Here is a 57,671-nt window from a genome sequence, read left to right as displayed (position 1 = left end):
CGCGCTAAAGAAATTATATTTGAAAAAGTTCCAAATGGAAATCTTGTAGAGTTTGGATATGAAGAGGATGAAACTCCTTCATATGACGGAAAAATATTAAAAGAAAATATAGAATATGAGTTTTCAATAGATGCAAAAACTGGGGAAATAATTCAGTTTGATGAGGACTTTGAACCAAACAAAAATAATAATTCAAATGTAAAAGTAATCTCTGAAGATAAGGCTAAAGATATTATGCTTAAAAAAGTTGGAGGCGGAAAATTTTTAGAATTTAAATTAGATAAAGAAAATAAAATTCCTAAATATGAAGGAAGCTTATTAAAAGATAATATAGAGTATGATATTAAAATTAATGCACAAACTGGTGAGATTATAGGCTTTGATAAAGAAAAATATGATGGGAAATAAAAAAGTGGCTTTGCCACTTTTTTTAATTTAACTCATCTAAATTTTTATTAAATATTTGAAGTAAGAAAATAATAGATGTAATTACTCCGAATATTAAAAATAATTGCTCTATAGTTATAAATTCTACCACTCCGCCTAATATAAATGCAGCTATTGGAGTTATCCCTTGAGATAAAGATCCTAAAATTGAAGTTAACCTCATTAAATATTCTTTATCTATCTTTGTAGTAATAGCTATTTGAATGGGGATATTTATAGTTATTAAAGCACCTCCCATAATAAAGCCACCTAAGGCTAATAAAACATATATTTCTGGGAAATTAAAATAGCGTATAACTGAAAAAAAGCAGTAAACCACTCCTAAAATAAACCCGCCTAAAATAAAAATATTTTTCCCACCAAATTTACGTTTAAGCTTTGGAACAAATAAAGCAAAAACAGTCATCGCTATTAAAAGCGGTGTTTCTAATATAGAAATCCCTTCAGGACCTAGCCCTAAATCAGCTACATATGCTGGCGAAAAAGAACTTATAGGAACAAATAAAGCATTAATTATAGTTGCAAAAACACATAAATTTATAAAAAATTTGCTTCCTAAAAGAACCTTAAAACCATCTTTAAAATCAGAAATCCCAGACTTTAAAGTTAATTTTTTAGAGTTTACAAAGTCATCTTTATATTTAAGTGAAAATACTATTATTCCACAGATAAAGAAAGTTATAGAATCAATTATTAAAGCTCCTCCTATACCAAATAAGGATAAAATAATAGGGGATATTGCTATCCCTAAAACTTGGCTTGCGTTTGTAAGTGAGGCGTTAAAAGAAAGACCTAAGTCTATTTTTTCTTCTTTTAAGATAAGTGGCATTATCGAAATAGAAGGCGGGTGCCTAAAACTTTCTAAAGTAGAATTTAAAAATGTAACTAAAAGAATGTGAAAAGTAGTTACATTACCTGAAAAATATAAGATTGAAATGGTTAAAGCTAAGCTTCCTCTTAATATATCGCAAAGAAAAATAGTGTTCTTTTTTGGGAAATAAGATGTAATAACTCCGGAAAACATTCCAAAAATTAAATTTGGCAAACCACTTACTCCAAAAGTTATAGCAAGCAGAGATTTAGAGCCTGTAATTTCGTAGATTAACCATGCAAAAGCTATAGTATCTATTCCATCTCCGAAACGAGTTATTGTAGCCCCGGCTAAATTTTTTAAATATTGCTTTTCTGAAAGCAAAGATTTAAACGAAATTTCTTTTCTGTCCGTCATTTAAGTCCCCCTTTTTAAGAATTGATTTAAAGTATAATAACATAAAAATCCATTTTATTCCATAAAATATATAAATATAATTTTAGGAGAATTTTGTATGTTTAAAAAATTTATAATTTCAAAATTAGCAAAAATTAAAATAGTTGAATCAAAAAGGGGGATGTTAACTGTTAAATTAGATATTTTAGAAAAAATCCCTGAAGAATATATGTTTTATCAAACATATTTAAAAGATGCTCTAAAGATCTTAGAAGGAGTCGAAGACGTTATAGTTAACTTGAATTTATCACAAATAACTATAATTTATAATGAAAATTTACTAAATAGAGATAGGTTACTTTCTTGGATAGAGAAGGTTAAGGAAATAGGATTAAAAAATTATGATTTTATAGAGCAAAATGGGGAAAATAATTTAGAGGGGGTTGTGGATAAATTAACTTTAGAATTAAATGAGGCGAAAAAAGAAATCTGAAAATATTTCTTATGTAAAAATCTATTATTAAGTAAAAAATAAAATTTTTTTATTTTTTATAATCTATATTTTAAAAACAGAGGAAGAAAGGAATGATTAAAACTATTTTTATTTAAATGTATAAAAATATATAAATTTACATTAAATATACTTAAAAGAAAATATAGTAAAATAATAAAATAAGGTTAATTATTTAACAAATCAAAATTCGACAATAAAATAGCTATTTCACTAGGGTTAAGGGGGTTTGAATATATAATATAAAATTAATAGTTAAAATATTAACAAATATAACGAATAGAGTTAAAATTTTAACAAAGAATAAAGTGTTTATTTATTTGAATTTAATATATAATTTTTGGCAATAATAAAAAAGTAAAGTAAAAATCAAAGCTACAATTAGCTACAGAGAGTATGAATTAAATAATAAAAGTTAAATTCCTATAACTGGTATAACTTGAATTAGATATAGTGTACAAACATATAAAAATATAATAGTATATGATATAATTAATTTTAAAATAAATGTTATAAATTACATGTTAAATTACGGGAGAGTGATTATATTTGGACTCTAGTTATACGGGGCAAATTATATTATTAGTAATATTACTTATACTTTCAGGGTTTTTCTCAATGTCTGAGACTGCTCTTATGTCTCTTAGCAAAATAAGAATTAGACATATGGTAGATGAAGGAGTTAAGGGAGCAAAACTTGTTGAAAAGTTAACGGAAGATCCTAACAAACTTTTAGGAGCTATATTAATAGGAAACAATATAGTTAATATCGGAGCATCATCGCTATCAGCATCACTTGCTATTAGTATTTCAGGTGGAAGTGATACAGCTATTGCTATTTCAACTGCATTAATGACTGTTTTAGTTCTTATTTTTGGAGAGATTACTCCAAAATCTATAGCAAAACAAAAATCAGAAGCAGTTGCTTTAAAAGTAAGTAAGCCTGTTAGATTCTGCGTTGGATTCTTTAAGCCTTTTGTTTTCATATTTACTGCTATTTCAAGTCTTTTTATTAGACTGTTTGGTGGAGATCCTAAGGCTACAGAACCTTTTATCACAGAAGAAGAACTTAAAACTATGGTAGGCGTTAGTGAAGAAGAAGGTGTTTTAGAAGATGTTGAAAAGGAAATGATTTTCAACGTATTCGACTTTGCAGATGCTCAAGTTAAAGACATAATGGTTCAAAGAGTTGATATTTCAGCCATAGATATAAATGATGGATATGATGAGATTCTTAAAGTTATAAAAGAAGACCAATTCTCAAGAATACCAGTTTATGAAGACACTATAGATAATATAGTAGGTATTTTAAACGTTAAAGACCTTATAATAGCTGAAAGAACAGAAGGTGAATTTAAGGTTTCTGATTATATGAGAGAAGTTTTCTATACTTTTGAATTTAAAAAGATTACAGATCTATTTAACGAAATGAAAAAAGAAAGAAATCATATAGCTGTCGTGTTAGACGAGTACGGTGGAACTGTTGGTATAGTTACTATCGAAGATTTAGTTGAAGAAATAGTAGGCGAAATCGAAGACGAGTACGATAGGGAAAGAGATATGATAGAAGTAGTTAAAGAAGACGAATATATAGTCGACGGAAGTTCAAGACTTGAAGACGTAAGTGACCTTATAGGAGTCAATATGGAATCAGAAGAGATAGATTCTGTAGGAGGACTTCTTATAGATGAACTTGGTAGAATTCCGGAAGAAAAAGAAGAGATAGTAATAGATAGAATTAGATTTGTAGTAGAAGAAATAGATAAAAACAGAATAAAAAGAGTTAGAATTTATACTTAAAAAGTGATAAAAAGCCCATAATTTTATGGGCTTTTTTTATTTTGCCTAAAAGGCATGTATTAAGTTAAAATATAAAAGTAGAAATATAATGACAAATAAAAATTCGGGGAGATAAAATGGAATTTATTAATTTAGCTATTATTGAAGGCAAGAAGGCTTACGATAAGGGAGAGGTCCCTGTTGGAGCTGTTATTGTAAGGGATGGAGAAGTTATTGGTAGGGGACACAATTTAAAAGAAACTTTGAAAAATCCTTTAGCTCACGCTGAGCTTATCGCAATTAAGGATGCCTGTAAGGCTTTAGGAGATTGGAGACTAAATGGAGCTGAAATATATGTGACTTTAGAACCTTGTCCTATGTGTGCTAGTGCAATAATTCAAAGTAGAATATCTAAACTTTACATTGGAACGTTTAATAGAGATATGGGGGCTTGTGGTTCTGTTGTAGATATTATAAATAACAGATATTTAAACACTAGTCTTAACGTTGAGTGGTTGTATGATGAGAATTGTAGTAGACTTATAACTAAATTTTTTGATGAGAGAAGAAAAGAGGAGCCTTAAAAGTAATAATAAATTAATTTAACTACTAGAAAAATCTGATATATTTAAAAAAACTATCTAAGGAGGGAAGACTTATGAACAATCCAGTGGCATTTCAAATAGGAAATTTTAAAGTTATGTGGTATGGGATATTAATTGCTTGTGGAATAATGCTAGCTTTTGGATTAGCATATATAAATGCTATAAAAAAGAAGCTTGACTTTGAAGTTCTGATAGATATATTTTTAATCTCTTTTCCTTGCGCTATAATTGGAGCGAGATTATATTATGTAATATTTGAATGGAGTGACTATAAAGGAGACATACTAGAAATATTTAATATTAGACACGGAGGACTTGCGATACACGGAGGGCTTATAGGCGCGTTTTTAGCTGCATTTATATATACTAGAGTTAAAAAGATAAACTTTTTAGCTTATGCAGATTTAGTTGCACCATCAATAATACTTGCACAAGCGGTAGGGAGATGGGGAAATTTTATGAATAGCGAAGCTCACGGTGGGCCTGTATCAGAAAAATTTATTTCACATTTTCCAAGCTTTATTCAAAGAGGGATGTATATAAACGGAGAGTATTATCACCCTACGTTTTTATACGAATCAGTATGGGATATATTAGTTTGTGTAGTTTTAATTTATATACTTTATAAAGTAAAAAGAGGGTACGAAGGCGTAGTTATAGGGTCTTATATGATTCTATATTCTTTAGGAAGATTTTTTATAGAAGGATTAAGAACGGATAGTCTTATGTTCTTTGGGCTTAGAATAGCTCAATTAGTATCTTTAGCAGGGGTTGTACTTGGAATTATACTTATAGTTTTAATAATAAAAAGAAGTAAAAAAAGTAGCATTTCATAAAAGGAATGCTACTTTTTTATTATATTTACAAATTACAAATAAAGGATTATAATTTATAAAACAATTATTGGTATTTAAATATTTTATTGGGAAGAATACGAAAGACTAATTTATTTTTGAAAGTAAAAGATGAGGAGGAGATTTATATGTGTACAAATATAACTATTAAATATGATGGTGGGGTAGTAACTGCAAGAACGAATGAATTTGGAGTAATAATAAAAAGTAATGTTTTTAGTATGCCAAGAGGAAGTGAATTAAATGGATTTATAACAGAACCTAAAGGCTTAAAATGGAAAACAAAGTATGGATTTATAGGTATCGATGGTGAAATGATGACAGGAGAAAACGTGGCATTAGATGGATTTAATGAAGAAGGACTCTCAGTTCAAGGATTATATTTCCCAGGTTATGCGAAATATCAGGAAACTAATGATTTTAGTAAAGCAATAACTAATCTAACTTTACCAAATTATATTTTAAGTTTATTTAGTAGTGTTGATGAAGTTAAAGAAGGAATTAAAGATATTGTTATTTGCGGGGAAAGTTTAGGAAGTAATATAGAACCGTTCCATTATCAAGTTAATGATAAGAGTGGAAAAGCGATAGTTATAGAAATTATAGATGGGAAAGTTAAAATTTACGATAATAAATTAGGGGTTATGACTAATAGTCCTGAGTTTAGCTTCCATGAAACTAATTTTAAAAATTATATAAATTTATCACCTTATAATATAGAAAAAGTAGATATAGATGGATTTGTACTTTATCAAACAGGACAAGGAAGTGGTCAATTAGGATTACCAGGTGATATGACACCGCCATCAAGATTTATAAGAGCAGCATTTTATCAATTATGCGCAAACAAAGCTAAAAATAAAGAAGAAGCAATAGATACTGCTTTCCATATATTAAATTCATTTGATATTGTTCCAGGAATATGTAGGCATAAAGTGCCAAAAGAAGCTATAGAATCTATCGGTAGAGATAGATTGTTATTATCTAAAAAAGAAGATATATGTGAGTTAAGTCAGATAACAATTGCAAAAGATCTTACAAATTTTGAGTTTTATTATAAAGATTATTTTAATATGAATATAAGAAAAATAGATTGTAAAAAGATAGATTTGAGTGAGGGTGCAAAACCTGTAAAAGTTAATATATATGAAGGGTTTATGCCAAAGTATAATGATGTAACTGACAAATTAAAATAGATAGTTTAAAAGGTATCACACTGGCTTTTGTGTGATATCTTTTTTGCTTATATGAAATTAATTTCAAAAAAAATTAAATATACATAGTAAACTTATATTTAATTGAAAGTACTTTCAAAGAAAAAAGTATTTTAGAAAGCTAAATCTAAAGGCTTTAAAAACATTTACATGAAAACGTTATAGGTGCATACTAAGAATTGTAAACGGGAGGTGCTTTTAAATGAATAAAAAAATAGTAGCGATTACTGCTTGCGCAGCAGGTATTGCACATACTTATATGGCAGCAGAAAGCTTAAATAAAGCTGGCAATAAAAAGGGTTATAAAATAAAAGTTGAAACACAAGGCTCTATAGGAGCAGAAAATGTATTAACGGAAAAAGAAATAGAAGAAGCAGACGTAGTAATAGTAGCAGCAGATATCAGTATTGATTTAATGAGATTTACAGGGAAAAAAGTGTTTGTTGCAAAATCAATAGATGCAATAAAAGATCCAGAAGCTTTAATAGAAAAAGCTTTCAATGAGGGAGAAATATTTGGAGCAAAGGGAACTAAAGTTGGGAAAGTCACTTTAGGAAAAACTGATAATAAGTTTGTAACTCACATAATGAGTGGTATATCTTATATGGTACCTATGGTAATTGCAGCAGGTTTACTTTTAGCAGTAGCTAATATATTTGCATTCCAAAAAAATGATTTAGGACAGATCGTAAACTGGGGATTTGATACATCTACTCAGTTAGGATATTTAATGTCAAAACTTTTTGCAGTAGGACAAGTTGGATTTAAACTTATGATTCCTCTATTTGCAGGATTTGTTGCAAATTCAATAGCTGATAAACCAGCTATAGCACCAGCTATGATAGGTGCATATTTAGCAAATGATCCAGAGTTTTTAGGAACCCAAACAGGCGGAGGATTTATATCAGCAATATTAGTTGCATTTATAGTTGGATACCTTGTAAAAGGTTTAAAGAAACTAAAGTGGCCAAAAATTTTACAACCATTATTAGCAATTATGATAATACCTTTAATAGCTACTTTTGTAATAACTATAATTGTACTTTATATGATAGGTGGTCCTATAGCAGGTCTTATGGACTGGTTATATAACAGTTTAACTTACTTAAATGATACTTATTCAAGTGCACCATTTATAGTAGGAGCAGTTATTGGAGCTATGATAGGATTCGACTTTGGAGGTCCTGTTAATAAGACAGCTTTAATATTTGGAACAGCAGTATTTACAGATACTGTAGCTAAGTTTGGTATTCAAAATGCTAACTTTGTTCCAGGAACAGCAGCACAAGCTGCAATATCAGTAGCGCCACTTGGAATATGGCTTGCGTCAATGTTATTTAAAAACAAGTTCACTAAAGAAGAAAAAATATCAGCAAGTTCAGCCTTTGGTATGGGTATAGTAGGGGTTACAGAAGGGGCAATACCTTTTGCAGCATCAAACCCAGTTCAAATGATTACAGCATCAGTTGCAGGTTCAGCTTTAGCTGGAGGTCTTGTAGGATTAACTGGATGTAAATTCTACGGAGGTATAGGTTCTCCACTTGGAACTTTCATAGGATATATAGAACAACCTATTCCTTTTATAACATGGATATTATGTACTTCTGCAGGTATCTTAGTTACAGCGTTAATTATTGGATTCTGGAGAAAACCAGTACCAGAAAATAAGATGGATGACGAATTACAATATGAAACTGACAAGAATATCGAAGTAAATATAACAGAAGTTATAGAAGAAAAGAATTCTATAAATAAAGATGTATTTGATAAAACTCATATATATGTAGATGAAAATTCAAAAACTCAAGACGAAGCTTATAAATTTATAGCTAAAATAGCTAAAAAACACGGATACGTTAAAAGTGAAGAAGAATATTACAAAGGATTATGGAAAAGAGAAGAAGAGGCAACAACAGGTTTTAATGATGGAATAGCGATTCCACATAGCAAAAATAAAACAGTAATAAAACCAGGGGTGTTCTTAATAAAATTCAAAAATGGCATAGAGTGGAATTCATTAGATGGCAAAGCTATAAAAACTGCATTTGCACTTACAATACCAGAAGACGGTGCAGAAAATCACTTAAAAATATTAAGTGCAATAGCAACTGAGCTGATTGATGATGACTTTAGAAATAATATTGTAACTGAAACTAATAAAGATAAATTATATAAATTAGTATCACAAATAAAGTTTTAATTAATAAAAATCCACTAAAAGTATAGCTTTTGGTGGATTTTTAAAAATAGTTTTAAGGAGAAGTAGTTATGAAAAAGGTACACGTATACTCGCATACACATTGGGATTATGAGTGGTATTTCACTGCAAATGAATCAATAATACAACTTATATATCACATGGACGAAGTAATGGACGCATTAGAAGAGGGATTAATTAATAATTATTTACTAGATGGACAAATGAGCATATTAGAAGAGTATTTAAAGTTTGCACCTAGTAATTTTGATAGAGTAAAAAAATTAGTAGAGGAAAAAAAACTTATATTAGGACCTTGGTATACACAAACTGATGAACTTATTATAGATGGTGAATCTATAGTAAGAAATTTATTTTATGGAATAAAATCAGCTGAAAAGTTTGGAGACTATATGAAAGTTGCATACCTTCCAGATTCATTTGGTCAAACTAAAGATTTACCAAAGATAATGAATGGTTTTGATATAAAGAGAAGCATATTTTGGAGAGGTGTATCTAAAGATAATTGCAAAAACAGAGAGTTTTTATGGAAAGGTGAAGATGAAAGTTCTTTATTAGTTTATAACATAAAAAACGGATATTTTTATGGTGGGAACTTAATTTATAGTGACGATGTAGAAACTGTTGAAAACACTATATTAGATGGGGTTTCAAAAGAAAACATATTACTTCCTGTAGGGGGAGATCAAAGGTATGTTGATTTTAACATAAAAGATAGAATAGACCTTTATAAAAATAAAACAAAAAATAACTTAGAATACGTAGAGAGTTCATGTGAAGAATTCTTTGATGAATTAGAAAAAGAAGGAAACTTTGAAGAGGTTTTAGGGGAGTTTGTAAACCCTTCAAATTCAAAGATTCATAGGTCTATATATTCATCAAGATACGATCATAAATATTTAAATGATAAAGTTGAGAGAATGCTAATTTATAAATTAGAGCCTCTTATGGTAATTGCACAAAACTTAGGGATAGAGCCTAAAACAGAAATGCTAGAAGCTATATGGAAGAAGCTTTTGATGAATCATGCACACGATAGTGCTTGTGGATGTAACAGTGATAAAACAAATAGAAGTATATTAAATCGACTAATAGAGGCTGATGAATTAGCTTATTCAGCTCATGATTATATAGTAAGAAAAATTAGTGAATCTTTAGAAGATAAAAAAGAAAATGATCTAATTTTAATAAATACACTACCTAAAAAAAGAAAAGTAAACTCAAAGATAACTGTAAGTACAAAGTTTAAAAACTTTAAAATAATGGATAAAAATGGTGATGAAGTTCCATATCAAATTCTAAATACTTTAAAAGAATATAGTGGTAGTATTAAAAAAGATGAAAAAGATTATGATGAAAATCTTTATTATTACGTATCTAAAATTCTTATAGATAAAGAAATTTCAGGACTTGGAATTTTAAAACTTCAAATAATCGAAGATAAAAATGAAAATATTATAAAAGAAAGGGTAATGGATTCTAGAGAAATAGAGGATAATTTCTTTAAAGTATCTTTAACAGATGGAAAGATAAATATTTTTGATAAAAGAAGAAAAATGCTTTTAGAAGATTGTGTTTATATAGAAGAATCTGGAGATGATGGAGACACGTACGATTACTCACCACCTGAAAAAGACTTATTACTTAAATTTACTTTTGAAAATTCTACAGTTTCAAAAGTAAAAGGAGATATATTTAATGAGCTAAAAATAAAAGGAAAATTTAAAGTTCCAAAGGATTTAAAAGCTAGAGAAGAAGAGGTTTTAAATAGTGATATAGATTATAAATTAAAGATATCTTTAAATAACAGTAAAAACATAGATTTTCATTTAGAACTAAATAATACCGCAAATGATCACAGAATGAGGGCAGTCTTAGATACAGGAATAACTAGTAAATACAGCATTTCAGATACTGCTTTTGGAGTGATAAAAAGAGAAAACAAGCCAAAGCACTTAGATAACTGGAGGGAGCTTTTATGGAAAGAGGAGCCGACTCCTATATATCCTATGCTTCATTTTGTAGGGCTTCAAAACGAAAATTCTAGCGCTTATATCTTTAATAAAGGAATAAAAGAATACGAGATTTTAGACGACTCTAAAATAGCTTTAACTCTTTTTAGAAGCGTAGGGTATCTTGGAAAGCCAGATTTAATAAGGAGACCTGGAGTTGCATCTGGAAATGAATTTAAATATATAGAAACTCCAGACAGTGAATTAATAAAAAAAATGAAGTTTAAATTTTCTTTATGCTTAGATAATCTTATAAGTTTAAACCAAGTTAGTGAAAGATGGAAAGATTACGCAACTACAGTTTTAGATTATCAAGTTCAAGAAATAAATAGGTTTACTAATACTTTAAAGTATTTTGTTATGCATCCTTTAAGAGAAAAATTAAACCTTTCAGAGAGTTTAATAGATACAGATAAGTTAAAAGATATAAAAATTACATCAATATCACCTATAGATAAAAACTCGTATTTTATAAGATTCGTAAATAATGGTGAAGAAATTATAGATTCAGGTGAAATTTTTATAGAAAACTGTAAAAACCATCAATGGATTGATATGAATAATAAAGGTAAATCTGATAAAATTAACTATGAAGGGTGTATAAACCTTGGAGAATTTAAAAAAGGTGAAATAAAAACTTTAAAAATTAATTTTTAACTTAAGATAGGGGCTGGATTTAGAAAATGAATAAAGAGATAATTTTAAGAATAACACATTCTAAGATGGAGTTTACTTACGTTGAAGAAAAGATAGCGGAATATTTTTTAGAAAATAATCCAAGTTTGCCTATAAACGAATTATCAAAAAAATTATGTGTTTCTCCAGCGTCTATAACAAGATTCTGTAAGAAAATAGGACTTAGTAATTTTAAGGAGCTTAATTATTTATATAGTGAGCATTTAAAAGATTTAGATAAATTTAGTGCTTCAAATATAGCTACAGATTTACACTCATCTTACACTAAAATATTCAGTTATATAGATAATAATTTTGAAAAAGAAAAGATAGAGAAAATATGTAAATATATCTATGAAAATAGATTTATGCATATATTTGGTCTTGGACTTAGCGCAACAGCTGCGCAAGATTTTAAATTTAGATTTTCAAGAACAGGTAAGCTTATAGAGGTAATATACGATAAAGATGCTATTGCAATGACTTGCGAACTCCTAAAAGAAGGAGATTTAGTATTTATATTTTCACTTAGAGGAAATAGAAGTTTAGAAAGATATGCAGAGAAGTTAAAAGAAAAAGGCGTAACTATTATATCTATAACAGGAAACAAAAATTCTAAGCTTACAAAATTATCAGATGTATTTTTACTTACAGCAAATCTTGAAGGAGAAGAATCGACTGGTATGATGTCAGCGCAGATTCCAATCCTTATACAAATAGATTTAATTTATTACTATTACGTAAGAAGATACAGCGATGTATTAGAACAATGGATTTCAACAGAAAAAGTTTTTGTGAAAGAAAAGGGGAGATAGGTATGATTAAATTTCCAGAGAATTTTTATTTTGGGAGTGCAGCTTCAGCAACTCAAACAGAGGGAGCAAATAGCGTAGACGGGAAAGGGAAAAATATTTGGGATTACTGGTATGAAACTGAAAGTTTTAGATTTCATAACAATATAGGACCAGATGTTGCGTCTACTTTTTATGAAAATTACAAAGAAGATATAAAGTTATTAAAAGAAACAGGACACAACTCTTTTAGATTATCTATAAGCTGGTCAAGAATGTTTAAAGATGGTTTTGGAGAAGTTAATGAAAAAGCTGTTCAGTTTTATAACAATGTTATAGATGAAATGATAGAAAATGGAGTAGAACCTTTTGTGAACTTATTCCATTTTGATATGCCATACGAATTACAAAAAATAGGCGGATGGGAAAATAGATTAGTGGTTAGTTACTACGCAGAGTTTGCTAAAACTTGCTTTGAGTTATTTGGAGATAGAGTTAAGCATTGGTTTACATTTAATGAGCCTATGGTTCACGTAGAGTGCGGATACTATTTAGGATACCACTACCCTTACAAAGTAGATCCTAAAGCTGCTGTTTTAGTAGCCTATCACACAGCTCTTGCAAGTGCTTTAGCTATAAAAGAATACAAAAAATTAAAGGGTGATGGAAAGATTGGTATGATAATAAACCTTTCACCATGCTACCCTAGAAGTGAGTACAAAAGTGATTTAAAAGCAGCTTATATCGCTGATTTATTCTGTAATAAAAGCTTTTTAGACCCAGCTGTAAAAGGAGAATTTACTAAAGATTTAGTAGATATAATTAAAAAGCATGATTTAATGCCAGAAGTAGATAGTGAAGACTTAAAAGATATAAAAGAAAATACTATAAACTTTTTAGGAGTAAATTATTATCAACCTAGAAGAGTTTGTGCTAAAGCAAACCTTCCAAACCCAGAAGCTCCTTTTATGCCTGAATACTATTATGACCACTACGAGATGCCAGGTAGAAAGATGAATCCTCACAGAGGCTGGGAGATTTACGAAAAAGGTATATACGATATAGCGATAAACATAAGAGATAATTATGGAAATATAGAATGGATGATAACTGAAAACGGAATGGGCGTTGAAGGGGAAGAAAAGTTTAAAGTAAATAATGAAATTCAAGATGATTATAGAATAGAATTTTATAAAGACCATTTAACTTGGCTTCACAAAGCTATGGATGAAGGTGCTAATTGTGTAGGATATCACGTTTGGACTTTTATAGATAACTGGTCTTGGTTAAATGCTTATAAAAATAGATATGGATTAGTTTCTTTAGATTTAGACACTCAAAATAGAACTATAAAAAAGAGTGGTAAATGGTTTAAAGAACTTTCAGAAAATAAAGGATTTTAGGGGGAATAGTTTATGTATGCTTGTATTGATATAGGAGGAACAGCTATAAAGGTAGCTGTATCTGATAAATTAGGAAACCTAAAGTCAAAATCAAAACTTAAAGTATCTGATAACTTTGAAGAGCTATCAGACACTATAGCAAACTGGATAGAAGATATGAAAAAAGAATACGAAATAGAAGGTTTAGCTATAAGTTCTCCAGGTGCAGTAGATTCTAAGAGTGGGATAGTTGGAGGAGACAGTGCAGTTCCTTGTATCCACGGACCAAACTTTAAAGAAGTATTTAAAGAAAAGACAGGTTTAAATGTTTCTATAGAAAATGATGCAAACTGCGCAGCTTTAGCAGAAGTTTTCTCAGGAAACGCTAAAGGCTTAAAAGATATGATGTTTTTAGTTTGTGGAACAGGTATAGGTGGCGCTATAGTAAGTGACGGAAAAATCCATCACGGAAAGCACTTATACGGAGGAGAATTCGGTTATATGCTTATGGAAGAAGAGGGTTCTAAATATAGAAACTTTAGTGAGTGTGCATCTACTATGTCTTTTGTAAGAAAGGTTAGAAAACACTACAATGACGATTCATATGATGGAGAGAGAATATTTAAAGAAGCTAGCTTAGGAAATGAGGTATGTATAGATGCTATAAATACTTTTTATAAAAACTTAGCTAAAGGAATATTTAATTTACAGCATATTTATGACCCTGAAATAATCCTTATAGGTGGAGGGATTAGTGAAAGAGAAGGGTTTATAGAAAGACTTGATAGTGAAATAGAAGAAATTAGAGAAAATATAGATATAAGAACAATTAAGCCTAAATTAGATATCTGTATACACAAAAATGACTCTAATCTTATAGGGGCTCTTGCAAATTACTTAAACGAATATAATTAATTTGTTAAAGAATACGAAATATAAAACGATACTTACATAATAGTAAAATTATGGAGGTATTTATTGTGGATATAAATAAATTAAATATTAACTATAATTATAAAAAAGATAATTTGGTTACTCCAAACATAGTAGATATTTTAAAGCCTAATAAAAAAGAAAATGATGAAGGTAAATCTTTAATAGCGGAGGCTATTAAAGAAAATATAAAATCAGAAAAACTTGCAAAAAAGCTAGCAAGTGGTAAGACTCTAACTGAGGAAGAATTAAATTATTTAAAATCTAAAAAGCCAGATTTATTTAAAAAGGCTAAAGATTTAAATAGTAAGAGAGCTTCTTTAGAGAGCGACTTAAGATCCGCTAAAACTAAAGAAGAAATAGAATTTATAATAAAAAAAGCTAAGGGTGAAGCTATACAATGTATGAGCTCAAAAAGCGAAGTTAATTTTATTGTAGGTAAGATTCAGTTAGATCTTATTGAAATGGCAAAAGAAAAGAATAGAATAAATATTTTAATATAAAAAAAGAAAGAGTTTTATGCTCTTTCTTTTTTCTTATAAAATTTCTTTATTAAAAATACTATAATTATTATTAAAACTAAACCTATAGCTACTATACTGTATTCTCCAAGGATTTTATTTATTAATTCCTTATTTTCACCAAGGAAATATCCTATAGAAATAAGGAATGTATTCCAGATAAGTATTCCTCCTAAAGAATAAAGTAGAAAGTGAGATAAGTTAAGTTTTATGCTTCCAACAACTAAAGATATATAAGTTCTAGTTAAAGGAAGAAGTCTTGTAAAAAATATAGAAGTCTTTTGGTATTTATTTATTAAACGGTTTATTTTTTCTATACTTTTTCTAGAGCCTTTGAATTTTACTTGTATTTTATCTAGTAAGATAGACCCTCCGAAATAACCTATGTAATAGCACGTTATAGAACCTAAAAGTCCTGCGATTACACTAACTGTTAAAGCACCTACAAAGGTTACGTTACCTGTAGCTGCTAAAAGGCCTACAAAGGGTAATATAACTTCACTAGGAAGAGGAAAACAAGCGTACTCTAGATATACGGCTAGAAATATTCCAAGGTATCCAAAGTTACCAATAATATTTAAAATAGTATCCACAAAATTATTAATTAAATCCACAGCTAATCTCCTTAATATGAATGTTTATGTAATTATAAATCATAAATGTTAAAAATAGGTTACGACAGAGTTAAAAGTAAAATTTACATATATAATTTTTGACAAATATATTAAAACGTTGTCATTATTTTGATAATGTGTAAAATAGATAATATAAAATTTATTATAAAGGGGAGAGAAATTATGAAACTTGGAATAATAGGCGCAGGATACATAGTAGATGAATTTTTAAAAAATTCTAAAGGTATAGAAAACTTAGAAATAATTTCATGCTTTTCAAGAACTTTTTCTAAAGCAAAAGATATATCTGAAAAATACGGTATAAAAAAGCCGTGCAAAACTTTAGAAGAATTATTAGATTCAGGTATAGACAGTATTTATATAGCATCACATAGTAATTCTCATTTGGAATATTCTACTATAGCTATAGAAAGAGGTTTAAACGTACTTTGTGAAAAACCAGTTACAACAAATTCTAAAGAATTAAGCAAAGTTTTAAGTTTAGCAGAAGAAAAGGGCGTAGTTTATATGGAAGCTATGAGACTTATTTATATGCCATCATACTTAAAGCTTAAAGAACTTTTAAAGGATGAGCATTTTGGAAAAATAATAAGCATAGAAACTAGCGCAGGGAGAATATCTAGTAGATTATATAGACACACCTTAGAATTAACTGGAGGGGCTTTAATGGACCTTGGAGTGTATTGTATATACGCTATAGTTGATCTATTAGGAGAGCCTTCTAAAATCTTAGCTGAAGCGTTAAAACTAGATACAGGAGTAGATTCTTCTACTACAGCTATTTTAAAATATAAAGATGCTATAGCTACTATGTATTGCACTTGCATTTCTCAAAGTAGAGGAGACCTTAGAGTGTTGTGTGAAAGAGGAACTATAACGCTTAAAGATTTTAGTGTATCAGATACTATAATATTAAGAGATATAGATAACAAAATAGAGACTATTAAAACTGAAAAAATTTCTACGGGGATGGCATACGAGATAAAAGCATTCGTAAATAAAGTAGCTTTAAAAGAAAATAAGGATAATAATTTATCACTTAAAGTTATGAAAACTTTAGATTCAATAAGAGAAAAGATAGAGCTTAAATATCCTAATGAATAAAAAAGAGAGGTTTTTAAACCTCTCTTTTTTATTTTACTTTAAATTGTTCAACTTTATTTCTAACATCTTCAGCTGTGCATTGTAATTCTTCTGCACTGTGGTTTATAGTTTCAAATGTTGAATCTTGCTCACTAGCAGAAGCATTAACCTCTTCTGTTATTGCAGCTATTTGTTGAGATGCACTTGAAACTTCTGAAATTGCAAGAAGAACTTCATCTTTTCTTTTATTTACAGTTGAAATCTCTGAAGAAATTTGTTTAGTTATTTCAACCATCTTACCTAAAGAACTTTCCATTTCTTTAAAGGAATCTTCCATTATATTAAATGAAGTATGCTCATTTATACTTAGTTCCTCAGTAGAACTTAAAGTTTTTTGAGTATCTACTACTAAGCTATCTATTTCAGAAATTATTTTACTTATATTTTCTGTAGCTTTTTGAGTATCGTTTGATAGATTTCTTATCTCATCTGATACAACAGCAAATCCTTTTCCAGCCTCACCAGCTCTTGCAGCTTCAATTGCAGCATTAAGTGATAGAAGGTTAGTTTGTTCTGCAATTTGGTTTATTACATTTAAGAAATTAGAGATATTATTTACTCCCTTTAATAAATCATCTATAGTAGCTTTTAAATTGCTAAAGCTTCTTGCAGAATCTTTTTTAGAGTTTATAAGATTTTCTATGTTGTTATTATTTTGAACTAGTGTGTCTACTACGTTATTACTTTGATTTATCATAATTTTATTATGTGAATCTAAAGAGTTAACGGCAGACTCTAAATCTTTTGTTTGCTCCTCACATTTTTGAGCTTCCATAGCTGAATCTGTAATTCTTTCAGTTATATTATTAATAGCAAGAGTTATCTCGTTATTAGTTGCTGTAACTTCTTCATTTATTGCAGAAAGATTGCTTGATTGATCAGTTACATTATTAACTGAAGCTTGTACATCAGTTAATACATTAGATAAGTTTTCTAAAGTATCATTAAGCTCGTTTGCAAGTGATTCTATTTCATCACCTGTTTTTATATCGTTTATTCTAAAACTTAAATCTCCCTTTGAAAGAAGTCCAATATAATCTTTAAGTTTCTTTATTGGATTTGAGAAACTCTTTGCAAGGAAGAAAGTGATAATAAGTGCAATTATTAAAATTACAGCAGCTACTAAGTTTGACATTAAAGAAATCTTATCTATAGGGGCATAAAAATCTTTAACTATACCTGTAGAATATACATGCCATCCTGTTGAAGGCATAGTAGATGTTAGTGCCATTTTTTCTTGTCCGTTTAATGTATAGTTAACTCTTGATACGTTGTTATTATTTTCATCCTTTACAGCTTTATCTTGACCTAAGTCAATTTTTTGGCCTATTAAATCTTTATTTGAATTATAAATCATAACGCCGTCTTCATCAGTTAAACATACATTGAATGTATCTTTGTTATATGGTGATAATAATGGCTTATAGGCATCAGAAACTATATCTTTACATATAACTCCTATAAAATTACCATCTTTATCTGTCATTCTTCTAGCTACAACATTAATGTAGTTTCCAGATTCATTTGATTTAATAAGATTTGATATGTAAGTATCTTTTCCAGACTGGATTTCTTTAAAATACTTTCTATCTGAAACATTTCTTAAAATTCCAGCTTCATCTGAAGAAGCAACTATTACCCCATCTTTATTTATTAAATACTGTGATTCTATATGAGATTTTTCAGTATCTTTTTTAAATATAGAGTTTATTTCTTTTTGAGTTTTTGAAGCCTTAGAATCTGATTTTTTTAAGTCATTAGCGTCTACTTTAGCAAAATTTGTAAAATTTTGATCAAATAAAAATCCATTGAGTTCAACAGCTTCACTTTTTAGATAGTAACCAAGTGATTCAGAAATACCAGTTACGTCCGATTCAAATGTTGCAATTATTTGATTGGTTTGTTCTTTTTTCACTAGGTTAAATGTTAATTGAGATGTAGCAATTTGACTTAAAATTAGTAAAATCCCTACAATCATAACAAATTTGGTTTGAATTGATTTTGTCACTTTAAAGTCTTTTAGTTTTTTAAAACTTTTACCCTTAAACATTAATATACTCCTCGTTAATTATTTTAAATTATAATACAAGAATAAATTATATTATAAAATTTATTAAAAAATCAATTAACAAGGAGTAAATATTAGTATTAATTAGTCAATTATGAAATTTTCTACCTTAGATCTTACGTCTTCTGCTGTGAATTGTAATTCACTTGCACTAGTATTAATTGTGTCAAAAGTTAGACTTTGTTCGTTTGCTGATGCAGAAAGCTCTTCTGTTATTGCAGCAATTTGCTGAGAGCTATCTGATACTTCAGAAATACTTGTAAGAACAGCATTTTTCTTTTCATTTACTAAGTTTATTTCGTTTGAAATCATATTAGTTATAGAAACCATCTCGTTTAAAGAAGTTTCCATTTCGCTAAATGAAGATGCCATTAATTTAAAGTAATTATTTTCGTCTGTATTTAGCTTTTCAGTAACATCTAGAGTAGTTTTAGTTTCACCTACTAAATTATCTATTTGATTTATTATGTCTCTGATTTTTTCAGTTGCAATTTGAGTATCGCTTGAAAGTGTTCTTATTTCGTCAGATACTACAGCAAAGCCTTTTCCAGCCTCGCCAGCTCTTGCAGCTTCAATAGCAGCATTTAAAGATAAAAGATTAGTTTGCTCTGCTATTTGGTTTATATCATTTAAGAAAGTGCTTATATTTTTAACACCTCCAATTAATTTATCTATAGTAGACTTTAGTTCTTCAAAACTACTATAAGACTGCTCTTTAGAATCTAATACTGTATCTAAATTCTTGTTATTAGAATTTAATGATTCAACAACAGAATCACTTTGATTAACCATAAGTTTATTATTTTCTTCTAAAGAAATCATTGATAATTCTAATTCTTTAGTTTGATCCTCGCAGTTTTGTGCTTGAAGGGCTGAATCTGTAATTCTCTCAGTTATATTATTTATAGCTAAATTTATTTCGCTATTAGTTGCAGTTACTTCTTCATTTACAGCAGATAAATTACTAGATTGGTCTGTAACTGTATTTATTGTAGTTTTAACTTCTCTAAGAGTAGTAGATAAGCTATCTAAAGCTATATTTAACTCGTCAGAAAGTTCTTCTATTTCGTCTTTAGTTTTTATATCTGTAATTCTAAAGTTTAATTCTCCCTTAGCTATCTTTGCAGTATAGTCTTTTAATTTCTTTATAGGGTTTGAGAATTTTTTAGCTGCATATGATGTGTAGATTAAAGATATTATTAATATAACTAAAGTAAGGATGCCTGATGTATATAATATCCTCATAATAGGTTCATTTATATCAGATTTGTGCCCAGTAGAATGAACTGTCCAACCTAAACCAGGTATTTTATCTGTTATAGCTAGTTTGTCTGAATCCTTATATTTATAAGATAATTCACTCATTCCATCACCTAAGTCTTTAGTATCATAAATATCTAATTTTATTTCAGTGCCTATTAAAGAATCATCTACGTTATAAACAACTTGTCCTTTTTTATCAGTTAGAAATACATTGTATCTATCAACATTATATTTCTTTAAAAGATCAACATAAGCGTCAGAAGTTAAATCCTTACCTATCATTCCGATAAAGTTTCCTTTTTCATCTGTCATTCTTCTAGCTATAACATTTATATGTTTTCCAGATGAATCTGTAGAAACTAGCATATCAGATATATATGTATCTTCTCCCTCTTTCATCTTCTTGAAATAATCTCTATCAGAAACATCTGCAAAAAGCACAGATTCATCACCAGAAGATACTATAATACCGTCTTTATTAACTAAGTAAACATCAGATACGTATTTTTTACTCATATCTTTTTTTAATATTTTATTTAACTCTTCTTGTGATTTCTTTAGTTTAGCGTCCTTTCCTTTAAGATCATTTACATTTGAAACCGCTAAATCTTTAAATTTTTGATCAAATAGAAATCCGTTTATTTCAAGAGATTCACTATCTAAAAAATATTTTATTGTTGAAGCTATTCCACGTGCATCAGATTGGAATATTGAAATAATTTGTTCTTCTTGAATCGGTTTTGATAAGAAGAAGGAAAGGGTAGAGGTTGCAATTTGGCTAAAGATTAAAATACCTCCAACTAGAAGTATAAATTTCCCTCTAATAGATTTAGTAAATGAGAAGTTTTTTATTTTATTTTTAAAATTATTCAAGTTTTGTTCCTCCTTTTCATTTGTAATTATTTTGAAGTGGTTATATTATCGTAGATATTGTAGAAAAATTAAGTATTTAATAAATAAAAGTTAATAATAATAAAAAATAAATAAATGAAAATGTTTAAAAGTGATAAAAACGAATGAGTTTTAAAAATAAAAGTAATGTGATATTATTAGTATATAAGGAGAGATGTCCGAGTGGCCGAAGGAGCACGCCTGGAAAGCGTGTATAGGATTTACTTCTATCAGGGGTTCAAATCCCCTTCTCTCCGCCAAAGATTTTTACTCTCATAAAAAACCATTGAATTTAAAAAGTTTATATGATATTATTAGTGAGTAAATTAAATCATGAATATGGAGAGTCCTAAAATTTCTTAAAGCTTAAGAAATTTTGCAGTGCGAGTAGAGTTACTCTACTGTAGGTGCAACTCCTACACTCTTTACCATACCGTGCTAGATGGGGAGTTAGCGGTGCCCTGTAACTTGCAATCCGCTATAGCAAGATCGAAGTCCTCGTAGAGGCCTTAAACTTTAGGGTCTGCCCTACGTAAGTGGTGTTGATGGCTGGGTCCCACGCAACGGGAGCCCATGAACTTTGTCAGGTCCGGAAGGAAGCAGCAATAAGTGGTTTCTTCCGTGTGCCGTGGATCAATCTGGCCTGAGCTAACTGCGGAGGTAACGCCTAGAGTTTATTGTCGAAGCGAGGTGCATGGTTTTTTTATGAAAAAAAATAGCTAATTTAAATAAATTAGGTTACTCTTCAATAGGATTTAGATAGAGAACAATAGGATAAGAAAGAGAGGGCATCTTACTTTTGTAAGATACCCTCTTTTTCTATTCTTAAAAACTATTTTCTTTTTAAATCTATAAACTCATAATTTAATCCACTTTTTTCGTCTAATAACTTAGGAGAAGTGTTAATAACTTCCCAGTTATTAAGGTCTATCTGTGGAAAGAAAGTATCAGCTTCAAAGTCTTTGTGAATTTTAGTTAGATATATTTTATCTGCATAAGGCATTAAAGATTTATATATTTCACCGCCACCTATTATAAAAACTTCTTCTTTAGAATCTTTATATTCCTTTAAAAAGTCATCTAAATTATTAAATATAGTAACTTTATCAGAAGAAACAGAAAAATTCTTATCTCTAGTTAAGATTAAATGAGGCCTGTTTGGTAAAATACCAGGAAGGGACTCGAAAGTCTTTCTTCCCATAAAGATTTTGTGAGATGATGTAATCTCTTTAAATCTTTTTAAATCTTCAGAAATATGCCATAAAAGCTTGTTATCTTTTCCGATAGCATTGTTAGAAGCTGTAGCAACTATTATAGATAACATTATACTGAAACCTCCATTTTTATTGATGGATGGTATTCATAGTTTTCTAGTTTTATATCTTCAGGAGTGAAATCGTAGAAATCTTTAATTTCTGGATTTAACCAAAGCTTTGGTGCTTCGTAAGCATCGTTTCTTCTGCTTAATTGGATTTTCATTCCTTCGATTTGATTTTCATATATGTGAGCATTATTTATTACGTGAGTAAATAAACCAGGTTTTAATCCTGTAACTTGTGCAATTAAGTGAACAAGCACTGCGTATTGGGTAGTGTTAAAAGGTACACCTAGTGGGATATCTCCACTTCTTTGTACAAGCATACAGTTAAGTCTACCATCTGTTACATCCCACATAGTTAGGAAGCAACAAGGGTGAAGTGCACCTGTATCTAAGTATGGAATTTGCCAAAGGTTTATCATCATTCTTCTATCTTGAGGATTATTTTTTAAAGCTTCGATTAATTTATCTAATTGATCGAATTTTTTAACAACCCAACCGTAAGAAGTTCCGATAGTTCCGTCTTCCATCATCCATTCGTTCCATATTTTAACGTTTTGTTCTTGTAGTTTTTTTACGCTATTTGATTGATCTTTATATATCCATAAAAGCTCTTTTACAGCAGTTTTGAATGCTACGAATTTAGTAGTTAAAATAGGAAATTCTTTTTCTAAATCAAATTGCATAAATTGGTGTGGTATTTTGTAAGTAGCTACACCAGTTCTGTTTTGATCGTAATAACCGTTATCTAATATCTTTTCTACAATATCTAAGTATTGTTTGTCATAAAGACTCATAAAAAGACACCCCTTTCTAAAAATATCTACTTAATTCTATATTATAGATTATAATAATTCAAATTAATATATTAAATAAATAATATGTGTAAGCACATAAGAACTATAAAAGATATTCCTAGATGTTTGTGAGGTAAAATATTTTTATTAAAAATTCTAAAGATACCAGATACTATAATAATAAATAAATTAATCATAGCTAAAACTCCAAATATATATCCTATTTCCCACTTAAAACCTAGTGATAAAAAAATGCATCCATGTATTAAAATTATTGAACCTGCAAGAAGTGCAAAAATTATATGATATCTTTGAAAAAATTTAGCAAAAGGCATTAAAATTTCTCTGAATTTTTTAAAAGGATAACTATCTAATATTCTATTTGAAATATCAGTTGGTATTTCAAAATTAAATCTTGATAATTGTTTATTTAATAAAGAAACACCGCGAGAACTTAAATCTTTAATCAAAAATCTCAAAATGAATAATCCTAAAGCTAAGAAAAATCCTATTTCAGAAATAGTAGCTATATTTTTTGCAAATGATTTTAAAGGTTTATAAGTAAAACTTAAAAAATAATTTGAAGCAAAAAAGTATATAGCAAATGATAAAGATGCTAAAAATAATATTATGCCTATAAAAAAGAATATTAAATGGGACTTTTGAAATTTATTAAGTTTATTTTTCATTACTTTTCCTCCTTATACGAATGTATATAAACATTATCTAACGAATTTTTTATTAAATAAATAAAAAAACTAAATCTTAATACTAAATTAGTAATTTGTATATAATTATGAAATCTATTAATTAATTCGCTATTAGTGTATAATAATATGTAAACTTAAACTTTAAAAAGAAGAGGTGATAACCTTGGCATATACAGCATTGTATAGAGAATGGAGACCTAAAACATTTAAAGATGTAGTAGGGCAAGAACATATAACGACAACGCTTAAAAATCAAATATTAAACGATAGAATAGCTCACGCATATCTTTTTTGCGGAACTAGAGGAACAGGTAAAACCTCTACTGCTAAAGTTTTTGCAAAAGCAGTAAACTGCACTAATTTACAAGAAGGAGAACCTTGTAACGAGTGTGATATGTGCAAAAAGATAAACGAAGGATTAGCTATAGATGTTACAGAACTAGATGCAGCATCAAATAACGGTATAGATAAAATTAGAGATATTATAGATGACGCTAAATACCCTCCTCAAGAAGCAAAATATAAAGTATATATTATGGATGAGGTTCACATGCTTTCAACAGGAGCTGTAAACGCGTTTTTAAAAACTTTAGAAGAACCTCCGTCTAACGTAATATTTATATTAGCAACGACAGATCCTCAAAAATTACCTATAACTATACTTTCAAGATGTCAAAGATTTGACGTTAAAAGAATAAGTAATGAGGATATAAAAAAGAGGCTTAGAGAGATAGTAGATAGTAAAGGAATTTATGCTGAAGATAAGAGTTTAGAACTTGTAGCTAGAGTATCAGATGGTGCTATGAGGGATTCTTTAAGTATATTAGATCAAGCTATTTCTATGGGAAATGGTGCAGTAGATTATAACGAACTAGTTTCTATGCTAGGGCTTGTTACTAACGAGTATCTACTAAAATTAACAGAATGCACTATAGAAAAAAACATTGAAGGTGCTATAGGAACTATAGACGATATAGTTTTTGCAGGAAAAGATGTTTTCTTATTTATAAAAGATTTAGTAGCTCACTATAGAAATCTTCTTATGGTTAAAGTAACAAATAACCCAGAAGAAGTTTTAGATATGTCTTTAGAAAATATAGAATTAATAAAAGAGCAAGGAAACAGAATAAGAGTAGAGGAGATAATGAGAAGCATTAGAATACTTCAAGAAGCTGAAGCTAATGCAAAATTATCAAAACAAGCTAGATTATATCTTGAACTTGCCATAATAAAGATTTGCAAAATAGAGTATGATAATTCAAATGAAGTAATACTTTCAAGAATAAACAGACTTGAAACTGCACTTAAATCAGGTAAAATAGTAGTTTCAAAAGGTGCATCTCCTAAAGAAGAGGGGGCTGTAACTTCTACTAATTCACTTAATAGTATGAAAGCTAAAGTAGCACCTAAAAAAGAAACAGTTCACACGTATAGCGATGATGAATTATCTAATAGTATTAATATAAATGCGGTAAAATCTTCTTGGAGAGATATCTTAGAAGAATTTAAAAATAGAAGAAATATGATAATTTACGCATCTATTACTACAGGTAGACCAGCTACATGTGAAAACGGAGTAGTCACTATAGAATATGATGAGCAATACTCATTTAACAAAGAAAGATTAGAAAAGCCAGATAACAACAAAGTAATAAACGAAGTCTTTTCTGATGTTTTAAAAAATAGAGTAAGAGTTAATTTTAAAGTTAAAGAAAATAATGAAGAAGTTAAAAATCCAGAAGAAGTTTTAACTGATGTTATAGGTTCAGACTTTTTAGAGATTATTGACGAATAAACAAATATTAAAGTTAAAACACTAAGGTACAAATAAAGATATGGTATCATAGTATAAAATAAAACATAAGAATATAACCTTATAGAAAAGCAAATAAAAATAATATATAATAAAAATTAGATTTTAATTTTTAGAGGAGGACTATTTATGGCAAAAGGTGGATTCCCAGGTGGTATGGGAGGAATGAATAACTTAATGAAGCAAGCTCAACAAATGCAAAAGAAAATGGAACAAATGCAAAAAGAGCTTGAAGAAAAAGAATTCGAAGCATCAGTTGGAGGCGGAGCTGTTACTGTTAAAACTAACGGTAAAAAAGAAGTTCTATCTATAAACATAAAGCCTGAAGTTGTTGATGAAGATGACGTAGAAATGTTAGAAGACTTAATTCTTAGTGCAGTAAACGAAGCGTTAAGAAAAGCAGAACAAGAAACTTCAAGTCAAATGGGTAAATTAACTGGTGGAATGAATATACCAGGATTATTCTAATAAATTAAAATAGCTATCTTTTTTAAGATAGCTATTTTTTTATTTTAAATTAATTAGATTCTAACAAAAGATTATATATTTTTTTCATCTCAGGAGAGAAATTTTTATCTTTTTTATTTTCATCTACTAAATAATAATTTTTCTTTTTTGTTTCTAATATTATCTTGTAGATCTTTTTGTTTTCTTCAGGATGAGTTTCTTCTAAAATATCGAATTTATTTACATCTTTTAAAGGTATTTTAGTTAAACCATTAACTTCAGCTTCTCCTGTAAGTGGTAAAAAGTAAACACTTTCTAAATAGAAGTATCTATCAGATAGAGTTAAAATAAAATTTTCCATAACGCTACCTGCGCTAGATGGAGCTAGAAATGATAAAACACTCCCAAATAAAAAACTTTTTGCAGCATCACTGTTAGATGCAGGTTTCTTTACTACTACACTTATTAGTTGATTTTCTCCAGATTCTAGTTCAATCATTCTTTTCATAAAATCGTCCCCCTTTATTGATATAATTATATCACCACTAAAGTAAAAAAATTACACTCTGAGGAATTAATAACAAATTATTTAAGATTTCAAAAAAAGTTTGTCCTAAATGGTTTTTTAGATTAAACTACATTTATGAAGATAAAAAGAAGAGAGGGAAATTAAATTATGGAATTTTATCCAGTTGCTATAGAAAAATTAATAGAAGAGTTTGCAAAGCTACCTAGTATAGGGAAAAAATCAGCGCAAAGATTAACTTTACATATATTAAACTTACCAGAAGAAGAAGTAAAAGATTTTGCAAATGCACTAGTTCAAGCTAGAGGAACTATAAAGTATTGTTCAATTTGTGGAAACTTTACAGATAGTGATCCTTGTTCTATTTGTTCAAATCCTTCAAGGGATAAAAGCACTATTTGTGTAATTGAAGAACCTAAAGATATAATGACTATGGAAAAAGTTAAAGAATATAATGGAGTATATCATGTACTTCACGGAAATCTTTCTCCTATGCAAGGAAGAGGACCACAAGATATTAGAATAAGAGAATTAGTATCTAGAATGAGAGAAGAAGTTAAAGAAGTAATAGTAGCTACAAATCCTAACATAGAAGGTGAAGCTACAGCTATGTATATAGCAAAAATACTTAAACCTTTAGATGTAAAAGTAACTAGAATAGCGGCAGGAATACCAGTTGGTGGAGACTTAGAGTATGCAGATGAAGTTACATTATCAAAGGCATTAGAAGGAAGAACTCAAATATAAAAAAAGAAGGACTCAAAAATTTGAGTCCTTAAAATATAGATGGGAGTTAGAAGTTTTGTTTGAGAATGAGTGAAAAGCTTCTTATAGTTTTAATATATGGACTATAGAAAAAAATGTTCCTTAAAGTTTAATAGGCTGTATATAATTTTAGCTTCTTGGAAAAAATTAAAATATAAAAATGATTTTTTCGGAGGGGTAGATTATGAATAGTAAATTTTTAGGAGAGTATTTCAAATGGGGCAAAATAGAATCAGAAGAAGATAAACTTTTAGCGGAAATTGAACAATCTAAAGCTGAAATGGAAATTGCAGCAAGCGTATTTAATAATGTTAGAGATCCATTATTAGTAGAAGTTGCAATTTATGCAGAAAAAGCAGCAAAAAAGAGATATGAATATCTTATAGAAGTTGCGAAAAAAAATCATATTTCAGTAGATGGAGAATATATAATAGAAAGATGTACAAGACTTGCAAAGTATTAAGGAGTGAATCAAATGTCTAATGGAGAAATAATTATATATGGACTAGTAGGTGTAGTAATCCTATATGTTCTACTAAAATTACTAAAATGGCCAATAAAATTACTTATTAACGGAATAGCTGGAGTTATAGCGTTATATATAGTTAATTTATTAGGGGCATCTTTTGGTATAAGTATAGGAATAAACATATTTACAGCTCTTATAGCAGGTATCTTAGGGTTACCCGGAATAATAGCACTTATATTGTTTCAAATGTTTTTCTAAGAATAAGGCAATCTAAATATTTAGATTGCCTTATTTTTTTTTAAGAAATTGTTAAGGAAAAACGGAACTTTAAATTAAGGAAATATATGTAATATAAATATATAGAGACAAGGGGGAGTAGTAGTGAAAGTATTAGAAGTTAAAGGATTAAAAAAGAAAATTGGATCTAGAGAGATAATTAAAGATTTAAGTTTTTCAATTGAAGAAGGTGAAATTTACGGATTTTTAGGGCCTAACGGAGCTGGAAAGACGACTACTATAAGAATGTTAGTTGGACTTATTCACCCAACATGTGGAGAAATAACTATATGTGGTGAGAAACTTTCAAAAAATAAAGAGAAAGCCTTAAAAGATGTTGGAGCTATAGTTGAAAATCCAGAGCTTTATTCTTACCTTTCAGGAAGAGAAAATCTTATGCAAATAGCATATATAAGAAAAGTAAGTAAAGAAGAAGTTAACGAACTTATAAAAACTGTAGGTTTAGAAGATAGAATAGATGATAAGGTAAAGAAATATTCTTTAGGAATGAAACAAAGACTAGGGCTTGCAGCAGCATTAATAGGAAAACCTAAGCTTTTAATTTTAGATGAACCTACGAATGGATTAGACCCTTCAGGAATAATAGATTTTAGAAGTATAGTAAAATCAGCAGCAAGAAAACATAATATGGCAGTTTTAATCTCTTCACATATATTATCAGAAGTTCAACAGCTTTGTGATAAGGTTGCATTTATAAATGATGGTGTAATAAAAGCTGTAGAAGATATGGATATAGCTATAAGTAGTACAGAAAAAGAAAGCATAACTTTAATATCATCAACTGATATAAAAGATGCAGTCAATAAAATAAAAACTATTAAATTTGTTACAGCTGTAGAAGATAAAAATGGTGTAATTAATATAGTTATCGAATCAAATAAAGCTCCAGAACTAGTAAGAGAAATAGTTAAATTAGAAATCGGAGTAGAAGAGTTTAAGAAAAATAGAGAAGGATTAGAACAAAGGTATATGGAACTTGTTGAAGGGGGAATAAGATAATGCTTTTTAGATTAATAATAAACGAACTTAAAAAAATATTTAAAAGGCCTAAAACTTGGGTTGTATTTGCATTGTTTTTTGTATTTATCTTAGGATTAAATATTATAGGATATAAATCGGCTAAAAGTTGGGAAGAAAATTCTAAAGTAGAAAATAGAATAAAATCAGAGCAAGATTATTTAGCACACGAAAAAAACAACCTAAAAGAAAATGAAAATAGTTTTAAGAATGCTCAAACTGATAAAGATAAAGAGTTTTATAAATCAGAAGTAGGTTTTGGGAAAGACAGAATTAAAGAGATAGAAAATACTATAAAAACTTTAGAAAAAGAAAAGAATAATCCACCAAAAACGTGGCAAGAAGAAGTAAAGGCTGAGAAAAAAGAATTAACAAACAGACTAGAAGAATTAAAAAGACAAGAAAATAACATATACACAAAAAGAGAAGAAGGTCACATTAAAAGAGAAATAGAAAATAATGACTATTATTTAAATAACAATATAAAACCTGTTGATAAATTTGGGTTTTCAATAGGAGAAAACTTTGGTATAATTTCAAGCTTATTAGGGCTTGGAATACTTGCAGCAGGGATTGCTGTATTTGCAAGTGATATAGTATCAGGAGAATGTACACCTCCAACATTTAAATTTTTATTAGTACAACCTATAAGTAGAAGCAAAGTAATATTATCTAAATATATATCAATAGTTTTAACAACGGTAATTCTAATAATAGGAACGCAGCTTTTAATAACTGTCTTAGGGGTCGGAATAATAGACGGATTTGATACTTTAAAATCTATGGTGTTTGTAGATCAAAGATATGAATTTATAAAGCAAGGAGCAGAAACTATACTTATGCCTATAGATGCTACAGGAAAATATGTAACTTACGGAGCATTCTTATTAAGAGGATTCGCTATGCAAACTTTATTTGTAATAGCTGTAACTAGCTTTGTATTTATGATATCTTCATTATTTAATAGTAGTATGATGTCTATGGCAGTTTCAGTAGTTGTAGGGGTACTTGGATCTGCAACTATGTCAATCCCATATATAAGTAAATTTGCAGACCTAAACTTTTTAAGTTATGGTGATGTAGCAAATGTAATAATGGGTGATATAAATCAAATGCATAATCTTGAGAATATATTACCTCAAACAGGAATAATAGTTATGATAATAACTATTATAGTGACATACTTAATAGCTCATACAAGATTTGTAAAAAGAGATATATTAGTTTAAAATAAAAAAGATGCTAAAGCTTTAGTTTTAGCATCTTTTTTTAATTTTACAATTTTAAGAAAAGATTAAGGAAATACTTTTAAATATATTAAGATACATAATGTATTCTGAAAACAATAGGTTTATAAGGGGGATAGAAGAGTTTTATGAAGGTTTTAGAGGTAAGTAATCTAAAAAAAAGAATAGGCAGTAGAGAAATAATAAAAGATTTAAATTTTTCAATAGAAGAAGGAGAGATATTTGGATTTTTAGGGCCTAACGGTGCAGGGAAAACTACTACTATAAGAATGCTTGTAGGGTTAATGCTACCTACTTACGGAGAAATAAAGATATGCGGAATAAATTTAGTTAAAGATAAAGAAATCGCTTTAAGAGATGTAGGTGCTATCGTTGAAAATCCAGAGCTTTATTCATACTTAACAGGAAGACAAAACCTTATGCAAATAGCAAGGATAAGAAAGGTTTCAAAAGAAGAGGTAGAAGAGCTTATAGAGACTGTAGGACTTCAAAACAGAATAGATGATAAAGTAAAAAAATATTCTCTTGGGATGAAACAAAGGTTAGGTCTTGCAGCAGCCTTGCTTGGGAGACCTAAACTTTTAATATTAGATGAACCTACTAATGGGCTTGACCCTTCTGGAATAATAGATTTTAGAAATATAGTAAAAACTGCGTCTAGAAAATATAATATGTCTGTTCTTATTTCCTCTCATATTTTATCTGAAGTTCAGCAACTTTGTGATAAGGTTGCTTTTATAAACGAAGGTGTTATAAAAAGTGTAGAGGATATGAATATAGCTATACATAACATAGAAAAAGAAAGCTTAAGTTTAGTAGTTTCTAGTGATATGAAAGAAGCACTTCTAGCACTTCAAAAAGTTCCATTTGTTGCAAGTGCAAAAGAAAGAAATGGAGTTATAAATATAATTATAGAATGGGATATGACTCCAGAACTTATAGAAAATTTAGTTAAATACGGAGTTAAAATAGAAGAAATACGTAAAAATAGAGATGGTCTTGAAAGAAGATATATGGAATTAGTTAAAGGGGGCGTAAAATAGTGCTTTTTAGCTTAGTTAAAAATGAACTTATAAAAATTTTTTGTAAGAAGAAGACTTGGTTTATAATTATAGCTACTCTATGTGGGTTAGTTCTTATGAACTTTCTTATGTATATGCAAGCAGAAGAAAGAAGAAAGAGCGACTTACCTGAAAATAGAATAAAACAAATAGAACATAATATAGCAGAATATAAAAGCAGAATAATAGAAACTAAAGAAACTATAGAAGATTTAGATAAAAACTCTGAAAAAGAAAAGTTAGAATATCTAAAAGAAAGTCTTAAAGATGAAGAGAATCAATTGAAAAATGAAAAAGAATATTTAAACGAAGTAAAAAAGGAAATTAATTCGCCTAAAAAACATTGGAGGGAAAAGGTTAAAGAGGATAGTGATTCTTTAAATGTTAGAAAAAAGGAAATTTTAAAGTTTAATAGTAAAAGTGAAGAAAATCTTCAAGAATTAGATAATATAAATAGAAGCCTAGAAGAAAATAGCTATTATTTAGATAATAATGTAGAGCCTATAGATAGTTACGGATTTTCGCTTGGAATAAATGCTATGTATATATTTTTCTTTTTGGGAGTTGGAATTATAGGTGCCTTAATGTCTGTATTTATGAGCGATATAGTTTCAGGGGAATGCAGTCCTCCAACATTTAAATTTTTACTTGTACAACCTATAAGTAGAAGTAAAATTCTAGTTTCAAAGATAATAGCAATAAATATAGCAGCACTTCTTATAATTTTAGGGTCTGAAGTTATTGTAAATATAATAGGCATAGGAATTATCGATGGATTTGATTCTTTAAAAGCATTAATAACAGTTGGAGAAGGGTTTAGAAAAGTTTTTAGATATGATACCATCAATATGGAACTTATAAATGGTTCAGGGTATTTTATAACTTACTTTGAATTTATATTAAAAAGCTTTATGTATCAATCTGTATTTTTAATAACATTAACTTCTTTTATATTTATGATTTCATCATTATTTAAAAGTAATATCATGTCTATGTCTGTTTCTGTAATAATAACGGTAGTAGGAGGAGTACTTCCACAAATAGAACTTTTAAGGTCTGGAGTTCTTAAATATTCTTTCCTAAGCTACGGAGATGTTACTCATCTTATTACAGGCTGGTTAGGTGGAAGATTGTATGTTGAAAATTTTACGCCTAATTTTGCAGTTATAGTGATGTTAATAACTACAGTAGTATGTTATACAATATCCTTTTTAAGGTTTAAAAATAGAGATATAATTATATAAAATTAAGGGATAATCTTAAATGTTTAAGGTTATCCCTTTTAAATTTAATAATGTTTTTACTATAAGGAAATTTTTATTTGGTATAATAAGTGTAAAGATTAAATTAGGAGTGAAATAAATGGCAGCAGGAACAGGTGTTAATTGCAAGGAATGTCCAGAACTTAAGAATGGTAACTGTGACGGAAAAGATTTAGGGTGTGTTTGCTATAAATGTCCTAGAAAACTAAGCGTTTGCATGATAACGAAATATTGTAGAGAAACAGAATCAGTCTTATACTTTGGACCAGAATGGTAAAAAGGAGAGTGCATTAAATTATGAGAGAAGAAAAACTTAAAGAATTAAAAAAATATATTGAATCTATTGCAGTTACTAATAGGGCTTTAGAAGTTGTGTATTGGGATATGCAAACAAAGATGCCTAAAAAGGCAATAGAGCAAAGAGCTGAAATCGTAGAGCACTTATCTGCTGAATCTTTTAAGATGACAACTTCAGATAAAATGTTTGAACTTTTAAATTATTTCGCGGGAAATAACGAAGATCTTTCAGAAATAGACAAAGCTATGATAAAGCTTTATAGAAAAGAATATGAAGAGACTAACAAAATACCTGAAACAAGATACAGAGAATTTACTATAGCATCAACTCTTTCACAAGGGGCATGGGAAGAAGCAAGAGAAAAAAATGATTTTGAAATATTTAAGCCACACCTAAAAAATATGGTAGAATTTCAAAAAGAATTTATAAGATACTGGGGCTTCGAGAAGAATCCATACGATACTCTTTTAGATAAATATGAAGAGGGAATGACTGTAGAAAAGCTAGATAAAATATTTAAAGAACTTAAAGACGGAATATTAGATATATTAGCTAAAATAAAAAAATCTAACAAAAAAATAGATAGAAGTTTCTTCGTAGGAGATTTTAAAAAAGAAAATCAAGAGAAGTTTTCTAAGTTTGTTTTAAGAAAGATGGGATATGACTTTGATTTTGGTAGATTAGATGAGAGCACGCATCCATTTACTATAGGTTTTGGAAACAAGGACGTTAGAATAACTACAAACTACAATAATGATTTTACATCATGTCTTTATAGTTGCATTCACGAGGCAGGGCATGGAATTTACGAACAAGATATTCCAGATTCTATGCAAAAAACAGGTTTAGATTCAGCTATATCAATGAGTATACACGAATCTCAATCAAGATTTTATGAAAATCTTATAGGGAGAAGTAAGGCGTTTTGGAAGTACTTTATAAATTATGCAAAATACGAATTTGAAGAATTTAGTGATATAAGTTTTGAGGATTTTTACGATGCTATAAATTACGTAGAGCCTTCTTTAATAAGAACAGAGGCGGATGAATTAACTTATAGTATTCACATAATTATAAGATATGAAATAGAAAAGGCACTTATAAATGGAGATATAGATGTAGACAGTGTAGAGAAAATGTGGAACTCTAAATATAAAGAATATTTAGGGGTAGAACCAACTGATGATAATTCAGGAATTCTTCAAGATATACATTGGTCTGACGGTTCTTTTGGATACTTCCCAAGTTATGCTTTAGGAAATCTTTATGGAGCGCAAATGTTATACACTATGACTAAAGAATATAAAAATATTTATAAAGATATAGAAAATGGAGAGTTATTAGGTGTTAAAGATTGGCTTAAAGATAATGTTCACAAGTATGGAGCTATGTATTCACCTAGCAAAATAATAAAAATAGTAAGCGGTGAGGAATTAAACCCTAAATACTTCTTAGACTATTTAAAAGATAAATATTTAGAAATATATAAATAAAAAAAGATGATGAATTAAAAATTCATCATCTTTTTTTATTATCTAAATATATCTAATTCGTATTCAGTACATAAATCTTTTAAAAGCTTCATACTAGCTACACTGTTGCCAGGAACATCTAATGCAGGACTAAATAATCCTATACCACATTTATTAGGAACAGCAACTAATATTCCTCCGCCTACTCCGCTTTTAGCAGGAACCCCTATGTGAACTGAGAAAGTACCAGATTCATCGTATAATCCGCAAGAAGTCATTAAAGATTTTACTATTGTAGCTACTTCTTCATCGAAAAGACGTTCTTTATTCCAAGGGCAAACACCTCTGTTAGCTAAAACAGCACCCATATTAGCTAATCCTTCAGCAGTTACAAGCATTGAGCATTGTCTAAAATAAGAATCTAAAACATCATCTACATCGAAATCAGCTATATCATTACCTTTCATATAGAAAGCAAGAGATCTATTTACGTCTCCAGTACGTTTTTCAGATAAATATATATCGGTGTCTAATGTTATATTAGAGTCATTCATTATTTTTTTGAAAAAGTCTAATATTCTAGCTGAACGTTCGTCTGAATCTTTTCCTTTCACTAATGAGTTTGTTGCTATCGCACCAGCATTAACGAATGGGTTAGTAGGCTTTTCACCGTGTCTAATTTCCATATTCATAATTGAGTTAAAAGGAAATCCTGTAGGTTCAGTTCCAATTTTACTAAATACAAAATCTAAACCATTATCAAGAATTGCAAGAATTAATACAGGAACTTTAGAAATACTTTCTATAGCAAATCTAACGTTTGAATCTCCGGCATTAAAAGCTTTATTTTCTTTTAAATCAACTATGCTAACTCCTAGTTGGTTAGGATCAACTTTAGCTAAAGCTGGAATATAAGTTGCAACATGTCCATCTTTTATAAAAGCCTTATTTTTTTCTACTAGCTTATTTAAATTATCAATCATCAAAATCACCTCATAAAATTAAATTTATTCTTTAATTACAGGATAGCACTTATAAAATCTCTAAACAGTTAACTTAATATGAATAATATAACAAAAAATAACAGTTTTAGACCAAAGGTTAAAAGTTTAGTTAATTATATGGTAATTGATAGATTTAATTGTAAAATAAATCAATATAATTGAATAAAGTGGAAAATAAATAGGCTAAATAAGAAGACTTAATAGAAATTTAAAATAAAAAAAGTACTTTTCAAGTTAGCAATGCATTAAAACAAGAAAAAATAGTTAATTAATATGGTATTAATGTAAAGTATGTAATTTAAATGTAAAAAAACATAATATGTACCCAAAAAAATACATATTAGATATAAAATAAAAAAGAAATTATATAGAGAGGAGTTTTTTTATTATGGGAGCGATAAATAGTGGTAACACGGCATTTATGATTATATGTACCGCTATGGTATGTTTAATGACACCAGGTCTTGCTTTATTTTATGGAGGCCTTGTTAGAAAGAAAAATGTATTAGTTATGATGATGCAGAGTTTTATTTCTATGGGAATTGTAACAATCATATGGATATTTGGAGGATTTAGTTTAGCTTATGGAACAGATCACGCTGGTATTATAGGAAGCATTAGTCAGTTTTTTGGCATGAATTCAGTAGGACTTGCACCAAACCCAAGTTATGGTGCAACAATACCGTTTGTTATGTTTTTTGCGTATCAATTGATGTTTGCTATAATAACAGCACCTTTAATGACAGGAGCATTTGCAGATAGATTAAATCTAAAAGGGTATATATTAATATTGATAGCTTGGACTATTCTTATTTATATACCAGTATGCCACTGGATTTGGGGTGGAGGATTTTTAGAAAAGTTAGGATTTATAGATTTTGCAGGAGGAACAGTAATACACGTAAGTGCAGGATTTGGTGCATTAGCATCTGTAATTTATCTAGGAAAAAGAGTTATAAAAAAAGGTGAAAACTTAGATCCTAATAACTTAGTAATAGTTGCAATAGGTACTGGACTGTTATGGTTTGGATGGTTTGGATTCAATGCAGGAGGCTCTCTTGCAGCAGATAAAATTGCAGCAGCAGCCTTTGTAAATACAGCAATAGCTGCATCTGTTGGAATGATAGTTTGGACTATAATATCAGTAACTATAAATAAAAAATTAAAATTTGTAGACTTATTAACTGGTGCAGTTGCAGGTCTTGCAACTATAACTCCTTGCGCTGGATATGTAGACCCTAAAGCTGCAGTTATTATAGGTATTATAGGACCTATAGTTAGTTTTGTAAGTATAGCAGTAAGAAGAAAAATGAAATGGGATGATGCGCTAGATGTTTGGGGTGTTCACGGTATGGGAGGCTTAACTGGAAGTATTTTAGTTGGTATCTTTGCATCTGTAGCAGTAAATACAGTAGATGGTGGTATGCATCAAATGTTTATACAAATACTTGGCGTATTAATAGTTGCAATATACTCTTTTGTTGTGACTATGATAATACTAAAAGTTATAGATAGTATCTATCCTATAAGAGCAACTGAAAAAGAACAATTAAGAGGTCTTGATAACACTTTGCTTGGTGAAGATGCTTACTGGGAATAAAACAAAGAATTTAAATTTAAGCTTTCAAAATGCTAAACTTAGCATTTTGAAAGCTTTTTTTATTAAATTAATTAACTAAAGGAAAAAAATAGAACAAATGTATGAAGAATGTTATCAAAATATACTTAAAACCATCAATATGTAAAGAAATTGAAGTTTTTGAAATAATAAACGCAGATTTAATGTAATAAGTGTTTGTATATGCAATTAAAATATACGTTAAATGGCTATATTACTATGTTTAGCAAAATTTACAAATATAGAAAAAGTTAAAAAAATAGGCCTTAGCCCTTGAAAATACAGAGATTAAGCTTAATCTCTGTATTTTATATTTAGAAAAAGTTAGTAAAACTAAGATTAAGGTATCTTAGGCTATCTTTAGGTATATAAGTTAAGTTAAAGGTTAAATTTGAATATTAATATGGTTTTATAGCAAAATATGTGGATTTACACTAAAAAATGGCATTGATATACTTGGGTTATAAACAAACATTGAAAGGATTTGATAAAAATGGATAATGGATCAAAAAATAAAAGTGTGCCATTAACTCCACCGGGTGCTTCTAAAAAGAATTTAACTTTATTTGGATTCTTCGCTATGACAGCATCAATGGTTATGGCAGCATATGAATATCCAACATTTGCAACATCAGGATTTAGCTTAGTGTTTTATCTTCTAGCAGGTGGATTTTTATGGTTTATACCAGTTGCATTATGTGCCGCTGAAATGGCAACAGTAGATGGTTGGCAAACAGGTGGTGTATTTGCTTGGGTTGGAAATACTTTAGGAGAAAAATATGGATTTGCAGCGATAGCATTTCAATTCTTTGAAATTTCAATAGGATTTATAACAATGTTATATTTCATTTTAGGTGCATTGTCATATGTTTTAGATTTTCCAGCACTTAATACAGATCCAACTATAAAATTTATTGGTGTTTTAGTAGTATTTTGGATTTTAACTTTCACACAGTTAGCAGGAACAAAATATACAGCTAAAATAGCACAAGTCGGATTTATAATAGGTATCGTAGTTCCATCAGTAATTTTATTTGGATTAGCAATTGCATATATTGTTCAAGGTAACCCACTTAACGTTAAAATTAGTGCAGAAACATTTTTCCCAGACTTTACTAAATTAAACACAATGGTAGTATTCGTATCATTTATACTAGCTTATATGGGAGTTGAAGCTTCAGCAACTCACGCTAATGAAATGAAAAATCCTAAAAGGGATTACCCATTAGCTATGATTATATTAGTTGTTTGTGCAATAGTTTTAGACACAATCGGTGGTCTTTCAGTAGCAGCAGTAATACCAAAAGAACAATTAAACTTAAGTTCAGGAGTTATACAAACATTCCAAGCTTTAGTAGCTCACTTTACACCAAATGGTGATTGGATAGTTAAAATAATTGCATTATTAATAGCTGTCGGAGTTAGTGCAGAAGTTAGTGCTTGGGTTGTAGGACCTTCAAGAGGTATGTACGTTGCAGCTCAAAAAGGTATATTACCTGCAGTATTTAAAAAAGTAAATAAACACGATGTACCTACACCATTAATTATGGTACAAGGTATCATAGTAACAATTTGGGCAGCACTTCTAACTTTCGGAGGTGGAGGAAACAACGTTTCATTCCTAACTGCTATGTCACTTACAGTTGTTGTTTACTTAATTACTTATTTCTTATTCTTTATTGCATATTTTAAATTAGTATTAAAAGAAAAAGATTTAAAAAGAGCTTACCAAGTACCAGGCGGTACAGTAGTAAAAATGATAATCTCAATCGTCGGTTTTGTTATGTCAATAATCGCATTTGTAATTTCTTTCGTACCACCATCATCTTTAAGTGGTTCAAGTGCAAAAGAATACGAAGCAATATTAATAGTTGGATTTATCGTAGTATTAATAATACCATTTGCAATTTATGCAGTTCACGATAAATCAGCTCATAAAAAAGTAAAAGAACCAGAAGTTATGACAAGTGATGAAGTAAATAAATTTGTTCCTCCAATTGCAAGAGGACAACACAGAATTATGCCAGAACCTGAAGATTATATGAATCAAGATGATAGCATAAATCATGAAAATAATGTTAGTGTAAATAAAATAAATACAGATAATAAAAACAATAATTAGATAATTTGTTTACCTATAAGAGAAATTTTAAATTAATCTTTTAGATGAATATGAAATATATTAATTTTAGGGAGGTTTTACTATGTTATTTAGTAAAGAAAATAGAGAATTAAAAGACACTTATAGGACACCTATTTTTGGTACATTAGAAGAAGATGTTGATTTACCAAAATATAAGATGCCAAAAGGATCATTAGAACCAAGAGTATCATACAGATTAGTTAAAGACGAATTAATGGATGAGGGTAATGCTAGAATGAATTTAGCAACTTTTTGCCAAACTTACATGGAGCCAGAGGCTACTAAGTTAATGTCAGAAACATTAGAAAAAAATGCTATAGATAAGTCAGAATATCCTCAAACAACTGAAATAGAAAATAGATGCGTAAATATTATAGCTGATTTATGGCACGCACCAGAAGATAAAAAATTTATGGGAACTTCAACAGTTGGATCATCAGAAGCATGTATGCTTGGTGGTATGGCTATGAAATTCAGATGGAGAAACAGAGCAGAAAAATTAGGAATAGATGTAAATGCTAAAAAACCAAACCTTGTAATATCTTCAGGATATCAAGTTTGCTGGGAAAAATTCTGTGTATATTGGGACATAGAAATGAGAACAGTACCAATGGAAAAAGATATGAGATACTTAGATGCAAGTAAAGTTTTAGATTATGTTGATGAATATACAATCGGTATAGTTGGAATACTTGGTATAACATATACAGGAAGATATGATGATATAAAAGCTTTAGATAAAGTAATTGGAGAATACAACAAAACTGCAAAATTAAGTGTTCCAATTCACGTTGATGCAGCTTCAGGTGGATTATATGCACCATTTGTTACTCCAGACTTAGTTTGGGATTTTAAATTAGAAAACGTAGTATCAATAAGTACTTCAGGACATAAATACGGTTTAGTATATCCAGGTATAGGTTGGGTTCTTTGGAAAGATGAAGAATACTTACCTAAAGAATTAATATTTGAAGTAAGTTACTTAGGAGGAAAAATGCCAACTATGGCAATTAACTTCTCAAGAAGTGCAAGTCAAATTATAGGTCAATACTATAACTTCGTAAGATTTGGATTTGATGGATATAAAAAAATACATGAAAGAACTAGAGATGTAGCTATGTTCTTATCTAAAGAACTTGAAAAAACAGGATTATTTGAAATTTATAATGACGGTTCAAATTTACCTATCGTATGTTATAAATTAAAAGATGATGCAAATGTTGACTGGACATTATACGATCTATCAGACAGATTATTAATGAAAGGATGGCAAGTACCAGCTTACCCTCTACCAGCTAATTTACAAGAAACAATAATCCAACGTTTCGTATGTCGTGCAGACCTTGGACACAATATGGCAGAACAATTAGTTATTGATTTAAATACTGCTATAAAAGATTTAAACGAAGCACGTATTTTAAAAGCTGACCCAAGAAAAGAATCTTATGGATTCACTCATTAAAATAAAAGTTTTCCTTTCAATCAATGAAAAGAAAAGTCTCTATTAATATAGAGGCTTTTCTTTTTTTATACAGTATATTAAAAAGAATATAAGCAAAAGTATTATGGTTTATCTATATTTTCTTTAAGATAATAAGCTTTGTCCGTAAAATAGAAACATTTTTTCAAGTGGTGTGTATATAATTAAAGTAGATGTAAAAATATTTGTAAAAAAAGTAATATAGTAGTAAAATCAATTTTAACAATTAATAAGCGTAAAAATTTGGGAGGGGTTTAAATGCACAAAAAGTTATTTATACCAGGGCCTGTAGAAGTAAGGCCTGACGTGCTTCAAAAGATGGCAGAGCCTATGATAGGGCACAGGAGCAAAGATGCTTCTATAATTCAAAGAAGAATAAGTGATAATTTAAGAAAGATATTTTTTACAGATAGTGAGATATTACTTTCAACAACTTCGGGTAGCGGTTTGATGGAAGGGGCAGTTAGATCGTGTACTTTAAAAAAGGCAGCTATTTTTTCAGTAGGTGCTTTTGGGAAAAGATTTTATGAAATGGCAATATCTAATAATGTAAAAGCTGATTTATTTGAATTTGAAATGGGTCAAGCTGTAGATGTTGAAAAAGTAGATAGTGTATTAAAAACTGGTGAGTATGATTTAATTACTATAACTCACAACGAAACTTCTACAGGAATTATGAACCCTATAGAAGAGATAGGCGAAGTCGTTAAAAAGTATAAAGATGTGGTATTTGTAGTTGATGCTGTAAGTTCAGCTGTTGGAACTAAAATAGAAGTAGATAAATGTAATATAGATATCTTAATAACATCTACTCAAAAGGCTATAGGACTTCCTCCAGGGCTTTCAATTTGCACATTCTCAAACAAAGCAAAAGAAAGAGCTGAAAAGGTACCAAATAGGGGATACTATTTAGACCTATTAACTCTATATAAATACATCCAAAAGAAGGATTATCAATATCCGTCAACACCATCTTTATCACATATGTTCGCTCTAGATTATCAGCTTGATTATATTTTAAATAAAGAAGGTCTTCAAAATAGGTTTGACAGGCATATAGCTATGGCTGAATACGTAAGGGAATGGGGAAGAAAGTATTTTGAATTATTTGCAGACGAAAACAATTTATCAAATACTCTTACAACTATTAAAAATACTAGAGGTATAAGTGTAGCAGAACTTAATAAAGAACTGGGTAATAGAGGATATACTATATCAAATGGATATGGTTCTTTAAAGGAAAAGACTTTTAGAATAGCTCATATGGCAGATTGTAGTATGGATGATTTAAAAGATTTATTAGGGAATATAGAAGATATTTTAAAGTTAAAATAATAAATAAGGGGGCAAAGGGTTTGTATAGAGTTTTGACAAATGACGGTTTACAAAAAGGGGCTATAGAGACGTTAGAAAACTTAGGCTTTGAAGTAGTAAATACTCATTACGATATGGATGTTTTAGGAGAAAAACTTAAAGAGTTTGATGCTATAGTAATAAGAAGTGCAACAAAACTTAAAAGAGATATCTTAGAAGAAGGGTCTAAAGGAAAATTAAAACTTGCAATAAGGGCAGGGGTAGGGATAGATAATATAGATGTTTTAAGTGCAAAAGAGTTTGGAGTTGAAGTTAAAAATACTCCAAACGCAAGTTCAGATTCAGTAGCGGAACTTGCAATAGCACATATGCTTTCAGTAGCTAGATTCTTAGGTGTTTCTAATGCTACTATGAGAAACGGGGAGTGGAATAAAAAGTCTTACCAAGGAACAGAGATTTCAGGTAAAACCTTAGGGATATTAGGTATGGGAAGGATAGGTAGAAGCCTTGGTAAAAAGGCAACTGCACTAGGTATGAAAGTTATTTACTATACTATAGAAGGGAAACATGAAGATTTAAATTATGAATTTTTAAGCTTAGAAGATGTACTTAAAAAATCTGATTTTATTTCAATACATGTTCCATATGATAAAGAAAATGGACCTTTAATAGGTGAAAAGGAATTTGTTTTAATGAAAGAAGGCGTTTATTTAATAAACTGTGCTAGAGGAAAAGTAGTTTGTGAAGATTCACTTTTAAAAGCTTTAGATTCAGGGAAGGTATCAGGAGCTGGGATTGATGTTTTTGAAGAAGAACCGCACCCTAAGGAAGCTTTAGTAAATCATCCAAGAGTTAGTGTAAGTCCTCATATAGGTGCATCTACTAGAGAAGCTCAAGACAGAATAGGAGAAGAAGTTGTAGAAGTAATTAAAGCTTATTTTCATATTTAATATATTAATTAGGGCTATTTAAAATTTAGATAGCTCTAATTATTTAATTAATTCTTATTTATAATAAGAGGGTTTTAATAAATTTTGTTTAAATTAAATTAGTAAGAATTAATTAGATAAAATAATTTTAAAGAGAGGTAAAATTATGGCGAAGGTAAAAGGGTTTAAAGCAGTAAGACCCAAAAAAGAATTAGCATCTAAAATAGCCGCACTACCTTATGATGTTATGGATAGTGAAGAGGCAAGAGAAATTTGCAAAGATAATGAGTTTTCTTTTTTGCACGTAGATAAGGCGGAAGTAGATTTAGAGGAAAGTATAGATATTCACGATAAGAGAGTATATGAAAAAGCTAGAGATAATTTAAACTCTATGATCTCTAGAGGCGAGTTTATTGAAGATGAAGATGAATGTTTATATATTTACAGGCAAGTTATGGATGGAAGAAGTCAAACTGGGTTAGTATTTTGCGCGTCTATTGATGATTATTTAAATAACAATATTAAAAAGCATGAGTTTACTAGGGCGGATAAAGAAGAGGATAGAATAAATCATGTTGATTATTGTGATGCAAATACAGGACCAATATTTTTAACTTATAGATATAATAAATATTTAACTGAAATAGTAGATGCTTATACTAAAAAGGAATTTGAGTATGATTTTACATCTGATGATGGAATAAGACATACTGTTTGGGTTATAAATGAAGAAAATGTAGTTAAAGTTATGAAAGATTTATTTTTAGAAGTAGATAGTCTTTATATAGCAGATGGACATCACAGAAGCGCATCAGCTGCAAGGGTTTCAGAAATGAGAAGAAAAGAAAACCCAAACTACACAGGTGAAGAGGAGTTTAACTACTTTTTAGCTGTAGCTTTTCCAGATAACGAACTTCATGTTATGGATTATAACAGGGTTTGTAAGGATTTAAACGGATATAGTAAAGAAGAATTTATAAATAAGATAAAGGGCTGTTTCTATGTTGAAAAAGCAGAAGGAGATGAATTTAAAAACGGTTTTAAACCTAAAAAAAGGCATACTTTTGGAATGAATTTAGAGGGAGAGTGGTATCACTTAATAGCTAAAGAGGGTTCTTTCGATGAGTTTGACCCTATAGAAAGACTTGATGTTTCAATACTTCAAGAAAATATTTTAAAACCAGTCTTAGGGATAGAGGATGTAAGAACTTCAAACAGAATTGATTTTATAGGTGGAATAAGAGGAATAAAGGAGCTAAATAGAAGAGTAAATAAAGACATGAAAATAGCTTTTTCTATGTTCCCTACAGATATACACGATATTATGTCAGTTTCAGATATAGGAGAAGTTATGCCCCCTAAATCAACTTGGTTTGAACCAAAGCTTAGAAGCGGATTATTCATTCATAAGTTAAAGTAACTTAAATTTAAAAAATATGTTAATAATATGAATTTTTTGATATAATGGTAAAGGCTTTGCTTAGAGTTTAAGTAAAGCCTTTTAAAATACAATAAGGGCGGGGAAAATAATAAAATGGTATCAGAAGAAATCAAAAGCATTAACAAAAGTGCAAGAGAAAAAGCTTATTTAGCTCAAACTAAACCTTTAAAGTATCTAGTAAAAGGTATTATGGCAGGATTTTATTTAAGTGTTGCAGTTATTTTATCATATACTTTAGCAGCTATGACAAACGATATTTCGCCAGTTTTAGCTAAGATGTTTCCGGCATTTACTTTTTCGTTAGCGTTAGTTCTTATATGTTTACTTGGGGCAGATCTTTTTACTGGAAACTGCTTAACTATGGGGATAGCGTATTATGATAAAAAAGAAAATATAGGTTCAGTTATTAAGGTTTTAACTTTAAGTTATTTAGGAAACCTTATAGGGTGTATAATTATAGGCTTTATTTTTATTAAGAGTGGTTCAGGAAGCAATATCTTCCCAAGCTATTTACCTAAGTTAGTAGAAGCTAAAACTAGTATGGATATAAGTAGCTTAGTATTAAAAGGTATTATGTGTAACTTTGTAGTATGTATAGCTACATATGCAAATGTTAAACTAAAATCAGAATCAGCAAAGATGATAGCTATGTTTTGGCTTATAGCTGCATTTGTAATTGCAGGGTTTGAGCATAGTATAGCTAATATGGGAGTTTTCGCTATAAGCTTCTTTACAATTGGAAGTCTACCTTGGGGAGAAGTATTAAACAATATGGTTTGGGTTACTTTAGGAAATATAATAGGTGGTGGAATTTTATATGCACTTCCTCTTTATTACATGAATAAAGTAAGTCCAAAAAAGGATAGCGAAGGAAACATAATAGATTTAAAAGAGATAACTAAAGAAGAAGACAGAGAATTAGTTATTTAAATAAGTTTACATTTAATATACAAAAACTAAAAATTTTATCTATCTTAATATGATAAAATAAATTTATACAATAAATATTTAGGCTAACTAAATTAGTTTAGATATATATACCTTTAATTTTTAATATTAATGTTTACGCAAAACAGGACTATATCAATTAGTTGATATAGTCCTGTTTTGCGTAAAGCTTACATTTTTTCAATCATAGCTTTTAAAATTCTAGTTGAATTTTTAACTCCAATTGGTGTGAATTTTTCAAAATCCATATGAGCTCCATTATTTGCATTATCTGAAATAGATCTTATAACTACAAATGGAATTCCGTTAAGGTGAGCTACGTGTGCGATACTAGCACCTTCCATTTCACAAGCTAAAGCACCGAATTCATTTTCAAGCCAATGAATTTTATCTATATCAGCAACGAATTGGTCTCCTGAAACTATTCTTCCGTGGAAAGTATTAAATCCTTCTATTCCATCACAAGCTTCTTTTGCAACTTTAAATAGGCTTTCGTCTGATTTAAAATCAAATATATCAAGTCTTGGGATTTGACCGTGCTTATCTCCAAAAGCAGTTGTATCCATATCGTGTTGAACTAGGTTTTCAGCTATAACTACATCACCAGGGTAGATATCTTTACCTATTCCGCCAGCAACTCCAACGTTTATTACAGCATTTACATTATATTCTGATATAAGGATTTGAGTACAGATTGCAGCGTTAACTTTACCTATTCCACAAACTACAGCAACAACATCCTTATTCCAAAGCTTACCTTTATAAAAAGTCATATTTGCTTTTATTTTTTTATCTTCTACTTTCATATCTTGTAGAAGTATTTCTAATTCTTCGCTCATAGCGCCAATGATTCCGATAACCATAATTATTTCCTCCAAATTAAATAAAATCTAACTTCTATTATAGGTATTAAAGATTATTAAGTAAACCCTTGTGCATACTAGAAAGATAAAATAAAATATAAGTTATATATTAATAAATATAGTTAAATATAAAACTATAAGAGAAAAGGAGAGTTTAGATATATGTCAGCACAACACTCACTATCAAGAACTGAATTATTAATTGGAAGAGATGGTTTAGATAAATTAAAGAATGCTAAAGTTATAGTGTTTGGAGTAGGTGGAGTTGGAAGTTTTACTGTTGAAGCTTTAACTAGAGCTGGAGTAGGTAATATTACTTTAGTAGATGATGATACAGTTTGTTTAACTAACCTTAACAGACAAATACACGCAAATTATAATACTATAAGCAAAGTTAAAGTAGATGTTATGAAAGAGAGAATTCTTTCTATAAACCACAAGTGTAACGTAGAAACTCATCAAACATTTGTAACTAAAGATAATTTAGAAGAGTTTAATTTAAAAGATTATGATTACGTAGTAGATGCTATAGATACTGTAAGTGCAAAAATAGCCCTTGCAGAATATTGCTATAAAAATGAAATAAATATAATAAGTTCAATGGGAACTGGAAATAAGTTTGACCCTACTATGTTTAAGGTATCAGATATTCACAAAACAAAAGTTTGTCCTTTAGCAAAAGTTATGAGAAGCGAACTTAAAAAAAGAGGAATTAAAAAATTAAAGGTTGTTTATTCAGAAGAGTTACCAACTAAACCTAAAAGTGAAGATGTAGTTACTTGCAAAACAGGTTGTGTTTGTACTGGAGGAACTAAAAAATGTGCATCTAAAAGACAAATACCTGGAAGTATTTCATTTGTACCGCCAGTTGCAGGAATGATAATAGGTGGAGAAGTTATTAAGGATATAATAGGAATAAAATAATTAAAAGGCTGCTTTAAATGCAGTCTTTATTTACTAGAGTGGCGAGAGCCACTTTTTTTTATGTAAAAAATAAGAAGTGAAATTATTAGAAGATGTAATATTAAAGGTGAATGTCAAACAAAATATCTAAACTGTAAGAGGGATTGGGTTAAATTTGACTGTAAAATTATGTAAATAGTATTATATATTAAGAATCTTAGATTAATAAAGCAGTTAAGAGGTGAAAAATTGTTAGAAGTTAAAAATATTTCTAAAAGATTTAATGATATAAAGGTCTTAGAAAATATATCCTTTACTATAAAAAATGGAGAAATTGTTGGCTTAATAGGACCAAATGGTTCGGGGAAGTCTACATTGATGAAATGTATTTTGAAGTTATTAAAAATAGATGAGGGCGAAATAACTTTAAATAGAGAAAGTATAGAAGATTATGATGAACAATATTTTTCTTTAATTTCTGGATTAATAGAAACAGCGGATTTATACGAAAACCTAAATGGAAGGGACCATATAGATTTTATTAAAAATTATAATAGCGGTATTGTTTCAATAGATGATATTGAGGGATTTATAAATTTTAATGATAATATTTTAAAGAAAAAAGTTGGGAAGTATTCTTTTGGAATGAGACAAAAACTGTATTTAGCAATGTGTTTTATAAAATTTAAAGAAGGATTGATTCTTGACGAACCAACAAATGGAATAGATCAAGAAAGCATAAAAAAATTTAATAACATATTGTCTTTAGTGAAAAGAAATGGTGGGTTCGCTTTAATTTCATCTCATAATTTTGAAGACATTGAAGGTGTGTGTGATAGATTCATATTTTTAAAAGAAGGAAGAATTGTAGAGGTTTTATCAAAACAAGATGTATCTAATGAAAAATATTTGATTACTACAAAGTTTAAAGATGAAATTATAGAATACTTATATAAAAAAGAGTATGTTATAAAAGTTGAGAAAATAGTAGATGGAGTAATAATTAGTATTTATGATAATGAGCTTATGAAATTAGCTAATGATATTACAAGTTCAAAAATATTAATAGATGGAATTTCTCAAATTAAGAATAATATTAAAAGCAATTATTCTGAAATTTATAAGGAGGAATTACTATGATTCATTTGATAGAATTTGAAGTGAAAAAGTTATTTAAAAGCAAGATATTTATAAGTATTTTACTTTTTCTAATTTTGGCATCTATATTTTTTACTTTACAATCATTAAATTTTAGCAAGGATGATTACTATAAAACACAATTAGATAATGCTAAACAGAATTTAATACTATCAAATGAAAGGATAGAAAAACTTCAAAAAGAATTAGAAGTAAACCCAAAAGATGAACAATTAAAAGAGGATTTAGTTAATGAAAGAGAAGAAAATAAATATCAAAGTGAATTTATAAGAGCGTTAAATTCAAAGGATGATAAATTAATTATGAAAGCTTTTATTGAAGAAAAATCTAAATTTATAGAGTTACTAGACGATGGAGAAGAAAAGAATAATTTATATTATACAATAGAAAAATATAAGTATGCCTTGGAAAACAACATAGACTATTCGATATTGCGTGAGTTTGAGCCTAATGGAATAAATTCAATATTAATGAGTTTAAGAAGTATAGGGTTTATCTTACCATTAATTTTTATAATAATTGCATCTATTATTTCAACAAGTGAATTTGAAAATAAAACTAATAAGTTGTTATTTCTTTTACCTATAAAAAGTAAAAATATATATCTATCAAAGGTATTAGTATCTATATTTGCATGTTTAATTATTATGATTATTTTTATTACTATACCTTTTATTATTACATCAATAAAGTTTGGGGTTGGAGAGTTAAGGGCACCTATAGAGGTATTTAATAAAGAAGTTATTGATAGTCTAAGTAAATATGTAAATTTTGAAGCGATTTCAATTATTATATTAAAGACGATGATATATATATTATCTAGCATAATAACAATTTCATTTTTAGTAATAGGGTTTTCAACCATATTTAAAAATAAAACGAGTTCGATTGTTATATTTATATTATTATTTAGCTTTTTAAAGTATTTTAATATTGAAAATACTATTATAAATAAATTAAATTATTCTAAGTATCTAGATTATGTTTTAGTAGTGACAGGGCAAAGTTTACTTCCAAGCGAAAGTGGACTTTACTTAATTCACGGTGTTCTGTTAGGGGGTATTATTATAGTTATATCATCTATAATAGGCATTAATGAATTAAACAAATTTAGGAATATTAAAAGATAATTATTTAATAGGTAGTTTAGATTTAGAAGAGTTATTAAATAAGTATTTAAAAAATAGAAGGAAATAATAATTAGAAAAAAGTGCAAATCTAAGATTAGATATGCATTTTTTTTATTTATAGAAATTTATAAAAATTTGTAAAAAATTATATTATGAAAATTATCATTTATGTTAAGTAATATGAATAGAATGTTAGTAAAATAGATTGGATTTATATGCCTGTGGATAACTATATTAATTTATTACATAAAAAATTATAAAAAGTTTCCAAATAGTATAAAAGTCAGCAAATCTAAATAAATATCTACAAATTACACTATACAATATATGGTGTATCTAAAAAAGTTATTCACAACATGTTGATAAATCTGTGTATAACTTGGACAAACCCCATAAATGCAGAATTTGAAAAAAATAGACGAAAAAATAAAAAATATAAATTCTAATATAATAAGGTTAACTTAAATAGTTAGATAGTAAATAAGAAATATATATTATATAATAATGATATAAGAATTATATAGTGGGAGATGTAATATGTCACAAAGCAGTAAAATATCTATATCATTAAACACTGGAAGTATTACAGAGTATCTGATAAGAGATAAAAACAATATAAACATAGGAAGATTTGAAATAATTGACCTAGATAAAGAGAACAGAAAATGTGATATAAAACTTAAGTTCTATAGAGATGATAATTACAATTTAATAAAAGAGACTTTAGAGAATTTGCTAAGGGCGACTTTTAAAGACAAAGATATGTATAAAGTAAATGTAATGGTTGGTGACGGAATAAAAACATCGCCTTTTTTAGACTTAGGTTTTATTTTAGAAGGAATTATTTCAGATAATCTTATTATAAATGGTACTTCTAGGGATGAATTAGTTTTTGGTATCAATAGAGAAGATTATAATTATAAAAATTGTGAGCCTATCTTAAAATTAGAAGGAAAAAGAATTTATCTAAGAAATTTAACTCCAAATGATTCAGAAGAGATGTTAGATTATTATAAAAGGAATAAAGATCATTTAGAAAAATTTGAACCTGTTAGAGATAGTGAGTTTTATACTTTAGATATACAAAGAAGTATATTAAATGAAAGTTATAAGCAATTTTTAAATGGGTCATCTGTAGATTTTGCAATCATAAAAGATACTAAGATAATAGGAAAGATAAGAGTTTCAAATATAGTTTATGGAGTATTTAAAAATGGGATTATAGGATATTCTATAGATAAAGATTTCGAAGGCAATGGATATATGAGAGAAGCTCTTCTTTTAGCTATGAAATACTCCTTTGAAGATTTAGGACTTCATAGAGTTGAAGCTTCAGCTTTATTAGATAATGATAGATCTAATGGACTATTAAAAAGGTGTGGGTTTACTGAACTTGGAACAAACGAAAAATATTTATTTATAAATGGAGTATGGCAAGATCACAAGACATATTATAAATTAAAGGAATAGTTTTAGGTGGTGTGTTATGGAAAATATACTAAAGGGTGATATGACTTTAACTAAAGTATTCAATAATAATATAGTTTTAGTTAAGTCAGGTGGAAAAGAGAAAATATTATTTGCAAAGGGAATAGGTTTTGGTAAGAAGTTTGGAAATATAATTAAAAAGGGAACAGAAGTAGATAAGATATTCATAATAGAAGATGAAAACAACATTGAAAACTTCCAAAAGATGATGGGAAGGGTTGATGATGAATTTCTTGGTATTTGTGAAGAATTAATTTTTGATATTTCAGAGTCTTTAGGTGAGGAACTTAGTGAAAATATACACATAGGACTTATAGATCACTTATCATTTGCAGTTAAGAGATTAGAAAACAATGAAGAAATACAAAATCCATTTATAGTAGAAATAGAAACTCTATACCCTAGAGAATATGAATTAGCTAGAAATGCAGCTAAGAGATTAAGTGAAAAAATAGGGGTAGATATACCAGATGGAGAGATTGGATTTATAACTCTTCACATACATTCAGCTAGAAATAACGGTAAACTTTCAAATACTATAAAATATAGTTACTTAAGTAATACTATTGTAGAGTATGTTGAAGATGCGTTAAATATAGAGATAAGCAGAAAATCTTTAGATTATGCAAGGTTTTTAACACATATAAGGTTTGCAATAGAGAGAATTATGACTAAGAGTCCTATAGAAAATGACTTGATAAGTGTAATAAGAATAAGATATAAAAAATCTTATAAAATAGCAATTAAAATAGGAAAAATTTTAGAAGAGGAATTAGATACTAAAATAGTAGAAGATGAAATAGCTTATTTAGCTATGCATATTGAAAGATTTAGAGTGTCTGTTGAACCTAAGTAATTATAAGGGTGTTAGACTTTTTAAGTTTAGCATCCTCTTTTAAATATGATTGGAGATAGAGGTTTGAAAAAATTTAGTATAAAAAGAATTTTAGGAGTTATTCTTATATTATTTGGTATTTCTTTTATTGCATATCCTTTTATAGAAATAAAGCTAGATAATAATAAAATAAAAGATAATATAGAAGGATGGGATTCTAAGAAATCAGAAGTCCTTAAAAATATGGATAACATAAAAATAGAGGATAAAAAAGATAAAGATAAAAAACCTAAAACTATAAAGGTTGACGGAAAAGAGATATATGGAAAAATAATAGTTGAAAAAACAGGGGAGGAAATTCCTCTTTTAATAGGTGCAACTGAAGAAAATTTAAAAGATGGTGCAAATATATATGATAATGGTGTTTTACCTGGAGAAAACGGAACTGTAATTATATTAGGGCACAGGGAAACTACCTTTGGATTTTTAGAAAATATAAAAGAAAATGATAAAATAGAGATCGAAACTTTAGATGGAACTTATACTTACAAGGTAAATAAAACATTTATAACTAAGCCTGATGATGAAAAGATTTTAGAAAACAAAAAAGGAAAGAATTTAACTTTAGTAACATGCTATCCATTTAAATATGTAGGGCCAGCACCTGAAAGATTCATAGTAAATTTAACTGAGATATAAATTTAAATATTAAAAAAGGATGCTAAAAAAGCATCCCTTTAACTTTAAAAATTAAACTGTGTATTCAACTACTGTAGTTTCTCCAGCTACTGCATCTATTCCAGTTTTAGGAGTTATAGATTTAGTGCTATCAACGTTAGTTATAAGAACTGGAGTAGCTAATGAAAGACCTTTTCCTTCTATAAAAGCTCTATCAATTTTAATGATAGGAGTTCCAGCTTTAACTTTTGTTCCTTGCTCTGCTAATTGTTCGAAACCTTCACCGTTTAATGATACAGTTTCTATTCCTATATGAACTAATAATTCTATACCGTTATCTAAAGTCATTGCAAAAGCATGCTTAGTTTTGAAAACTAATGATAATTCTCCATCACAAGGTGCTACTATTGTATCTCCTGTAGCTAATATTCCTACTCCGTCTCCTGCCATTTTTTGAGCGAATACAGGGTCTGGTACTTCTGATAAATCTATTACCTTTCCGCTTACTGGTGCTACTAATTTAGGTGTTTCTTCTTTTTTATTTTTTTTAAATAATCCAAACATAATTTTCAAGTCCTTTCTTTAATACATATGAGATATATAAGTTATTATTTTATATCCTTAGTATATCACAAATCCAAATTTTTAATAAAAAAGGCATAAGTCTTCTACAAAAAGAAGAACTTATGCCTAATATTACTCAGTTACATTGTTCGATATTTATTATAATATAGCATAAAAACGTTGTCAATTAACAAATGATAAATAAAATTAAAAATATTTTTCTGAAATATGAATAATTAGCATTGCAAACGTATATATTTATGGTATAATAAGGTAAAACAGTAAAATTAAAACAGCGTGTAACCAAATTGGGCATTAGCTGAAAAGAGATAGGTAGAAAAATTCTGCTATTTCTTTTCAGCTTTTTTATATTTATTTTATATTTAATTAACAAATGGAGGGATTTATTATGGCAAAGGGAAATGGAATCTTAGGTTCATTACAGAAACTAGGGAAAGCACTTATGACACCAGTTGCATGCTTGCCGGCAGCAGCGTTACTTATGAGACTTGGAGCAGAGGATGTATTAAACATTCCTTGGATGAATGCAGCAGGAAATGCTATATTTGATAATTTAGCTATAATTTTTGCTGTAGGAATAGCTATAGGACTTGCAAAAGAAAATAATGGTGTTGCAGGACTTGCAGCAGTTATAGGTTATTTAACTCTTACTAAAGTTTCAGTAACTTTTGATAAAAGCATTAATATGGGAGTCTTAGGAGGAATATTAGTTGGTATTATTGCAGGGCTTTTATATAACAAGTTTAGGGATATTCAATTGCCACAGTTCTTGGGCTTCTTTGGAGGTAAACGTTTTGTACCAATAATTACCTCATTTGCTTGTTTACTTTTAGGAGTTGCAGCAGGGTATATTTGGCCTCAAATTCAAGGTGCTATAGATGGATTTGGTAACCAAATGGCGGCAGCTGGAGTAGTTGGAGCATTTACATTTGGAGTTTTAAATAGACTTCTTATACCGTTTGGATTACACCATGTATTAAATACAATATTCTGGTTCCAATTTGGATCATTTACAAAACCAGATGGAACTGTAGTTACAGGAGATATTAATAGGTTCTTTGCAGGAGATGCAACAGCAGGTTTATATACAACAGGATTTTATTTCATAATGATGTTTGCACTTCCAGCTGCGTGTTTTGCAATGATTTTAGCTGCTAAAAAAGAAAAGAGAAAAGCAGTTACAGGAATGCTTGCAGGTATTGCATTTACAGCATTTTTAACTGGTATTACTGAGCCTATAGAATTTACATTTATGTTCCTAGCACCTGTGCTTTATGTATTCCATGCAATAATGACAGGTATAGCACTCGCAGTAGCACATTTATTTGGAATGAAGATGGCCTTTGGATTCTCGGCGGGGCTTATCGATTATCTTTTAAGTTTTGGAATTTCAGCAAAACCTTTCTTAATAGTTGGAATAGGATTAATTTTTGCAGCTATTTACTTTGCAGTATTCTATTTTGCAATAAAGAAATTTAATTTACAAACTCCAGGAAGAGAAGAGGATGGAGAAATATTAGAAGATGCAGGACAACTTGGAAAAGGATCAAAAAAATCAGATATAGATGAAAAAGCAAAAGGTATTTTAGAGGCATTAGGAGGAGCTAGTAACATAGAAAGTTTAGATGCTTGTGTTACTAGAATAAGATTAACAGTTAAAGATATGTCAAAAGTAAATGAAGCTTCTCTTAAACGATTAGGAGCAAGTGGAATTATGAAACTAGATTCAAATAACTTGCAAGTAGTAGTAGGAACTTTAGCAGATCCTATAGTATCTCATATAAAAAGAATGATTTAAAAACTCCCCCCTAAAATTTAATAAATTATAATTAAAAAGAGTGTTGCTGTGCCGAGTGATGCTCTTTTTTGCATACATAAAATTACAATAAAACAGCTTGTTATAAGGGTTTAGTAAATAAAAATAAAAAAATCCAAAAAAATATATATGAAACCGTTGACAAGTATTTGCAAATGTATTAGAATTTAGACATAAACTTAATCGAGAAATTAATAGGCGTGTAACCGAATAAATAATTTGGGCATTAGCTGGAAAGAATAGATTTGAGACGCACTCAATCTGTATTCTTTTCAGCTTTTTTGTGTTTTCTCGAAATAGGAATTATTTTTAAAATTTAAAAAATGGAGGGATTTAACATGTCAAAAGGAAACGGAAAAATTCTTGGCGCATTACAAAAGTTAGGTAAGTCACTTATGACTCCGATCGCTTGTTTACCAGCGGCAGCGCTTCTTTTAAGATTAGGAGCACCAGACGTTTTAAACTGGCCTTGGATGAATGCAGCAGGGGCAGCTATCTTTGATAACTTACCAATATTATTTGCATTAGGTATTGCAGTTGGACTTGCAAAAGAAAATAACGGTGTTGCAGGGCTTGCAGCTGTAGTAGGGTACTTTACACTTACTAAAGTTTCAGTAACTTTCGATAAAACTATCAATATGGGAGTTTTAGGCGGTATTATAGTAGGTATAATAGCAGGGCTATTATATAATAAATTTAGAGATATTCAATTACCACAATTCTTAGGATTCTTTGGTGGTAAGAGATTTGTTCCTATAGCAACTTCAGTTTGTTGTTTAGCTTTAGGAGTTTTAGCAGGATATGTATGGCCTTCAATTCAAGGTGGAATAGATGGATTTGGTAACCAAATGGCATCAGCTGGTGTTATCGGTGCATTTATATTCGGGGTATTAAATAGATTATTAATACCATTTGGATTACACCACGTATTAAATACAATATTCTGGTTCCAATTCGGTACATTCACTAAACCTGATGGAACAGTAGTTACAGGAGATATCAACAGATTCTTCGCAGGAGACCCTACTGCAGGTTTATATACTACAGGATTCTACTTCATAATGATGTTTGCATTACCAGCAGCTTGTATAGCTATGATTTTAGCAGCTAAAAAAGAAAAGAGAAAAGCTGTTACAGGTATGTTATTAAGTATAGCATTCACAGCATTTTTAACAGGTATTACAGAACCAATAGAATTCACATTTATGTTTATAGCACCAGTACTTTATGTATTCCACGCTATAATGACAGGTCTCGCACTTGCTATAGCACAGGTTCTCGGGCTTAAGATGGCCTTTGGATTCTCCGCAGGTCTTTTAGATTACGCATTAAGCTTTAATATAGCAACTAAACCTTTAGTAATAGCTTTAGTTGGATTAATATTTGCAGCTATATACTTTGTAGTATTCTATTTTGCAATAAAGAAATTTAACATCCAAACTCCAGGTAGAGAAGAAGATGGAGAAATATTAGAAGATGAAGGTCAAATTTACGGTGAGAATGAACCTAAAAAAGCTTCATCAATAGATGAAAAGGCAGCAGGAATCTTAGAAGCATTAGGAGGCGCAAGCAACATAGTAAACTTAGATGCTTGTGTTACTAGATTAAGATTAACTGTAAATGATATGTCAAAAGTAGATGAAAAAGCTCTTAAGAGATTAGGGGCAAGTGGAGTAATGAAATTAGACGCTAAAAACTTACAAGTAGTAGTAGGAACTTTAGCAGATCCAATAGCTTCACACATGCAAAAAATGATTTAATAAGTTAAATAGTACAACCAAACATATAAAGTCTTAAATTTGTATAATTAAGATTATAGAGCTACCGTTTACGGTAGCTCTATTTATTTCTATAATAGTATTTAAGGAGATGATTTTAATGAAAGAAGTAAGTGAAAAAGAATTTAATGAAATATCTAAAGTCAAAATAGTAAATATATTAGATGGATTTGATAATTACTCTAGTGGAATAATAGAAACTTCTGATTTCGAAACTTTAAATAATATACTAAAGGATTGTTATTTTAAAAGTGAGGATGCGATTATTGATTATTATGGAAACACTATTTCAGAAGAGTCATTTAAAAATGTTATGAATAATTTAAATGAAAAAGAGAAATTACTATTAAAGGATATAAAAAATAGATTTGATAACAATACAATTTACTTTAAAAAATTTTCGTTAGAAGAACTAGAATTAATAAATAAGTTATCTATAAACGGAATTTTATTTTCAACCTATAGCTTTATATCTGATGAAGTTGTTATTTGGAGTAACTACAATAAAAAATTCCCGATATTTTTTAAAGATAATAAAACAATAGAAAAGTATAAGCAAATTTGCTCTACTTATAATGTAGGAATAGAAAATTTACTCCTAAGATAATTTTACTACACCTTACCTAGCGTGTCAGTATTAGGAATAGCTAGATAATTTGAGTTAATTTAAGTATTATTAAAATAAAGTTAAGTTAAGGTGTAGTTTGAGTCGAAGAGTGTCGATTAAGAGAGTATAATAGTCTTTGTCGCTTGGTTGCGACGGAGATTAAATGATCTTTGAAAATTGAACAGATTTATATAATACAAAACCAGCAATTCTTTTTACGAATTTAAGTTTTAAGAGTACAGATTAAACTTTTTATTGAGAGTTTGATCCTGGCTCAGGACGAACGCTGGCGGCGTGCCTAACAC

The 57,671-nt window shown here is 28.9% G+C and carries 51 protein-coding genes, 1 tRNA gene and 1 other RNA gene (1 of these 53 running past the window's edge); 42 read left to right on the top strand and 11 right to left on the bottom strand.

The genetic code is table 11. The features are described 5' to 3' along the window. Positions 1–408, top strand: the 3' portion of a protein-coding gene (locus tag INR60_RS13935) for a PepSY domain-containing protein (protein ID WP_194192112.1). It extends 195 nt beyond the left edge of the window; only the last 408 of its 603 coding nucleotides appear in the window; the start codon falls outside the window, past its left edge; it ends in the stop codon at positions 406–408. A 22-nt stretch (positions 409–430) separates the two neighbouring features. Here the strand turns inward: INR60_RS13935 and INR60_RS13930 are convergent, their stop codons facing one another. Beyond that, a complete protein-coding gene (locus INR60_RS13930; protein ID WP_194192111.1) occupies positions 431–1,675 on the bottom strand; it encodes an MFS transporter in 1,245 nt (414 codons plus the stop codon). A gap of 97 nt (positions 1,676–1,772) precedes the next feature. Here INR60_RS13930 and INR60_RS13925 point away from each other — a divergent pair, with 97 nt between their 5' ends. From INR60_RS13925 to INR60_RS13875, 11 genes are all read left to right on the top strand, one after another. Further along, positions 1,773–2,147 carry a hypothetical protein gene (locus INR60_RS13925; RefSeq protein ID WP_194192110.1) on the top strand — a complete coding sequence of 125 codons (375 nt, stop codon included), beginning with the start codon at positions 1,773–1,775 and terminating at the stop codon, positions 2,145–2,147. A 567-nt stretch (positions 2,148–2,714) separates the two neighbouring features. Next, complete coding sequence (locus tag INR60_RS13920; protein WP_194192109.1) at positions 2,715–3,965, top strand: hemolysin family protein; 1,251 nt, start codon at positions 2,715–2,717, stop codon at positions 3,963–3,965. Between the two features lie 116 nt (positions 3,966–4,081). Further along, positions 4,082–4,528, top strand: a complete 447-nt coding sequence (locus INR60_RS13915) for a nucleoside deaminase (protein WP_194192108.1) — start codon at positions 4,082–4,084, stop codon at positions 4,526–4,528. Positions 4,529–4,602: 74 nt separating this feature from the next. Then, complete coding sequence (gene lgt / locus INR60_RS13910; protein ID WP_194192107.1) at positions 4,603–5,385, top strand: prolipoprotein diacylglyceryl transferase; 783 nt, start codon at positions 4,603–4,605, stop codon at positions 5,383–5,385. A gap of 146 nt (positions 5,386–5,531) precedes the next feature. Beyond that, positions 5,532–6,599, top strand: coding sequence for a linear amide C-N hydrolase (locus INR60_RS13905; protein WP_194192106.1), 1,068 nt, complete (start codon positions 5,532–5,534; stop codon positions 6,597–6,599). A gap of 220 nt (positions 6,600–6,819) precedes the next feature. Next, positions 6,820–8,817 (top strand): fructose-specific PTS transporter subunit EIIC, encoded by a 1,998-nt coding sequence (locus INR60_RS13900; protein ID WP_194192105.1) that lies wholly within the window; start codon positions 6,820–6,822, stop codon positions 8,815–8,817. A gap of 68 nt (positions 8,818–8,885) precedes the next feature. Next, positions 8,886–11,504 carry a glycoside hydrolase family 38 N-terminal domain-containing protein gene (locus tag INR60_RS13895; protein WP_194192104.1) on the top strand — a complete coding sequence of 873 codons (2,619 nt, stop codon included), beginning with the start codon at positions 8,886–8,888 and terminating at the stop codon, positions 11,502–11,504. Positions 11,505–11,530: 26 nt separating this feature from the next. After that, positions 11,531–12,337, top strand: coding sequence for a MurR/RpiR family transcriptional regulator (locus INR60_RS13890; protein WP_194192103.1), 807 nt, complete (start codon positions 11,531–11,533; stop codon positions 12,335–12,337). A 2-nt stretch (positions 12,338–12,339) separates the two neighbouring features. Further along, the gene (gene gmuD, locus INR60_RS13885) at positions 12,340–13,716 is read left to right on the top strand and encodes a 6-phospho-beta-glucosidase GmuD (RefSeq protein WP_194192102.1); all 1,377 of its coding nucleotides are present in this window, start codon (positions 12,340–12,342) and stop codon (positions 13,714–13,716) included. Between the two features lie 12 nt (positions 13,717–13,728). Further along, positions 13,729–14,610, top strand: a complete 882-nt coding sequence (locus INR60_RS13880; protein WP_194192101.1) for an ROK family protein — start codon at positions 13,729–13,731, stop codon at positions 14,608–14,610. 65 nt (positions 14,611–14,675) lie between these two features. After that, positions 14,676–15,131 (top strand): hypothetical protein, encoded by a 456-nt coding sequence (locus INR60_RS13875; protein WP_194192100.1) that lies wholly within the window; start codon positions 14,676–14,678, stop codon positions 15,129–15,131. Between the two features lie 14 nt (positions 15,132–15,145). Here INR60_RS13875 and INR60_RS13870 read toward each other — a convergent pair whose 3' ends face one another. Continuing rightward, complete coding sequence (locus INR60_RS13870; RefSeq protein WP_194192099.1) at positions 15,146–15,763, bottom strand: VTT domain-containing protein; 618 nt, start codon at positions 15,761–15,763, stop codon at positions 15,146–15,148. 183 nt (positions 15,764–15,946) lie between these two features. Between INR60_RS13870 and INR60_RS13865 the strand changes: the two genes are divergently transcribed. Further along, positions 15,947–16,888 carry a Gfo/Idh/MocA family protein gene (locus tag INR60_RS13865; protein WP_194192098.1) on the top strand — a complete coding sequence of 314 codons (942 nt, stop codon included), beginning with the start codon at positions 15,947–15,949 and terminating at the stop codon, positions 16,886–16,888. A gap of 28 nt (positions 16,889–16,916) precedes the next feature. Here INR60_RS13865 and INR60_RS13860 read toward each other — a convergent pair whose 3' ends face one another. Further along, complete coding sequence (locus tag INR60_RS13860; protein ID WP_194192097.1) at positions 16,917–18,977, bottom strand: methyl-accepting chemotaxis protein; 2,061 nt, start codon at positions 18,975–18,977, stop codon at positions 16,917–16,919. A gap of 102 nt (positions 18,978–19,079) precedes the next feature. Further along, positions 19,080–21,131 carry a methyl-accepting chemotaxis protein gene (locus INR60_RS13855; protein WP_194192096.1) on the bottom strand — a complete coding sequence of 684 codons (2,052 nt, stop codon included), beginning with the start codon at positions 21,129–21,131 and terminating at the stop codon, positions 19,080–19,082. Positions 21,132–21,318: 187 nt separating this feature from the next. Here INR60_RS13855 and INR60_RS13850 point away from each other — a divergent pair. Continuing rightward, a tRNA-Ser gene (locus INR60_RS13850) sits at positions 21,319–21,409 on the top strand. A gap of 173 nt (positions 21,410–21,582) precedes the next feature. Next, an RNA gene (ffs, locus tag INR60_RS13845) (signal recognition particle sRNA large type) lies at positions 21,583–21,847 on the top strand. 134 nt (positions 21,848–21,981) lie between these two features. Here the strand turns inward: ffs and INR60_RS13840 are convergent. The 3 genes from INR60_RS13840 to INR60_RS13830 form a co-directional block, all read right to left on the bottom strand. After that, entirely contained in the window at positions 21,982–22,473 is a 492-nt protein-coding gene (locus INR60_RS13840; RefSeq protein WP_194192095.1) for a dihydrofolate reductase, read from the bottom strand. Continuing rightward, entirely contained in the window at positions 22,473–23,264 is a 792-nt protein-coding gene (locus INR60_RS13835; protein ID WP_194192094.1) for a thymidylate synthase, read from the bottom strand. Before INR60_RS13835 ends, INR60_RS13840 begins: the two co-directional genes overlap by 1 nt. A gap of 71 nt (positions 23,265–23,335) precedes the next feature. Further along, positions 23,336–23,953 (bottom strand): hypothetical protein, encoded by a 618-nt coding sequence (locus INR60_RS13830; protein WP_194192093.1) that lies wholly within the window; start codon positions 23,951–23,953, stop codon positions 23,336–23,338. Between the two features lie 184 nt (positions 23,954–24,137). Between INR60_RS13830 and dnaX the strand changes: the two genes are divergently transcribed. Together dnaX and INR60_RS13820 are read left to right on the top strand one after the other, a co-directional pair. Further along, positions 24,138–25,769: a DNA polymerase III subunit gamma/tau gene (gene dnaX / locus INR60_RS13825; RefSeq protein ID WP_194192092.1), complete on the top strand. Its 1,632-nt coding sequence runs from the start codon at positions 24,138–24,140 to the stop codon at positions 25,767–25,769. Positions 25,770–25,916: 147 nt separating this feature from the next. Continuing rightward, on the top strand, positions 25,917–26,255 hold the full coding sequence (locus INR60_RS13820; RefSeq protein ID WP_194192091.1) for a YbaB/EbfC family nucleoid-associated protein: 339 nt from the start codon (positions 25,917–25,919) through the stop codon (positions 26,253–26,255). Between the two features lie 49 nt (positions 26,256–26,304). On the opposite strand, the gene INR60_RS13815 is transcribed toward INR60_RS13820, so the two are convergent. Continuing rightward, entirely contained in the window at positions 26,305–26,742 is a 438-nt protein-coding gene (locus tag INR60_RS13815) for a hypothetical protein (protein ID WP_194192090.1), read from the bottom strand. Between the two features lie 168 nt (positions 26,743–26,910). Here INR60_RS13815 and recR point away from each other — a divergent pair, with 168 nt between their 5' ends. The 9 genes from recR to INR60_RS13770 all read left to right on the top strand — a co-directional run bounded on the left by recR (position 26,911) and on the right by INR60_RS13770 (position 34,669). After that, entirely contained in the window at positions 26,911–27,507 is a 597-nt protein-coding gene (recR, locus tag INR60_RS13810; RefSeq protein WP_194192089.1) for a recombination mediator RecR, read from the top strand. 202 nt (positions 27,508–27,709) lie between these two features. Further along, the gene (locus INR60_RS13805) at positions 27,710–27,988 is read left to right on the top strand and encodes a YaaL family protein (RefSeq protein ID WP_194192088.1); all 279 of its coding nucleotides are present in this window, start codon (positions 27,710–27,712) and stop codon (positions 27,986–27,988) included. A gap of 12 nt (positions 27,989–28,000) precedes the next feature. Then, complete coding sequence (locus tag INR60_RS13800; RefSeq protein ID WP_194192087.1) at positions 28,001–28,252, top strand: pro-sigmaK processing inhibitor BofA family protein; 252 nt, start codon at positions 28,001–28,003, stop codon at positions 28,250–28,252. Positions 28,253–28,375: 123 nt separating this feature from the next. After that, entirely contained in the window at positions 28,376–29,290 is a 915-nt protein-coding gene (locus tag INR60_RS13795; protein ID WP_194192086.1) for an ATP-binding cassette domain-containing protein, read from the top strand. Next, a complete protein-coding gene (locus tag INR60_RS13790) occupies positions 29,290–30,537 on the top strand; it encodes a DUF2705 family protein (RefSeq protein WP_194192085.1) in 1,248 nt (415 codons plus the stop codon). Before INR60_RS13795 ends, INR60_RS13790 begins: the two co-directional genes overlap by 1 nt. 146 nt (positions 30,538–30,683) lie before the next feature. After that, a complete protein-coding gene (locus tag INR60_RS13785) occupies positions 30,684–31,598 on the top strand; it encodes an ABC transporter ATP-binding protein (protein ID WP_194192084.1) in 915 nt (304 codons plus the stop codon). Then, positions 31,598–32,860 carry a DUF2705 family protein gene (locus tag INR60_RS13780; protein WP_194192083.1) on the top strand — a complete coding sequence of 421 codons (1,263 nt, stop codon included), beginning with the start codon at positions 31,598–31,600 and terminating at the stop codon, positions 32,858–32,860. The genes INR60_RS13785 and INR60_RS13780 overlap by 1 nt, the downstream gene beginning before the upstream one ends. A 118-nt stretch (positions 32,861–32,978) precedes the next feature. Then, a complete protein-coding gene (locus INR60_RS13775; protein WP_194192082.1) occupies positions 32,979–33,155 on the top strand; it encodes a hypothetical protein in 177 nt (58 codons plus the stop codon). Positions 33,156–33,175: 20 nt separating this feature from the next. Beyond that, positions 33,176–34,669 (top strand): carboxypeptidase M32, encoded by a 1,494-nt coding sequence (locus INR60_RS13770; protein WP_194192081.1) that lies wholly within the window; start codon positions 33,176–33,178, stop codon positions 34,667–34,669. Positions 34,670–34,707: 38 nt separating this feature from the next. On the opposite strand, the gene glsA is transcribed toward INR60_RS13770, so the two are convergent. Beyond that, on the bottom strand, positions 34,708–35,631 hold the full coding sequence (gene glsA, locus INR60_RS13765; protein ID WP_194192080.1) for a glutaminase A: 924 nt from the start codon (positions 35,629–35,631) through the stop codon (positions 34,708–34,710). Between the two features lie 409 nt (positions 35,632–36,040). On the opposite strand from glsA, the gene INR60_RS13760 reads away from it, so the two are divergent. From INR60_RS13760 to INR60_RS13730, 7 genes are all read left to right on the top strand, one after another. Next, positions 36,041–37,252 carry an ammonium transporter gene (locus INR60_RS13760; RefSeq protein WP_194192079.1) on the top strand — a complete coding sequence of 404 codons (1,212 nt, stop codon included), beginning with the start codon at positions 36,041–36,043 and terminating at the stop codon, positions 37,250–37,252. Positions 37,253–37,763: 511 nt separating this feature from the next. Next, positions 37,764–39,392, top strand: a complete 1,629-nt coding sequence (gene gadC / locus INR60_RS13755; protein WP_194192078.1) for a glutamate/gamma-aminobutyrate antiporter — start codon at positions 37,764–37,766, stop codon at positions 39,390–39,392. A gap of 82 nt (positions 39,393–39,474) precedes the next feature. Beyond that, on the top strand, positions 39,475–40,875 hold the full coding sequence (gene gad / locus INR60_RS13750) for a glutamate decarboxylase (protein WP_194192077.1): 1,401 nt from the start codon (positions 39,475–39,477) through the stop codon (positions 40,873–40,875). Positions 40,876–41,151: 276 nt separating this feature from the next. Continuing rightward, entirely contained in the window at positions 41,152–42,228 is a 1,077-nt protein-coding gene (locus INR60_RS13745) for a pyridoxal-phosphate-dependent aminotransferase family protein (RefSeq protein WP_194192076.1), read from the top strand. Positions 42,229–42,248: 20 nt separating this feature from the next. Next, entirely contained in the window at positions 42,249–43,157 is a 909-nt protein-coding gene (locus tag INR60_RS13740) for a D-2-hydroxyacid dehydrogenase (RefSeq protein ID WP_194192075.1), read from the top strand. A 145-nt stretch (positions 43,158–43,302) separates the two neighbouring features. Then, entirely contained in the window at positions 43,303–44,556 is a 1,254-nt protein-coding gene (locus tag INR60_RS13735) for a DUF1015 domain-containing protein (protein ID WP_194192074.1), read from the top strand. Between the two features lie 114 nt (positions 44,557–44,670). After that, positions 44,671–45,507: a formate/nitrite transporter family protein gene (locus tag INR60_RS13730; RefSeq protein WP_194192073.1), complete on the top strand. Its 837-nt coding sequence runs from the start codon at positions 44,671–44,673 to the stop codon at positions 45,505–45,507. Between the two features lie 188 nt (positions 45,508–45,695). Here INR60_RS13730 and INR60_RS13725 read toward each other — a convergent pair whose 3' ends face one another. Next, positions 45,696–46,388 (bottom strand): 5'-methylthioadenosine/adenosylhomocysteine nucleosidase, encoded by a 693-nt coding sequence (locus INR60_RS13725; RefSeq protein WP_194192072.1) that lies wholly within the window; start codon positions 46,386–46,388, stop codon positions 45,696–45,698. A gap of 162 nt (positions 46,389–46,550) precedes the next feature. On the opposite strand from INR60_RS13725, the gene INR60_RS13720 reads away from it, so the two are divergent. The 6 genes from INR60_RS13720 (at position 46,551) to srtD (ending at position 52,601) form a co-directional block, all read left to right on the top strand. After that, positions 46,551–47,312, top strand: a complete 762-nt coding sequence (locus INR60_RS13720) for a tRNA threonylcarbamoyladenosine dehydratase (RefSeq protein WP_194192071.1) — start codon at positions 46,551–46,553, stop codon at positions 47,310–47,312. 228 nt (positions 47,313–47,540) lie between these two features. Continuing rightward, positions 47,541–48,431, top strand: a complete 891-nt coding sequence (locus INR60_RS13715) for an ABC transporter ATP-binding protein (protein WP_194192070.1) — start codon at positions 47,541–47,543, stop codon at positions 48,429–48,431. Then, positions 48,428–49,579: an ABC transporter permease gene (locus tag INR60_RS13710; RefSeq protein ID WP_194192069.1), complete on the top strand. Its 1,152-nt coding sequence runs from the start codon at positions 48,428–48,430 to the stop codon at positions 49,577–49,579. Before INR60_RS13715 ends, INR60_RS13710 begins: the two co-directional genes overlap by 4 nt. A gap of 537 nt (positions 49,580–50,116) precedes the next feature. Further along, entirely contained in the window at positions 50,117–51,049 is a 933-nt protein-coding gene (locus INR60_RS13705; RefSeq protein ID WP_194192068.1) for a GNAT family N-acetyltransferase, read from the top strand. Positions 51,050–51,065: 16 nt separating this feature from the next. Next, positions 51,066–51,923: a glucose PTS transporter transcription antiterminator GlcT gene (gene glcT, locus INR60_RS13700; protein ID WP_194192067.1), complete on the top strand. Its 858-nt coding sequence runs from the start codon at positions 51,066–51,068 to the stop codon at positions 51,921–51,923. Between the two features lie 63 nt (positions 51,924–51,986). Continuing rightward, a complete protein-coding gene (gene srtD / locus INR60_RS13695) occupies positions 51,987–52,601 on the top strand; it encodes a class D sortase, LPxTATN-specific (protein ID WP_238480457.1) in 615 nt (204 codons plus the stop codon). 51 nt (positions 52,602–52,652) lie between these two features. Here the strand turns inward: srtD and INR60_RS13690 are convergent, their stop codons facing one another. Beyond that, on the bottom strand, positions 52,653–53,144 hold the full coding sequence (locus INR60_RS13690) for a PTS sugar transporter subunit IIA (protein WP_194192065.1): 492 nt from the start codon (positions 53,142–53,144) through the stop codon (positions 52,653–52,655). 409 nt (positions 53,145–53,553) lie between these two features. Here INR60_RS13690 and nagE (INR60_RS13685) point away from each other — a divergent pair, with 409 nt between their 5' ends. The 3 genes from nagE (INR60_RS13685) to INR60_RS13675 all read left to right on the top strand — a co-directional run bounded on the left by nagE (INR60_RS13685) (position 53,554) and on the right by INR60_RS13675 (position 57,366). Next, positions 53,554–54,963 (top strand): N-acetylglucosamine-specific PTS transporter subunit IIBC, encoded by a 1,410-nt coding sequence (nagE, locus tag INR60_RS13685; protein WP_194192064.1) that lies wholly within the window; start codon positions 53,554–53,556, stop codon positions 54,961–54,963. A gap of 356 nt (positions 54,964–55,319) precedes the next feature. Beyond that, a complete protein-coding gene (nagE, locus tag INR60_RS13680) occupies positions 55,320–56,741 on the top strand; it encodes an N-acetylglucosamine-specific PTS transporter subunit IIBC (protein ID WP_194192063.1) in 1,422 nt (473 codons plus the stop codon). A gap of 118 nt (positions 56,742–56,859) precedes the next feature. Then, positions 56,860–57,366, top strand: coding sequence for a hypothetical protein (locus INR60_RS13675; RefSeq protein WP_194192062.1), 507 nt, complete (start codon positions 56,860–56,862; stop codon positions 57,364–57,366). Positions 57,367–57,671 lie beyond the last annotated feature (305 nt).

It is taken from the genome of Clostridium chrysemydis (assembly GCF_015234215.1).
GTDB lineage: Bacteria > Bacillota > Clostridia > Clostridiales > Clostridiaceae > Clostridium > Clostridium chrysemydis.
Note: the sequence above shows the minus strand (reverse complement) of the source record. Positions and strands in the feature narration are given on the sequence as shown.

Excerpts from the sequence above, each read along its gene's own strand:
- INR60_RS13930 (WP_194192111.1), bottom strand. The coding sequence starts at position 1,675 with ATGACGGACAGAAAAGAAATTTCGTTTAAATCTTTGCTTTCAGAAAAG.
- INR60_RS13925 (WP_194192110.1), top strand. The coding sequence starts at position 1,773 with ATGTTTAAAAAATTTATAATTTCAAAATTAGCAAAAATTAAAATAGTT.
- INR60_RS13915 (WP_194192108.1), top strand. The coding sequence starts at position 4,082 with ATGGAATTTATTAATTTAGCTATTATTGAAGGCAAGAAGGCTTACGAT.
- lgt (WP_194192107.1), top strand. The coding sequence starts at position 4,603 with ATGAACAATCCAGTGGCATTTCAAATAGGAAATTTTAAAGTTATGTGG.
- INR60_RS13905 (WP_194192106.1), top strand. The coding sequence starts at position 5,532 with ATGTGTACAAATATAACTATTAAATATGATGGTGGGGTAGTAACTGCA.
- INR60_RS13900 (WP_194192105.1), top strand. The coding sequence starts at position 6,820 with ATGAATAAAAAAATAGTAGCGATTACTGCTTGCGCAGCAGGTATTGCA.
- INR60_RS13895 (WP_194192104.1), top strand. The coding sequence starts at position 8,886 with ATGAAAAAGGTACACGTATACTCGCATACACATTGGGATTATGAGTGG.
- INR60_RS13890 (WP_194192103.1), top strand. The coding sequence starts at position 11,531 with ATGAATAAAGAGATAATTTTAAGAATAACACATTCTAAGATGGAGTTT.
- gmuD (WP_194192102.1), top strand. The coding sequence starts at position 12,340 with ATGATTAAATTTCCAGAGAATTTTTATTTTGGGAGTGCAGCTTCAGCA.
- INR60_RS13880 (WP_194192101.1), top strand. The coding sequence starts at position 13,729 with ATGTATGCTTGTATTGATATAGGAGGAACAGCTATAAAGGTAGCTGTA.
- INR60_RS13865 (WP_194192098.1), top strand. The coding sequence starts at position 15,947 with ATGAAACTTGGAATAATAGGCGCAGGATACATAGTAGATGAATTTTTA.
- INR60_RS13860 (WP_194192097.1), bottom strand. The coding sequence starts at position 18,977 with ATGTTTAAGGGTAAAAGTTTTAAAAAACTAAAAGACTTTAAAGTGACA.
- INR60_RS13840 (WP_194192095.1), bottom strand. The coding sequence starts at position 22,473 with ATGTTATCTATAATAGTTGCTACAGCTTCTAACAATGCTATCGGAAAA.
- INR60_RS13835 (WP_194192094.1), bottom strand. The coding sequence starts at position 23,264 with ATGAGTCTTTATGACAAACAATACTTAGATATTGTAGAAAAGATATTA.
- INR60_RS13830 (WP_194192093.1), bottom strand. The coding sequence starts at position 23,953 with ATGAAAAATAAACTTAATAAATTTCAAAAGTCCCATTTAATATTCTTT.
- INR60_RS13820 (WP_194192091.1), top strand. The coding sequence starts at position 25,917 with ATGGCAAAAGGTGGATTCCCAGGTGGTATGGGAGGAATGAATAACTTA.
- INR60_RS13815 (WP_194192090.1), bottom strand. The coding sequence starts at position 26,742 with ATGAAAAGAATGATTGAACTAGAATCTGGAGAAAATCAACTAATAAGT.
- recR (WP_194192089.1), top strand. The coding sequence starts at position 26,911 with ATGGAATTTTATCCAGTTGCTATAGAAAAATTAATAGAAGAGTTTGCA.
- INR60_RS13805 (WP_194192088.1), top strand. The coding sequence starts at position 27,710 with ATGAATAGTAAATTTTTAGGAGAGTATTTCAAATGGGGCAAAATAGAA.
- INR60_RS13800 (WP_194192087.1), top strand. The coding sequence starts at position 28,001 with ATGTCTAATGGAGAAATAATTATATATGGACTAGTAGGTGTAGTAATC.
- INR60_RS13790 (WP_194192085.1), top strand. The coding sequence starts at position 29,290 with ATGCTTTTTAGATTAATAATAAACGAACTTAAAAAAATATTTAAAAGG.
- INR60_RS13785 (WP_194192084.1), top strand. The coding sequence starts at position 30,684 with ATGAAGGTTTTAGAGGTAAGTAATCTAAAAAAAAGAATAGGCAGTAGA.
- INR60_RS13775 (WP_194192082.1), top strand. The coding sequence starts at position 32,979 with ATGGCAGCAGGAACAGGTGTTAATTGCAAGGAATGTCCAGAACTTAAG.
- INR60_RS13770 (WP_194192081.1), top strand. The coding sequence starts at position 33,176 with ATGAGAGAAGAAAAACTTAAAGAATTAAAAAAATATATTGAATCTATT.
- glsA (WP_194192080.1), bottom strand. The coding sequence starts at position 35,631 with ATGATTGATAATTTAAATAAGCTAGTAGAAAAAAATAAGGCTTTTATA.
- INR60_RS13760 (WP_194192079.1), top strand. The coding sequence starts at position 36,041 with ATGGGAGCGATAAATAGTGGTAACACGGCATTTATGATTATATGTACC.
- gadC (WP_194192078.1), top strand. The coding sequence starts at position 37,764 with ATGGATAATGGATCAAAAAATAAAAGTGTGCCATTAACTCCACCGGGT.
- gad (WP_194192077.1), top strand. The coding sequence starts at position 39,475 with ATGTTATTTAGTAAAGAAAATAGAGAATTAAAAGACACTTATAGGACA.
- INR60_RS13745 (WP_194192076.1), top strand. The coding sequence starts at position 41,152 with ATGCACAAAAAGTTATTTATACCAGGGCCTGTAGAAGTAAGGCCTGAC.
- INR60_RS13735 (WP_194192074.1), top strand. The coding sequence starts at position 43,303 with ATGGCGAAGGTAAAAGGGTTTAAAGCAGTAAGACCCAAAAAAGAATTA.
- INR60_RS13730 (WP_194192073.1), top strand. The coding sequence starts at position 44,671 with ATGGTATCAGAAGAAATCAAAAGCATTAACAAAAGTGCAAGAGAAAAA.
- INR60_RS13725 (WP_194192072.1), bottom strand. The coding sequence starts at position 46,388 with ATGGTTATCGGAATCATTGGCGCTATGAGCGAAGAATTAGAAATACTT.
- INR60_RS13720 (WP_194192071.1), top strand. The coding sequence starts at position 46,551 with ATGTCAGCACAACACTCACTATCAAGAACTGAATTATTAATTGGAAGA.
- INR60_RS13710 (WP_194192069.1), top strand. The coding sequence starts at position 48,428 with ATGATTCATTTGATAGAATTTGAAGTGAAAAAGTTATTTAAAAGCAAG.
- INR60_RS13705 (WP_194192068.1), top strand. The coding sequence starts at position 50,117 with ATGTCACAAAGCAGTAAAATATCTATATCATTAAACACTGGAAGTATT.
- glcT (WP_194192067.1), top strand. The coding sequence starts at position 51,066 with ATGGAAAATATACTAAAGGGTGATATGACTTTAACTAAAGTATTCAAT.
- INR60_RS13690 (WP_194192065.1), bottom strand. The coding sequence starts at position 53,144 with ATGTTTGGATTATTTAAAAAAAATAAAAAAGAAGAAACACCTAAATTA.
- nagE (WP_194192064.1), top strand. The coding sequence starts at position 53,554 with ATGGCAAAGGGAAATGGAATCTTAGGTTCATTACAGAAACTAGGGAAA.
- nagE (WP_194192063.1), top strand. The coding sequence starts at position 55,320 with ATGTCAAAAGGAAACGGAAAAATTCTTGGCGCATTACAAAAGTTAGGT.
- INR60_RS13675 (WP_194192062.1), top strand. The coding sequence starts at position 56,860 with ATGAAAGAAGTAAGTGAAAAAGAATTTAATGAAATATCTAAAGTCAAA.